This is a genomic window from Mycobacterium sp. E796, from assembly GCF_001672815.1.
Taxonomy (GTDB): domain Bacteria; phylum Actinomycetota; class Actinomycetes; order Mycobacteriales; family Mycobacteriaceae; genus Mycobacterium.
Genome location: NZ_LZKK01000321.1, coordinates 1 through 54894, shown reverse-complemented (window position 1 = coordinate 54894; position 54894 = coordinate 1). Strand labels below are relative to the sequence as shown.

Sequence of the window (54894 nt, the reverse complement as noted above, 5' to 3'; positions counted from 1 at the left end):
CGTTGCGCTCGACGCCGGAATACTTGATGAGGCCTTCGCATACGGGTCGCACCAGCCCGTTGATCGCCTGATCCGTCGCCCGTCGCGGCATGTGGTGCACGAGATCGAACAGCGCTCCCGTGGCCCGGCTGGCCAGCAAGCGGCCCAGGCCGCGCTCGGCGAGCCGGCCCGCCGCCGTCGCGACCAGGACGAGGCCCTGCGGTTCCACCGGGCGCTCGGCGGCCGGCCGCGCCAGGTAGGCCAGGGCCGTCATCCCGCCCATCGAATGGCCCGCCAGGGTCAGCGGCCCGCTCACGCGCAGAACGGTGAGGACGTCGGCGAGGTCGGCGGCGAGCCGGTCGATCTCGTAGGTGTGCATGTCGGCCCCGGTCGAACGGCCGTGGCCGCGGTGGTCGTAGGTGATGATTCGCACGCTGTCGCCCCACCGGCGCACCAGGTGGCGGACCTGAAGGGCCCAGCTCGACTGGGTCAGGCACAGGCCGTGCATCAGGACCACGGTGTGATCCCGGGCGCCGGCGGCACCGTAGTCACGGACCGCCAGCCGCACGCCATCGCTGGCGATGACCGTGCGCTCGACATAGCCGTCCCGCCTCGTGGGCAGTCGCTGTGGAAGCGCAGCGGGCGTCCCGCTGTAGGCGTTTGATCCCGTCGTCATTTCCGGCTGAGTGAACACGGCGCGCTCCTGGTCGGTGTCTCTGTCGAGGGGATCTCGACACCTTGTTCACTCGAAGCTACGGAGCGATGACGGCGCTGACGCGCTTGTGCGCAATACCCGCTCAATGAGCGATTTCGCGCTTTTGCGCATTGTGCTCAAGGGGTTGGGAGGCCTAATCGCCGCCGTGTCCCTTGCCATGCCCCTTGCCGGGGCCATGCCGTGGCGGCGGTGGCGGTTCTTCCGTGGGAGGGGGCGACGGAACCGGATTGTTCACCGGCACCGGCACCGGCGCCGGCGACGGGGTGCTCGTCGTCACCGGTTGGGCGGGCGCGTTCGAGGGCGCCGGGTCGGAAGCGAACGCAAACGGGACAACGAGCATGGCCGCCAGGACGGCCCCGGCGGCGACCAGCTTCTTGGTCCGGCCCGCCGGTCGCGGATTCGGCGCCGGCAGGGGCGCGTCGAGCACCCTGGTCGGCCGGCGCGGCGGTGCCGCGATGGGCATCCCGGCGACGACGGCCGCCCCACGACCGCCGTGCAGGACGCCCCGCATCTCCGCGGCGCCGCCGAACCGCTGTCGCGGATCCGGCGCCATTGCGCGTTCAATCGCACTGACCAGGGCGGGATCGACGTCGGGCCGCAGCAGGGCCAGCGGCGGCGGCCGGTCGTGCAAGATGGCGCGGGCCAGGGCACCCATGTTCTCCTGCGGGAAGGGGCGATGCCCCGCCAGCGCCTCATAGCCGACCACCCCGGCGGCATAGAGGTCATCGGCCACGGTCGCGGGCGCCCCGGCGAGCCGCTGGGGACTCAGGTAGGCGATGGTGCCGAACACCTGGCCCGTCATCGTGTGGGCGACCGCCTCGTGGGTCTTGGCGATCCCGAAGTCGGCGACCTTCATGGCCTCGCCGTCGGCACCGACCAGGATGTTTCCGGGCTTGATGTCCCGATGCAGGATCGCCGCGCGGTGCGCGGCCGTCAGCGCGGCGAGAACGTTGTCGAGGGTGGCTCGGACGTGCGGGACGGGAAGGGGACCGCGGGCGATCTGGTCGGCCAGCGAACTGCCCGGCAACCGCTCCATCACGATGAAAGGTATGCCGTCGTGCTCGCCGCAGTCGTGAACCGCCACGATGTTCGGATGGTTCAGCGCCGCGGCCGCACGCGCCTCCGCGTCGAATCGGCTCCGAATGTCGGACTGCGCGTTGAACACCGGGTGCAATAGCTTGATGGCGACGGGCCGGTTCAGTCGGGTGTCCCAGCCGTCGCGAACTTCGGCCATGCCGCCCAGGCCCAGCCTGCCGCGCACCTCGTAGCGGCCGGCCAGCAACGCGAGGGTATTCATTCGCCTGCCAATCCCACTGCTTGTCTGACTGTCGGGGTTTGAACGCGCGGACCGACGTCCCCGAACGGCTACCCATCGCCCGGCGGTTCAAAACGCACGCCCGCGACCGCCGCGACCAGAGCTTTTGCGCGTTGTGTTCGACCGGTGCGACATATTCGCCATCCGATCGGGACCTGGCTCCGAAGGACTATCGAGCGGTTGTTGTCGGGGTCGACGCATTGGGTCGAAGAGGGAGGCTGTCTTGATAGGAATAGCGACGTTCAAAACGGTTGCCACTGGCGATGGTTCACCGCAATCCCCATCCGGATACTGCTACTACCTGGTGTTCCACGCGGTCGCGACAGCGCTGCTGCTCATCGCATTGGTGGCCGCCATCTGGCAGTTCATGAACTGGATCGCGGCGCCGTCGTGTCTGAAAGACGTCTCGCTGGCGTCTGTGTCGGCGCCGGTGGGCGCGTCGCACCACATTTCGGCGCTCGACGACACTGGTTGCCCTTGTCCCCACGAGCGTCAGCACGAAAAGGTCTAGAACGCATCGGGATTGCGCTGGACCTCGACCGGCACGGGATGCCGGTACAACCGAGACGCGTTCTCCCAACTGAACTTTCGGATCACGTCCGGCGGCAAACCGCCGATCTGTTCGTGGATCGTCTCCTGGGTGTGCGGCCAGGTGGAGTCGCAGTGCGGATAGTCGGCCTCCAACATGATGTTGTCCACGCCGATCCGATCGCGCTGCACGAAGGACGATTTGTCCTCCACCGCGCAGAACCAAAAGTTGCGGGTGAAAACCTCTGCGGGAGTGAGGCGTTCGCCGAGGTCCTGCCAGGTGCCGTACATCGCGTGGTAGCTGAGCATGTGGTCGAGGCGGTCCAGCAAGCCCGCGACCCAGCCGATCCCGCCCTCCGACAGGCAGATCTTCAAGTTGGGGAACCGGCTGGGCAGGCCGGAATACAGCCAGTCGACCGCCGCGGAGATGGCGTAGGCGAAGAACAGCACGCCCTGGACGTCCGGCGGCGCGTCGTCGGTGGTGGACGGTGAGGAGCCGGAGGAGCCGATGTGCAGGTTCACCACGGTGTCCGTCTCGGCGCACGCCGCCATCATCGGATCCCAGTGGCCGGAGTGGATGCTCGGCAACCCGAGCATCGCCGGGTTCTCGCTGAAAGTGACGGCGTGAAAGCCGCGTTCGGCGTTCTCATAGATCATCTTCGCGCCGAGCTCGGGGTCCAGCAGCCACGGCAGCTGGCATGCAATGATGCGTTCGGGATACGAGCCCGCCCAGACCTCGAGGTGCCAGTCGTTCCATGCCCGCACCGATGCCAGCGCCAGGTCGCGGTCCGTGGTGACCTGCTGCAGCCGCTGGCCCGCGAATCCCGGCAGGAACGACGGAAAGTTGAGCGAGGCGTAGATGCCGTTGAGGTCCATGTCTTTGACACGCGCGTGGATATCCCATGCGCCCCTGCGCATCTCGTCGAACCGGACCGGCTCGAAGCCGTACTCCGCCACCGGCCGCCCGACGACCGCGTTGAATCCGACGTTGGGTAGTTCCCGGCCGTCGTACACCCAGGTCTGTCCCCCGCTGCCGGTCTCCACGACTTTTGGGGCGCGGTCGGCGAACTTGCGGGGCAGGCGTCCGGTGAAGGTGTCGGGCGGTTCGACGATGTGGTCGTCCACCGAAATCACCGTGTAACGCCGTGGCGCGCGGGGCGGATCGGGCAGGAAGGTAACCGAGCGGTCGCCACCCGTCTTCGCGGTGGTGAAGTTTAGGTCGCCGGCCAGCTCATCGATCGATTTCACTCGTCAGTCTCCTTGCGGGGCAGGGCGCTCGAGTGTGCGCTGACGGCTTTGACTGTGCGCCCAGGGCGGGAATCTGGGCCGAAACGCGCCCCGGGGACACCCGCAACGCCCCGTTTCACACGGTTACGTGAGGACATCGGGATCGGCCTTGATGGTCATCCGGGCCGCCCCCGCCCAGTACACGTCGGCGGCGCGCTCGAGCAGCGACCGCTGCATGCCCGCCATGTCCGACCAGGTCATCTTCACCGGCTCCCGGCCGGTGAGCATGACGTCGTAGGCCAGCTTGCAGACCCGTTCGATCGACGCCGCCCGGTACACGGCTTCCGGCAGATTGCGACCCGTCGCGATGACGCCGTGGTTGGCCAGGATCGTGAGGTTGGCGCCCCCGATGCGCGCGGCGAGATCCGCGGCGCGCGCGGGGCTGTCGACTTCCCCGTCGTACGTGTCGACCAGGCACAGGTCGTCGAGGTAGAGCGAACCGGTTTGGTGGACGAGTTCGGGGAGCCTGCCCAACGCGGCGAGCACACACACGTAGTAGGGGTGATTGTGGATGACGACCCGCGCGTCGTCACGCACGCGGTGCAGTTCGGTGTGGATGTGGATGGCCGGAGTGACATCCCATCGACCGCGAACCACCCGCGCCTCGCTGTCCACCACGCAGATGTCCGATGCGGTGAGCTCCTGCCACCACAGTCCCCACGGATTGACGAACATGTCCGTCTGGCCGTCGAGCTGCCAGGTGATGTGTCCGGCCATGTTCTCCGCGAAGCCGATGCCGGCGAGGTGACGGAAGGCCACGGCGAGCGCCTGCTCGTTGGACAGATCGACGCCGATCGGGGGCACCACCGACGGCGCCCACACCTCGACACCACCTCGACGTGCATTAGGAGCGTTCATGATCCGCCTCCGTCCTGATTCGAATATCCTCGCGGAGCTGGCCTTTGGCAATCTTGCCGCCTGACGATCGGGGCAGCTCGTCGACCACGATGAGCCGTTCGGGCAGCAGCTCCTTGGAGACGCCCAGCGCCAGCAGGTGCTCGACGAGCTCCGGCAGATCGACGGCCCGCGATTCGACGAGTTCGGCGTAAAGGCAAACCTTTTCACCGAACACCGGGTCGGGCATCGCGACCGCAGCGGCTACCGCGATCGCGGGGTGGGTGGTGGCGGCGTCCTCGACCTGGCTCGCGCTGATGTTCTTCCCGCCGCGCACGATGAAATCGGACGTCCGGCCGGTGACGCTCAGATAGCCGTCCGCGTCGATCTCGCAGATGTCGCCCATGCGCATCCACCCGTCGGCGGTGAACAGCTTGTCGTGGTCGGTCCCGCCCAGGTAGCCCAGGCTCGTCGCCGGGCCCCGGCATGCGGGTTGCCCGCGCCCCGTCGCGGTGACGTCGCGGTCGCCGTCGAAGAGCCGAACCGCCATCTCCGGGACGATCCGGCCGCCGGTGCGCAGCCGGCGTTCCCGGGGGTCGTCGACCGTGGTCGCGCTCAGCATCCCGGTCTCGTTCGAGCCGTAAAACTGCAGGATCTTCGCGCCGGTGAGGTCCTCGAACTCCGCGGCGGGCCGGTAGGGCAGCGCCTCGCCGCCGGCGAAAACGACCCGCAGCGAACTCAGGTCGTGATCGCGAGATGCCGGGTCCGCCATCAGCATCGTCAGCTGCGTGCTGACACAACACAGCACGGTGACCCGGTGGCGGGCGATCGCCTCGCACGCCGCGGACGCGGTGAACCGCGGCAGGATCACCGCGGTGGCGCCGAGGTAGATCGGCGTCGTGTGGCTGGTCCATAGTCCAAACCCGAACGGCGTCGGTATCACCGGCAAGAAGACGTCGTCCGGTGTCAGCAACCCGTTGGCGACGGCCTTCTGGTGAAAGTAGTGCCACCGGTTTTGCGTGTGCACGACGCATTTGGGCAGGCCGGTGGTCCCGGAGGTGGAGTTGATCAGAAAGACGTCGTCGGGACCGAGTTGCGCCTCCGCCGCCACTGCCCTGGACTGCGCGTCGACGTTCAGCCGCAGCGCGCCCGGGTCACCGTGCAGGACCAGCGCGGACACCGCGGATTCGCCGGCCACGCCCGCCGCGGCGTCGGCGCGCTGGGCATCGCTGACCAGGATCTTCGGCCGCGCGTTGCGCAGGATCGCGGCGACCTCGCGGGTCCCGGCGCGCGCGCCGATGCCGACCACGACGGCACCGCACCGTTCGATCGCGACGAACAGCACGTGGATGGCGGCGGAGTCGCCGTGCCACACTGCGACCCGGTCACCGCGCGCCACACCAACACCGGTCAGCAGCTCGGCCAATTTCATTGCGGCACGGTCGAATTCGCGCCATGACAGCGACTTCCCGGGATGGTCGACGTAGGCGGGACGGTCCGGTGCCGCCCGGGCGTTCTGGCGCACCGCGTCCGACAGCGTCGAATCGGACCACCAGCCGGCGGCGCGAAACAGGGTCGAGTCCCCGTCGGTGAATGCCGGCGAGCCCACGGTATCCAGCCCACCTGCGCTCATTCGCAAATGATAGGAAAGCCGCTCGCGTTCTGGTCAGGAAACCCGGCTGCTACGGATTTTGCGGGGGCGGAGCGTCGTGTTGGTTGGCGCCCGCCGTCCCCGGATGCGGGTGCGGCGTGGGGCAGGTGCGGTGCGGAATGCAGCCACAGTTCAGGCCGATGATGCAGGCGCCGCCGCCGACGGGCTGCACCGGTATCGCTCCGCCCCCATCGCCGGGCGCCGGCGCGACACTCGAGGACTGAGGCATCGCGACGCTCGGCGACTCACCAGCGCCGGCGACGCCCAGCCCGACCGCAAGCACGACAGCGGCGCCACCACAGAGCGCGGCCGCCGTACGGCGCATGCGGTTCGTCATGGCAGTCAACTGTAGTTTCTTTTCAGAAGATGCGCATCGCGACAAGCGGAGGGCGGCGGCACGATGAAATACCCACGGGCTTCCCGCTTGTGGCCGGGGCTGCTGAGCGGCGCCGCCGCGGGGGCCGCCGGTACCACCGCGCTGAACGTGATCACCTATCTGGACATCGCGGTGCGCGGCCGGCCGACGAGCTCCACGCCCGAACGGACCGTCGAGGCGATGGCGAAGCTGTTCGGCCTGACGGTGCCGGGATCCGGTGACGTCCTGGCCAACCGGCTGCTCGGCCTGGGTGCGCTGACCGGGTATGCCGCGGGGATCGGGATGGGCCTGATCCTCGGGCTGGCCTACGCGCTGGGCTGGCGCCCGAACCTCGTGGTCGCCACGCTGGTCGCGACGGCGATCGCGCTGGTCGGCACCAACGGGCCGATGACCGTGCTCGGCGTGACCGACCCGCGAACCTGGGGCGTCGTCGGCTGGATCAGCGATTTGGTTCCGCACTTCGGCTACGGCGTCGTCACCGCCCTGGTGCTGGATTACCTTTGCCGCAGTTGGGATCGGTAGCCACCCGCCCGGTTTCCACTTGCCGCATGAAGACCAAGGCCGCAGTCCTGTTGTCCGGCGCGCTGATCGCCCTGCTGCTGGTCTCGCGCTACTTCGCTCTGAGCCGCGCGGGCGTGCCGCTGGGGTGGATGCTCTACCTCGGGCTGCCGATCACCGCGGGTGGTGTTCTCTTCGCGCTCCGGCTCGTCAACCTCGGCTCGGGATGGGGCGTCGGGGACACGGGGCAGTCCGCGCACCCGACGGCGCCCTCGTATCCGGACCCTCCGGTGCCGGTTCCCGAGCGCTTCAGGGAACTGGAGGCGCTGCGCGCCGCCGGCGCGATCTCCGAGGCGGAGTACACCGCCAAGCTCGCCCACATCCTCTCGCAGATGTGAGGGGCTCAGTCCGCATCCACCGGCTCGAAGACGACCACATGGCGTGTGCCGCTTCGCCTCATATAGGAGTCATGAGCAGGCCACATGTCGACGAGCCTCGGTATGTTGCGGACGATTTCATCTTCTGTGGCGGGTCGGCCGACATATCCAGCGGCCGCGCCGCCGATCTCAATCCGCGCTCTTGGGTTCGCGCGCAGATTGTGTGGCCAGCTCGACGTCGCGTTGAGCCCGAAGTTTTCGCATACGGCAACCAAGTTTCGTCCGTCGCGCACGTAGTGGAGCGGAACTGTCCGGTCCTTGCCGGTTTTCCGGCCGGTCGTGGTGAGCAGCATCGTCGGTAGCTGCGGGCCGCTCATCGACAGGCGGCCGCGGCTTGCTCGGATCAGCGCGCGGTCTGCCCTTGAGCCGACTTGCTTCATGAACAGCGCGAACCAACGGTAGTGACCGATGTGGCGCATCACTTTCAGATAAAGCTCATACGTTTCGCGCACTGATGCCTGAGCGATGTGTTCCGCCATGTTCCTTGCCTCCTATTGCCGCTCAGGGTCGCTCGAAGCAGGACTGCAGCTTGAGCGCTCGCCAGGGCTTGCGTCCGCCGACGATTCGTAGTCCTCGGCGGACGGCGGTGAACGGCCCGATGCGTTGGTAGAGCATCAGCGCGAAGGTTGATGCCGGCGTCCGTAACACCGCGTCGGGGCGATCGTTGGGGCGGCGCGGACGAAACTCCGCGGTGCCGCAGTGGATGTGAGCCAGGTATGGCCGCGCTCCAGCGAGTTCGAATGCCACACTCAGGTCGACGTCGGGCGAAACCCCCTCGCGCAGTGGGTATCCCGCGCCGATCTGCACCATGCCGCGAGATACCAACAGCATGTCTCGCTCGCAGAGTTCCCAGGGCGCCTTGACGCCTCGGGCGATGTCGTATCCGTGCAACAGCAGCTCGCCCAGCCAATTCGTTTGCGCCGTGATGTCGTCGACGACCACACCGGTGTGAAACTGAACCGTCGCCCTGCTGTCGGCGAGCATGTCAAAGTAGCCGTCGATTTCTGGCGCGAGCGCTTGAATCTGGTCAGCCAATTCGTGCATCGGCGCCAGCGCGACTTCAAGCTCCGCCTGATTGACCGCGCGTAACTCGCCAGCGGTCGCGCCGCGGCGAGGCTCTCGGCCGTGCGCGAGTTCCCGGTAGCGATGAGCGACGGTAAGTACGTGCGCCACAGTTTGCTGAACGTTCCAGCGGGAACCGGGCGGGCGCGCCAGCGGATCGGCGGTCCGGGCAAGCCGGTCAAAGCGGTTGCGCGCGGCTTCAATCCGATCTCGGAGCTCGTGCCGCGTGGTGTCGACGAGTGCGACGTATTCGGTGTCGTTCATTCCAACCACCCATACTCCAGTGTGGAGTGGACTTTACTCCAGATTTGAGTATTGTCAACGAATGGCTTCTCGCCCGACCGCTACCTCGTTTGCGCTTCTGGGTCTGCTCGCCCTGCAACCATGGACAGCGTACGAGCTCGTCGCGCAGGCGCGGCGCAGCCTTCACTACTTCTGGCCGCGATCGGAAGCGCACCTGTACGCAGAGCTCAAGCGGCTCGTGGAGCGTGGTCACGCTGAAGCAGAAACGGTTGAGGGCCGACGTCGGCATGCCACTCGCTACACAATCACCCGGCGGGGTCGTGCTGCCCTGAAGGAATGGCTCGGCACTGAACCGGCCCCACCCACGATCGAGGTCGAGGCTTTGCTGCGCCTCTTGCTAGCCGACCAGGGAACGGTCGCCGACCTGCGCGCCGCGTTGGAGGCCACAGGGCAGCAGGCGCGCGAACTGCGCATCGCTGCCCTGCAGCTCGGCGAGGAATTACTCAGCACGGGAGGGCCATTCCCGCAGCGACTCCACCTCACCGAACGCGTGGTGGCGCTCTATGGAGAATTCCTGCTGCTCCTCGTTCAGTGGTGCGACGAGACGTCGGCGGAGGTCGAAACTTGGTCGGACACGCGCGACCTCGGACTCACCCCCCGCGGGCGCGAACGACTCACGCAGCTCGTCGCGCGCGCCCGGGAAGCTCGCTGATCGAAGGACTGCCTTGCGCCGCTAACCCTGGACGGTGGGGCGGATGGCGATCTCACCAATCTCGACCTCGTGGGGCTGCTCGATCGCGAATGCCACGGCGCGCGCCACCGCCGCGGGCGACAAACCGAAGTCGCTCATGGTGCTCCGGATCTGGTCACGCAGGGCCGCATCGTCGATCGAACCGTCGAGCTCGGTGTCGACGAATCCCGGTGATATCGAAGTGGTTCGGATGACGCCATCGGTCGACTCTTGGCGCAGGCCTTCCATGACGGTACGTACGGCGTTCTTCGTAGCCGCATACACGGCCATGGTGGGGACGATCTTCAGCCCGGCGGTGGATACGGTCGTCACGAAGTGGCCGCGGCCCTGTCGGCGGAAAACGGGTAGCGCCGCGGCGATGCCGTGCAGCACCCCGCGCAGATTGACGTCGATCATCGCCGACCACCCATCGACGTCGAGGTCCGACACCGGCCCGATCTTGCTGATCCCGGCGTTGCTCACCAGTACGTCGAGGGAACCGAATTCACCGCACGCCGTCGCGACCAGCTGGCCGAGGTCCTCGCGGCGCGTCACATCGGTCTGGCGAATGACGACGGCTCCCCCACCCTCGCGAATCTCGCGCGCGATCTCCTCGAGGCGCTCGACACGGCGCGCACCGAGGACAACGCTGGCGCCGCGCTCGGCGAGCAGACGCGCAGTTGCCTCCCCTATCCCGCTGCTTGCACCGGCGATTGCTACAACTTTGCCCTCGACGCCAATCATCGAAGAATCCCTTCGTCTCGTATTGTCATTCTGTGCTCATCGGGTTCCTGCTCGCGCTGGGTTGCTCGGTGTGCTACGGCACCGCCACGGTATTGCAGGCGGTCGCCACACGATCGGTCGAACCGGCCAGCAAGTCGGGTGTCGACGCGGTGCTGCTGATGCGGGCCGTCCGGCAGTGGCGCTATCTCGCCGGCATCGGCCTTGACATCCTCGGGTTTCTCCTTCAGGTGATGGCGCTGCGATTGGTGCCGATCTACGTCGTCGCGGCGGCGCTCGCCGCGTCCATCGCGGTCACCGGCATCGTTTCAGCGTGGGTGTTGTCGGCGCGGCTGTCCGCGACGGAATGGACGGCCGTCGCGGTCGTCTGCGTGAGCCTCGTCGTGCTCGCGTGCGCGGCGGGCCCCGGGCACTTTCGCCGCGCCCCGGCCGCACTCGGCTGGGCGCTGATCGGTGTGGTCGCCGCGATATTTCTCATCGGTGCCGCTGCGGGCCGGTTGCACGATCGCGCCCGAGGGTTTGCGCTGGGCCTTTGCGCGGGAAGCGGATTCGGCGTCGTCGAAATCGCGGTGCGCCTGATGGACGTCGTCGACCCGACCAAGCCCGGCTTCTACACCCAGCCGGCCCTCTATGCGGGCGCCGGCGGCGGGGTCGCGGGATTTCTCCTGCTGACCTCGGCCTTGCACCGAGGTTCGGTGACGACGACGGTGGCGGCCATGGTCGTCGGCGAGACGATCGCCCCCGCGATCGTGGGCGTCGTCTGGCTGGGTGACTCCGCCCGCGACGGCCTCGGCTGGCTGGTGATCGCGGGATTCGTTGTGGCCGTGTGCGGAACGCTGGTGTTGGCGCGCTTCGGCGAGGCACCGACGCCCGCCGAGTCCGGTTGAGTCATTTCGCTCTGGCCGCGGAATCTATTCTGCTGCAGGCGATATAGCGCCCCTGAGTGACGACTGAGTCCAGGGCGCCGACGACGCGCGTCGGGTTTCGTGCGGCGCGTTACAGACCGGCTCCTGTTATTCATCCTCGGCCAGGTAAACAGGCGCCACGTGCCTGGCGTGGCTGGCGGATTCGCTGATGCCGATCCGGTGGTGCAGCCAGGCTAGCGGTTTGGGGGTCCACCAGTTGGCGCGGCCCAGCACGTGCATGAAGACCGGCAGCAGTACGGTGCGTATCACGGTCGCGTCCATGAGTATGGCCAGGGTCAGTCCGAGCCCGAACATCCTCATGAACGACACCTGCGAGGCGGCCAGCGCGGCAAACGAGATTGACATGACCAGCGCGGCGGCGGTGATCACGCGCCCGGTACGGGCCACGCCCAACGCCACGCACACGTCGTTGGCGTCGCTGCTACGGGCCGATGCCAGCCAGTACTCGCGAATCCGTGACACCAGGAACACCTCATAGTCCATGGATAGGCCGAACGCGATGCAGAACATCAGTACCGCCGTGTTGGCGATCAACGTTCCGGTAGACGTGGTCCCCAGGGCGTCGAGATGGCCCTCTTGGAATATCCATACCAAGGCACCGAACGTCGCCGTCAGCGATAACACGTTGAGGATCAACGCCTTAAGTGGCAGCACCACGCTACCGGTAAGCAAAAACAGCAGTACGAAGGTGACGACAGCGATAAATCCGACCGCCAGCGGCAGGCGCGAGGTGATGGCTTCGACGCTGTCGCGGTCGGCTTGCGCGAGGCCGGCGAGCTGGACTGACCGGCCACCGGGGCCCGGCATCTTGTGTAACCGGTCGAGTTGGGTGTCGGAGGCCGACGAATTCAGCGGCGCGGAACTGGCGACGGTCAAAAATGCACTGCCGCCGGCGATCCCAGTCGCGGCCGCCGGTGGCCCAACATCGTGCCCATCGATGAAGGTACCGGCCGGAGCGGCTACCGCGGACACGTCGGGCACCCGAGACAGATCGGCAGCGTAGCCGTCAAGGTCGGAAGGACCCAGGTCGCGCGCGTTGGGGATGACGACCTGTATCGCCGGCGCGGAATCGTTGGCGAAACCGCTGCGGAGCTGGTCGCCCACCTGATGGGCGGACGCAGATCGCGGCAACAGGCGGTCGTCGGAATAGCCCCACTTCACGTGCAGGAATGGGAATCCCAGCAGCAGCAGCACGGCGAGCGCGGCCACACCGATGGGCATCGCTCGGCGCATCACCAGCTTGGTTGATCGGTACCAGAACAGCTGTTCTGGTCGCCTGGGCAGCGGATCAGGTCGATGCAGCACCCGACGTGCCAGCCGGCGAACATCCAGGGAGTCCAGCCGGGGCCCCAGTGCGACAATGGCTGCCGGGGTCACCATGATCGCCGCGAGACCCGCGAATGCGACGGTTGCAACTCCGGCATAGGCGAACGATCTCAAGAAGTACATGGGGAACAACAGCATCACGGCCATCGACAGCGCGACCGTGGTTGCGGAGAAGAGCACGGTTCGCCCGGCCGTGGCCATCGTCCGGATCAGTGCGTCGTTGGGAGGGGCTCCTTCGGCCAGCTCGTCGCGGTAGCGGCTGATGATCAACAGCGTGTAGTCGATGGCCAGCGCCAGGCCAAGCGCGGTGCTGAGGTTGAGCGCCAAAATCGAGACGTCCGTGGCGAAAGTCAGTAGTCGCAGTATCGACATGGAACCGACGATGGCGATCAGCCCCACGGCAACGGGCAGCGCCGCCGCGAGCACGCCACCGAACACCCACACCAGTGCAAGGAAGCTCAACGGGATCGCGATCAATTCCATCAACACCAGGTCGCGCTGGGTTTGATCGTTAACCTGCGCGTAGACCATCGCCATTCCCCCAGCGCGCACGGCGACTCCGTCGCGGTCGCCCCCGATTTGATCGGACAGCGCCTTGGCGTATTTCGGCGCGTTGTCTTCCCCGCCTTTGAGGTTGGCCACGATCAAGCCAGACTTGCCGTCCTTGCTAACCAGACCGGCCGCGATCTCCGGTGCAGCGGTCCACGCCGAGGACACGTTCAGCACGTACGAAGACCGCAGCAGCTGTTCGCCGATATTGGTGCCGACCCGACGAGCTTGATCGCTGGCGGCACCTCCGGGCGCGGTCACCACAAACACCAGCTGCTGATCGCTTTGACCGAACTTGTCGGTTAACAGCCCGCTGGCGTGGGCCGACTCCGAGCTCGGATCCCGGAAGCCGCCTACCGACAGGCGCGGAGCGACCGGGGCGCCGAAGGCCGATGCCCCGATGAGGATCAGCAAGGCAACGGCGAGGACCCGCCGTGGCGCGGCGATAGCCAACAGCGCGATCCGGTGCAGCATGTAATGTCCTTCCAAAGTTTGTCACCCGGTATCGCCCGACCTACCATCCCCAGTTAAGTAACGTGAGTACATGCCGATAGCGGTCATAATAAACGGGAGTACACATGGGCGGCCACGGGGACGCTGAGGGCGTCGAGAAGGGCGACCTGGCGGCCCGCCTCAACAAGCTCTTCGAGATCATGCGTCGGCCAGACACGCCGCCGCTGTCGAACGCTGCCGCCGCGGCGGCGATCACCAGCCAAACCGGTGTCTCGATCAGCCCGGCATACCTCTGGCAGCTGAGAAGCGGAGTCAAGGACAACCCAACGGTCCAGCATTTGCGCGCCATCGCCGAGTTTTTCGGGGTACCGGCCAGCTATCTCATTGATCGCGATCCGGACGCGCAGATCGATGCCCAACTCAATCTTCTGCAAGCGTTGCGTGATAACGGCGTACGGGACTTGGCCATGCGTGCGAGCGGCCTCACTCCGCAGGCACTCAACAGTGTGGCCCTGATCCTTGACCGCGTTCGCGAGCTTGAGCGGCTTCCGCCGATCGCGCACCCAGCCGGCGGTGAGGGGGAGGCGTAAATGACACTTTCGAATGGTGACATCTTGGCGCTGGCACGCCGCCAGCCGATCCCGGTCCCCTGGGACAGGGATGTCTTCATCCGCAATCTGGCTGAAATGCGCGGCCGCCCAATCAGATTGATTCCGACCGACACCGCCGCTCTGGCCGACAGTCCATGCGGACTGTGGCTGGCTCGCGACAACGACGACCTGATCCTGCACGAGATCGGGACCACCGACTACCACATCGACCAGATCGTGGGCCACGAGATCGGGCACATGCTCCTGGGTCACAACCGAAGCCCTGCTTTCGGCCCAGACAAGGGGCGCGAACACGACCTGTGCCGCCAGGTCTTGCCCGATATCGATCCTCAAACCGTGCACGCGGTGCTCGGACGCAGCAATGGCGGCAGCGAGCAGGAACGTGATGCCGAAATGTTCGCTTCGCTGCTGATGATCGCCGCCGCCGAAGCCAACGAACGCTCGTCGATGATGATGCGTAGCGCCTTCTTCCATCGGCGATGACCTCCACCGTCCCAGGCTTCATCGCCTGGCCCGTGATCATCGCCATGGCGGTGCTTCTCGCCGCGCGCTTCCGCTGGTGCAGGACCAACCTCTACGAGAGGTACTACAGCAATCTGATGGCCTGGATCATGCTGATCCAGCTCCTGCGTGAGCATGATGTAGAAGTCATGCTGTCCAAATGGGCCCTGCTGACTGTCATCACCGCCCAGCAATTATCTTCCGCGGCAATGATTTTCGCCGCCACCGAATTCATTGGCTTCACGATGCTGTGGACTCGGCTCTCACCGGTCGAAACGCGCCGTGGTCACCGCTATTACCGCCTGGCCGCGGTCATATTATGCGTGGCATACCTGGCCGCGGCCACCCGTGCCCGCGTTGCCGGTCAATCCCTTGAAGTCGCCGGCGGCTGGGACGGAGTCCTGGCCTGCAGCTTCTATACGGCCATGATTCTCCTTCTGGCGGCTCGGGCTATTTGGATGTTCGCAGCTGAGCTGCGAAAGAGCACCCAGAAACGTGACCTCTTCCTCGCCGTCGGCGGGCTACTGGTCGGTGTGCTGACCGCAGCAGCCTGCCTAGAAGCGCTGGTCTCGGCCGCGACCGATCAGCTCGGCTGGACCGACACCCTGAGGTTCCGGCTGTGGTTGCACGGCTTTGAGGCCTTTTGGATGGCAGTCATCGTGTATGGCTTCGGAGCTGTTCCGCTCGTAGCGCGAGTGCTGCGTTACCTCGGACTGGATCCCACCAGCCGCTCCTGGAACAACTTGGCCGCCTTAAGGGCAAGCTTGACAACGGTGGTCCCGGAAAGCAGTTTCAACCTCGACCACGAGAATTATCGATTTCAAAAAACCACCCTGCAGCTACACCAAACCATTATCGAAATCCGCGACGCGATCCTGCACCTGCGCCCCTATTTCCGCGACATAGCGCCGCACGAGCTGGCCCGGTTCCTCCGGGCAAACTCCGTGCCAACCGCCGAACACGACGCGGCGTCGCAAACCTTACAACTAGCTCACGCCGCCAGAGCCAAGACCGCAGGCGCCACGCCCGGATCCCCCGACGTGGCAACGATCCTGCGCTCCCGGGCGACCACCCTCGACGAGGAGGTCACCGAGCTTTTGGCCCTGGCGAAATGGTGGAAGCCCGCCTTTGCAGCCACCGAACAGTTCAGCCAGATTGCGCCCGAAGTGCAAGCGAGTTCCCCGACATGAGCCGCAATATTTCGACGCCGGCCGCCCGCGACGGCCTCGGCCGGCGGGTGATCGCGGGATTCGTTGTGGCCGTGTGCGGAACGCTGGTGTTGGCACGCTTCGGCGTGGCGCCGACGCCCGCCGAGGCCGGGTGAGTCACGGCGTCACGCTTTAGGTGGTGCCGCGCGCGTCGCGTGTCCACAGCACCCCGCCCTGCGCGGTGATGCCGGCGGCGATCAGCTCCCGTTTGAGGATCTTGTTGGTCGCGGTAGCGGGCAGGTCGTAGTTGATCCGCACGTAGCGCGGCCACGCCTTGGGCGACAGGTCGGGTTGCGAGGCGAGGAACTTCTCGAAATCTGCCGGCTCCAACGGGGTTTCGTTACGCAGCACCAGGGCGGCCATCACCTGGTCGCCGACCCGCTCGTCGGGCACCGCGTAAACCGCGACCTGGCCGACCTGCGGCAGCCGTTCCAGGATCCGCTCGATGGGCGCCGCCGCCAGGTTTTCGCCGTCCACCCGCATCCAGTCCGCGGTGCGCCCGGCCAGATAGATCCAGCCGTCGGCGTCGCGGTAGGCCAGATCGCCCGACCAGTACATGCCGTGCCTAATGCGCTCGGCCGTCGCGGCGGGATCGTTGTAGTAGCCGGTGAACGGTCCGGCACCCTGGGTGTTGACGAGTTCGCCGACGGCGTCGTCGAAGTTGGTCAGCGCGCCGTGCTCGTCGAACTCCGCGACCGCGCACTCGGTCAGGGTCCGCGGGTTGTAGATGCTGACCCCCGGGTAGGGCTTGCCGATAGAGCCGCGCGGGGCGCCGTCCTCGCGCACCACGATCACCGCGAACTCGCTGGAGCCGAAGCTGTCGATGACCCGGCATCCGAAACGCCGTGCGAATTCGTCGATGTCGCGATCGGTCGCCTCGTTGCCGAACGCGATCCGCAGCGGGGTGTCGTCGTCGTCGGGACGTTCGGGCGTGGCAAGGATCAGCGCCAGCGGCTTGCCGACGTAGTTCAGGTAGGTCACCTGGTAGCGGCGCACGTCGTCGATGAAGCGTGACGGCGAGAACTTGGCCGGCACCATCGTGGCGCCGCTGCCGATGGCGACCGCCCATCCGGCGGCGATCCCGTTGGAGTGGAACAGCGGCATGGCCAGGTAGCAGACGTCCTCGGCGGTGACGTCGTACTGCCAGATCAGGCTCGTCGCGCACATGATCGCCATGCCGTGCGCGAATCGCACGGCCTTGGGGTCGCCGCTGGTGCCGGAGGTGAAGATCATCATCAGGGTGTCCGCGGCGGTGACCTCGCGGTGCGGAACGAGGGCCGGGGCCGCGGCCGCCGCGTCGGCGTAGCGTGTCGAGGCCACGTCGATGACCTGAATCCCGTTGAGCGCCAGGCCTTCCAGCAGGGGCAGGTGCTCGCCGTCGACGAGCAGGATCTGGCAATCGGATCGGCGGATGTCGGCGAGGAGCCCTGCCCCGCGCCGGGTGGTGTTGATTCCGCACAACACGTAGCCGCCCAGCGCGGCGGCGGCCATGGCGCGCAGCATCGCCGGGGAGTTGGTGAGCAGCGCGCCGACGTGCAGTGGACGGGCCGGGTCGGCGAGGCCGATCAGCGCGGCCGCCTCGGCCTCGGCCTCGGCCAGGTGTTGCCGCCAGGTCCACGTCCGGTCGCCGTGGGCGACGGCGACAGTGTCGTCGTTGCGGCGCTGGCGTAGCAGCTGCTGCACGGTCTCGGTCATCGCGTGGTCAGCACCAACCCAGCGTAGTTGTGCGCGGCCACCGCGTCGCAGTGGCGGCGGTAGTTGCCGAATCCCCCTGCGTAGGGCATGAATACGCGCTTCTTGCCTTCGATGTTGGCGCCCAGGTACCACGACGATGCGGCCTTGGGGAACAGCGTCTGGTCGGCGGCCTGTGCCACGTGATGGGTCCAGCCCTCGGCGGCGTCGCGGCGCGGTTCCACCTCGCTCAGGCCGAGTCGGCGGGCGGTCAGCATCAGTTCGATCACCCAGTCGATCTGCACCTCGGCGTGCAGCACCATGTTGGCCAGCACCGACGGGCTGCCGGGCCCGCTGATGGTGAACAGGTTTGGCAGGCCGGGCACCATCAGGCCGAGAAACGTCAGCGGGCCGTCGGCCCAGACTTCGCGAAGTCGCACGCCGCCGGGCCCGCTCGGGTCGATCCGCGTCAGCGCGCCGGTCAGTGCGTCGAAACCGGTCGCGAAGACCAGCACGTCGCACGGGTAGGTCGCGTCGCTGGTTCGCACGCCCTCAACGGTGATGGCGTCGATGGGCTCGCGGCGCAGGTTCACCAGCCGGACGTTGTCGCGGTTGAACGTCGCGTAATAGCCCGCGTCGGTACAGATCCGCTTGGTCCCGATCGGGTGGTCGACCGGGATGAGATCGGCCGCGACGACGGGATCGTGCACGATTTCGCGGATGCGTTCCTCCGCGAATTCCCTTGCGATGTCGTTGGCCGCCGGGTCGCTGTTCTGGTCGGGGAAGGTCTTGGCGAACAGCACGCCGCCCTCGCGCCAGCGCCGCCACAGGGCGTCGACGCGCTCGTGCGGTTCGGTGTCGACCGCTTTCTTGTGGTAGGTGCCGTGCGGCGTACCCGCCGACGCGTACGCCGAAAGCCGGCGGCGCTCCGGATACTCCTCCCGGATATGTTGCTGTTCCTCAGGCGACCATGGGCGGTTGGGCATCGGGATGCTGTAGTTCGCCGAGCGCTGGAACACCACCAGCCGCTCGGCCTCGGCGGCGATGAGCGGAACCGCTTGAATGCCAGACGAACCCGTGCCGATCAGCCCCACCCGCTTGCCGCGCAGGTCCGGATCCTCACCGGGCCACTCCGCCGTGAAGTACACCTCGCCGGCGAAGTCGTCGATGCCGGGAATGTCGGGGCGGTTCACCGCCGACAGGCAGCCCGTCGCGCACAACAGATAACGCGCGGCGTGCTCGTGGCCGCCGGAGGTGCGCACGTGCCAGCGCCCCTCGCCCTCGTCGAAGTCGGCGCCGACGACGTCGACGCCGAACCGGTAGTGGCGGCGCAGGTCGAACCGGTCGGCGACGTGGCGGAGATAGGCCAGGATCTCGGGCTGCGCGGCGAAGCGTTCTGTCCAGGTCCAGCTCCGCTGCAGTTCCTCGTCGAATGAGTATGAGTAGTCGACGCTTTCGACGTCGCACCGCGCGCCCGGGTAGCGATTCCAGTACCAGGTGCCGCCCACGTCGGGAGCCGCCTCGATGCCGATCACCGCCAGCCCGGCCGAGGCCGCCCGGTGCACGGCATACAGTCCCGCGAACCCCGCGCCGATGACGATGACGTCCGTATCGGTCATGTCGCCTCGCAACGCGTCGGCGCGAGGAGCCCGCGCAGGTCGCCGCATATCATCTCGCGCGCCGAGGCCGCCGGCGGAAAGGATTGAATGGTCATGAACCCGTGGAACAATCCCGGGAAATCACGGTGCACGACGGGTACCCCGTCGCTGCGCAGGCAGTGCGCGTAGTGGCATCCCTCGCTGTGCAGCGGATCCAGCCCGGCGGTCGCGATCACCGCGGGGGGCAGGTTCGCATGAGAATCCACTCGGGCGGGCGCCACCAGGTAGGGCGGGTCGACGAGCCTGTCGGCGCCGAGGTATTGCCGCCAATACCATTGCATCGCGGCGCGGGTGTTGAAGTATCCGGTGCCGTAGCGGTGGTAGCTGTCGGTGTCGAACGAGGGGTCGATGGCCGGGTAGAGCAAGAGCTGGGCGGCCGGCGGGGAGACTCCTCGTTCGCGACAGAGGATCGCGGTGACGGCCGCGAGATTGCCGCCGGCGCTGTCGCCGGCGACCGCCGTCCGCGCGGGGTCGATGCCGAGCCCGGCGGCGTGTTCCGTCACCCAGCGGTACGCGGCGAAGGCATCGAGCGCGGCCGCGGGTGCGGGGTGTTCGGGGGCCAGGCGGTAGCCGACGGACACGACGACGGCTTGGCTGCCGCGGGCCAGGGCGCGACAGAAGCCGTCGTGGGATTCGATGTCGCACAACACGAATCCGCCGCCGTGGTAGAAGACGATCCCGGGGCGCCGGCCGAACGGCTCGCCGTGCGGGTGGTAGATCCGCACCGGGAGTGCGCCCGCGGGGCCCGGGATCGCGTGGTCGATGGTGTCGCGAACGTCGCCGAGGTTCTCGACGGGCAACCGTCGTTGGGCGACCGCGGCGCGGGCTTCGGCTCCGGTCATCGTCTCGACGCGCGGGAATCCGTCGTTCAGTTCGCGCAGCATCGCCTGCACGACGCCGTCGATCGGGTCGTCCATGGTGGCCTCCGCCGCTGCGCCGGTCACGCGGGCCGATATTTCAGCAAGGTAATTCCGCTCTCGGGCAGATCGTAAAACACGGGCGCGACCCGCATTCCGATTCGGATGTCGGCCGGGTCGACGTCCACCAACTCGGTGCTGACCCGTGGGCCGGCGTCCCACGCCACCACCGCGGGCAGTTGCGGCACCGCGTCGGCCCAGGGCGGGCCGGTGGGCCGGCGCGCGACGGTGAACGTGTACAGCGTTCCGGCGCCGTCGATTTCGCGCCATTCCAGGTCGTCGGCGAGGGAACCGGGGGCCAGGCTGCGCGGGTAGAAGACGTGGCGGTGCAGCGACGGCGAGTACTGCACCACGATTCGGTGCTGCCGCAGGCCGTCCCAGAACGGTTGGGAGACCGGCGTGGGCTCGGGCACGGGGTATTCGGCGGTCACGCTAGTCCCCCCGGACCAGCAGGGCGACCTGCTCGCTCATGATCCCGCCGTTGCCGGTGATGAACCCGACGTCGCAGCCGGGCACCTGTGCGTCGCCGGCCCGGCCCATGACCTGACGCGCACCGTCGACGACGTGGTGCATGCCCCCGGCCATCCCGGCCTGACCGAAGGACAGTTGACCGCCCGCGGTATTGAGGGGGAAGTCGCCGCGGTAGGTCAGATCGTGGTCGCTAACCCAGGACATGCCTTGGCCTTTCGCGCAGAAGCCGGCGTCCTCCAGGCTCATCAGCACCGTGATCGTGTAGCAGTCGTAGATTGAGGCGACGTCGACATCGGACCGGTCCAGCCCCGCCATCGCGAACGCCTTGTCGGCGGCGCGCGCGATCGGCGTGCCCAGCAGGTCGTCGGCGTAGGTCGGGGTTTTGAACGCGATGTGCTCACCGAAGCCCGTGATCCAGACGGGTCGGTTGCGGCTTCGGCGCGCGATGTCGGCGCTGGCGACCAGGACCCCGGCTCCCCCGTGTACCCGCATCACGGTCTCGAGCATGTGAATGGGATCGGCGATCATCGGGCTGGCGAGAACGTCGTCCACCGTGATCGGGGTTCCGCGGAACACCGCGCCCGGGTGCGCGCACGCGTTGGCGCGCTGGTCGACAGCGATCTTGGCGACGGCGGCCGCGTCGTAGCCGAACTCGGCCGCGTAGCGCTGGGCGATCTGCGCGTAGGGGGCGTTCTGGCCGACGTTGCCGTACGGGATCTCGAACTCGGCCTGCGGGGAGCCGTAGGTGTTCGACGACGCCCCATACCAATTCGGCGCGGGTGGCGGGCGCCGATGGGACTGCGGCAGGGACGCCGAGCCCGGGACGACGGCCAGCGCGGCGTCGCAGATGCCGAGCTCCACGGCCGCCGCGGCCCGCCACACCATTCCGGCCGAGGTGGCTCCCCCGAGATCCACCCGCTCGCCGAAATCCAGTGCCATGCCGAGGTATTCGCACAGGGTGGCGGGCGCGAACATCGCCGACTCGGCCACCCCGTGGGTGAGCAGGCCGTTGACGCAGCCGGGGTCGACGCCGGCGTCCTCGATGACCAGCTTCGCCAACAACGCGTACTGGTCGAGGGTGAACCGTGGCGGCGCGGTGGGGCGCCGTTCTGCGGGCAGCTCGGCGATCCCGATGATCGCCGCTTCCCCGCGCAGCCCGGTCACGACGGCGTTCCGCGTCGGGGTAGCTCGACGGTCGCCGTTCCGGGCATCAGCACGGTGTCGTCGCGGCGGCCGGCGATCTCGAGATCCAGCAGACCCGCGCCGCTCTCGGCGAGGCGCTTGCCCGTCACCTCGCCGCCGAAGCTCAGCGGCTGGCCGGGATAGGCGACGGCCCGGTTCTGTACCGAGAAGGACACCAGGCGGCCGCGTCCGCCGATCCAGTCGCCGATCGCGCGGGCCAGCAGTGCCGCCTGCAGTGGCCCGTGCACGAGCACGTCGTCGTAGCCCTCGACGGTGCGGGCCCACTCCTTGTCGTAGTGGATGCGGTGGCCGTTGTAGGTGGCGGCGCTGAAGAAGAACAGCTGCGTTTCGTCGACGGTGACCGTCAGCGTGGGCATCCGGTCGCCCACCGCGACGTCCTCGTAGAACACCTGGTCGGTCATGGCGCTCCTAGGGCCGCGCGATCATCGACGTCGACGCTTCGGCGACGAGCTCGGAGTGCTGGTTGCGGTACACCGTGTGCCAGCTGACCAGCACGAATCTTCCTGAGCGGCCCTGCTTTTCGACGATGGATTCGATGGTGCGGACCATCTCGATCTCGTCGCGGTGGTAAGCGGGCAGGTGAAAGGTGAAGCTCTCGCCGCCGGCCATCCGCTTGGGGGCGCGCGGAAAGGCGAGGCTGCCCGAGGCGGCACCGGATGATCCGTCGGGGCGCAGGCCGTCCAGCCGCGTGACACCCAGGACGGCGTATTGCAGGAACAGCTGGGGGCAGATGATGTCGCGAAAGCCGTTGGCCCGGGCGTACTCCGGGTCGAACCACAACGGGTTGTGGTCGCCGACCGCCGCGGCCCAGCGCTGCCAATCGCGCCGGTTCACCTCGCCCGCGGCGGACGCGGCGATGGTGCCGACGCGCGACGCCGATTCGGCGTCGATCAAGCTGTCCTCAGTCATTCATGCTCTCCTCCAGCCAGGCCGCGGCGACGTCGGCTCCCCCGCCGAGCGTCGACCCCAGTCGCGCCCGTTCGCTCCACAGATGGAGGTCGGTCTCGGTGACATAGCCCATCCCCCCGTGCAATTGGTGGGCGTCCCGGGTTATCAGCCGGGCCGCGGCGGCGGCGTGCATGCGCGCGATCCCCGTTTGCCGGGTGGCCAGCTGACCGCGGGCCAACCAGAAGGCCGCGGAGTGCGCGGCCAATCGCGCCGCGGCCAAGGCGATGTGCATGTTGGCGACCAGGTGCTGGGCCGCCTGGAACGACGCGATCGGACGGCCGAATTGGTGGCGCAGCTTGGTGTATTCGACGGTGCGATCCAGAACGGCCTGCCCGACCCCAACCAGGTCGAGGGATGCCAGCGCCACCGCGGTGTTGGCAACGCGCCGCAGGCCCGGCCGGTCGACGTCACCCAGCAGCGCGTCGGCGTCGACGACCGCGCCGTCGAAGCGCATGGTGCAGGCCCGGTGCCCGCCGGCCATGGCGAGCGGCTCGACGGTCAGGCCGCTCGCATGCGCGTCCGCGACGAAGACCAGCGTGCGCTCGCCGGCCGTGGCCGACACCACGACGACGTCGGCAAGGTCCGCGTCGCTGACGTAGTCCACGGTGCCGGTGAGCCGCCAGCCATCGGGCGAGTCGCGTTCGGCGCCGAGCACCGGAGCGATGACGGAGGCGTCGCGGGCGCTCCACAGCGCGCTGGCGCCGCGAAGGCTGCCGCTCGTCAGCCGGGGCAGCCACTCGGCCTTGGCGCGTTGGGGGCCGAGCTGATCGATCGCCAACGCGGCCTGAATCGTGCTGTGCGCCGTCGTCGGGCACAGCGCGCGCCCCGCCTCGGTGTAGAAGACGGCGAGATCTTCGACCGATCCCCCGGAACCGCCGTGTTCCTGGTCGATGGCCAGCCCGAAGACGCCGGCGTCGGCCAACGCTTTCCACAGGGCCGGGGTGCTTCGGTCGGCGCCGGGTTCGGTCACGCCGCGAACCAGGCTGACCGGGCACTCCGCCGCCAGCAGCGCGCGCAGCGTCGCGGCGTATTCGCGCCGCTCGGCGGTCGGCCTAACGTCCATACGAGGGCATCCCGTGGCCGCGCTGGGCGATGATGTCGCGCAGGACTTCGTTGGTGCCGCCGCCGAAACGCATCAACGGGGCGGCCCGGTAGAGCCGTTCGAATTTGCCGGCCAGCGGCGCGTCCTGGCCGCGATGCGCGAGCAGGCCGTCCGGCCCGAGGAGATCGAGCGCCAATTCGGCGATGCGCTGGCGCAATTCGCTGGCGAAGACCTTCTCGACGCTGACCTCCACGGTCGGTATGACGCCGGCGTCCAGGATCGAGGCGGCCTCGTAACCCATGAGTGTTGCCGCCTGCACGTCGGCCTCGGCTCGGGCCAGGCGGCGGCGCAGCGCGGGGTCGTCCGCGGGCACCGTCCCGTCACGCCGCGCGCTTCGCGCCAGTTCGTGCAAGTCGTCGACGGCGCGGCGCAGATCGCCGGCGTTGGTCAGCGCGCCGCGCTCGAGGTCGAGGGCGCCGGTGATGTAGGTCCAGCCCCGGTTGACCTCGCCGATCAGGTTGGTGACCGGGACGCGCACGTCGTGGAAGTGCACCTCGTTGGTCCGGTAGCCCGACCACGCGTACAGCGGGCGGATTTCGATGCCCGGGCTGTCGATCGGCACGATGATGACCGAAATCCCCCGATGGCGAGCGGCATTCGGGTCGGTGCGCACGCACAGCCACTCGTGGGTCGCGCGCTGGGCGCCGCTGTTCCAGGTCTTGGTGCCGTTGATCACCCATTCCCGCCCGTCGCGGGCGGCGCGGGTGCGCAGGCTGGCCAGGTCGGTGCCCGCGTCGGGCTCGGAATAGCCCACCGCACAGATCATTTCGCCCCTGGCGATCGGTGGCAGCCATTCGGTTTTGTTCCGCTCGGTGCCGTGCCGCATGATCATGGGCGCCACCGAGGTGACGGTCAGGTCGGGCCCGGGCACGCCCCAGTATTCGAACTCGCTCATCAGCAGGTGCTGGTGCACGGCGCCGAGGCCCAGCCCGCCGTACTCGCGCGGCCAGTTGAGCCCGAACCAGCCCTTGTCGCCGATCTTGCGGCGAAACCGGGCGACTTCGCCGTCGGGGAACTCCAGGTCGTGCTCGGCGAGTTCGGCCCGCAGTTCCGCGGTGACGTTCGCCTGGAGGAATTCGCGAACCTCGGCCAGCCACGCGCGTTGCCCGGCGTCCGGTTCGAAATCCATCGCGGCCCCTTTGCCCACATCAGGTGACGTGCCCTCTCAGTGTGCTCAGCCACGCTGGTTAACGCCAGATAGCCGTTCCATTGACCGGGCTTTAGATTCCTCGCGCTCATTGACGGTCGTCATTGACGCGCGTCAATGAACCGCGTACGTTCGCTCGTATGCCGTCGGCGACGCATGTGGTGAGCGCGCGGGAGGCGCAGCGGCTGCAGACGCGCGCTCGCCTGTTCGACGCCGCCGTCGCCGAGATCGGGAGGTCGGGATTGGCGGGCACCGACGTCGCGGCGATCGCTTCGGCGGTCGGGGTGGCGCGGGGCACGTTCTATTTCCATTTCCCGACCAAGGAACACGTGCTGGCCGAGCTGGAACGCGACGAAGAGGCCAAGATCGTGGCGATGCTGGCCACCGAGACCAGCGCGCCCGGCGACCTGAGGTCGATGCTGACTTCGCTGGTGCGCCAGGTGCTTGCGGCCGAGGAGCGGCTGGGGCCCGTCGTCTTCAGGGACATGCTCGCGCTCCATTTCTCCGCGACGCGCCCCATCGAGGACGAGCTGGCCGAGCACCCGCTGGCCGAGTTCGTCATCACCGCGATCGCCGAAGCGCAGGCCGCGCAACGGGTGTCGCCGGACGTGGACGCCGGCGACCTCGGCGTCATCTTCCTGACCGGGCTGTTCGCATTGCTGGTCACCGCGGCAACGGCGCACCGGTCACGCGTGGCGCTCCTGGACCGATACGTCAAGACAATCGTCGACGGAATGGAGGCATCATGACCAGCACGGCCATCGAGGGCTATCGGGACTTTCTCGTCCGTCGGGACGGCGACGCGGATCTGCTGCATCGCCGGCTGTCCAGCCGGGAGGATTTTTTCGCGTCGCTGGCGGCCGACCCGGTTCGCTCCAGCCGGCCCATCGATCAGCGCGTGTTCCTGCGAAACTTGCGCCGCCGCCGACCCGAGGAGGGGCTCTCCCCCGAGATGCTGTTCCTGTTGGCCACTGCGAAACTGAACCAGACGGAGCGATTCGGTGTGGACCTGGGCGACGCGTACGGACTGATCGGCGGTGCGGACCAGCCCCCCGAGCGCGTGTACCTGGCGCTCGAGGAGCACTACCACACCCGGCTCTTGAGCTACGTGCTGGACATGTTCGGCCTGCCATTCCAGGTCGTCGTGCCGCCGTTCGTGATGCGGCAATTCGTCAAGATGGAAGTTTTCCTGCCCGAGCGAATCGGGTTCCCGTTCGTGGGCGCCGGGGAGATGGCGGGCTGCATCATGTTTGACGAATTGCGCCGGGTTGGCGTCGAGCTGTTCGCCGACGAGCCGGACGTGGCGGCGCGGATCGACCGGCTTTACACCGAGATCCTCACCGACGAGCTGGGCCACGTCGGCTACTGCGCGGCGCGGTGCAGCCGCTCCGAACGGGCGTTGATGCGTTGGCTCTACCCGCTTTTCGGACGCCTGTTCGCGCGGCAGACCGCCGAGATCAGCCTGCTCCTCGACCCCACGAAGCTGCACGCGCGGCTGCGCGAACCCTTCGACGTCGACGGGCTGGCCGCCGGCGTGCCCAACGAGACCTTCGTCGCGGTGCGCCCCTGAGCCGTAACGCGGCGATCCTGTTTCCCTGTTTCGACAGCCCCGCACCGCGGTACTTCTGATCGGATGAACGAAAGATCAGATTTCGGCACATTTGGCCGGTTCGTCGAGACGCCGGTCGGCGAGATGTCGCCGCAGATGAAAGAGGCCTACGACTTCACCCTCGAACTGCGGGGGCTGGTCCCCGGCCCGCACAAGATTTGGCTCGCCAACCCCACCCTGTCGAAGACGATCGTGCCTACCGGTGCCTACTTCCAGCGTGAATCGACGTTGACGAAGGCCGAGATCGAAATCGCGACCACCCTGGTCAACGCCCGCTGGCGCAGCGCATACGCCAACTACGAACACGAGATCATCGCCGAGCGCGATGGCGGCCTGGACCCGCGGCGGGTCGAAGCGATGATCGCCGGGCTGCCAACGTCTTTCGACGACCCGCGCCAGCAGGTGATCTACGAGCTGGCATCGGCGTTGGTCGCCGCACGCATCGTGCCGCTCGGCCTGTACCGGCGTGCCAGGGAGTTGCTCGGTGACGCGGGCATCGTGGATGTCGCGGTACTACTCGGTTGGTTCACCATGGTGTGCATGACGCTGAGCGCCTTCGACGTCCCGGCCAATGCAGAGGGGTTGGCGCAATAAGCATGGCCCTGCCCCCGCTGCCCGCCGTCACGATGACGCCCGTCGCCTTCTTCCCGCAGTGGTACTTCCCGGAAAACCTCGCGGTGCGCGCCGACGGGTCGATTCTCGTCACCGATGTCGTGCACAAAGAACTGTGGTGGGTTCCTCCCACGGAGCCCGCAGCGGTCGCCGACCCCGTTCTGGTGCACACCTTCGATCACCCGAGCACCGGCATCGCGGAGGTGGCGCCCGACGTGTTCGTGGTCTGCCTCACCGAGGGGTACACCACCCATGAATCCCATTTGGCCCGAATCGATTTCAACGGGTGGACGCCCGGCGTGCCGGTATCGCCGGAGCTCATGTTCACGTTCGACGACCGCGTCCGCGCCCTCAATGGCAGTTGCGTGCTCGGGCCGAACGTACTGGCGATCGCGGACTGCTTTGCCGGACTGATCTGGCGCGTGGACCTCGCCGATGACGCCCGCAGCGCGACGGCCCGGGTATGGCTCGCCGACGACACGATGGGCGATGATCCGGACAGCGGCGTGCCCCCGCCGCCGCAACCGGGGGTCAACGGGGTGCGGTACGGCACGCAGACCGGCCACCTGTACTACACCTCAACCGCGCAGAAGGTGTTCATGCGCGTCCCCGTTGATTCGTCCACCCTCGATCCGGCCGGGGCGCCGCAGTTCGTCGCCGCGATCGACAACGCCGACGACTTCTGCCTCGACGAGGACGCCGGATTCGCTTACGTCACGCGGCATCGCGCCAACACCATCGACCGGGTGCCGCTGGCGCCCCGGCACGGCAGCGAGGTCCGCCATGTCGCCGGCGACCCGTTCGACGAAATGCTCGTCGGGCCGTCCAGCGCCGCGTGGGGACGCGGCCCCGGCGAGCACGGACGCGTCGCCTTCGTCACGACTGACGGAGGCACCACCGCGCCGCCGCGCGGCGTCGTCCGTCAGGCCGCGTTGCTGCGTGTCGAGTTCGAATACGCCGACGGGTCATGAGCCGCCGCAGCGAAATCGTCAGCGCCGGCGCCGCTTCTATCGAGACTTACGTCGATGGGCACGGCCCGGCCGTGGTCATCATTCCGTCTTATGGCCGCGACGGCGGTAAGGACTTCGACGCCCTCACCGCGGCACTCGTCGACGCCGGATACCGGGTGCTGTGACCACAACCTCGCGGCATTGGACGCTCCGCCGGCCCGATGAGCGGCGTGAGCTTCGAGGACATGGCCAACGACATCGCGGCGGTAATCGACGCCCTCGCCAGGCGACCCGCCGTCGTCCTCGGCCATGCCTTCGGGAACATGGTGGCCCGCGCTGCCGCGGTGCACCACCGCGACAAAGTCGCAGCGGTGATTCTGGCCGCGGCATCCGGTAAAACCGTTGCTCCGGAGATCAACTCCGCCCCGATGCGCGCCGGTGACCTCTCGCTGCCCGACGCCGAGCGGCTCGCCGCGCTGCGCCTGGCGTTCTTCGCGCCCGGCCATGACGCTTCGACCTGGCTGAACGGCTGGTATCCCGACACTCTCGCCATGCAGGTGGACTGCGCCCGGGGCGCCAATCTCGACCACTACTGGGGCGCGGGCGACGCGCCGGTGCTCGAGATCATCGCCGCCCTCGACCCGTTTCATCAACGGGCGGAATGGGCCGACCTGCGTATGCGATACGGCGAGCGCATTACTTCCACGGTGATCGAGGGCGCCAGCCATGCCCTCTTCCCCGAACAGCCCGACGCGGTCGCCGCGGCGATCACCGACTACCTTCGCGTTCACGCCAGCGTCATTTGAAACGCCCGTACTGTAAAAACGCTGTCAAACTCCCGTAAAAACGCTTCGCCCGCATCGCGGACGAGGGGCCGGACTGCGAAAATTTCCCCAGCCGCCACGCGTAGAGGAAGAAGCCATGCCCACCCTTGAGACACGCCTCCGCCAGGAGTTGCACGATTGCGCCCTTGAGTTACGGCAACTCGCCTACACGGTGCCAAACGGGGTCGGCGAGCATGCCCTGCTCCAACTGTCGGACCGGATGCGCGCGGCCGCCGAGCAGGCGGTGCGAAAAGGCGCTTAGCGACCGCATTCAGTGTGAACGCAAGGCTTTGCCTGTGAAGACAGGGCGGGAAAATCGCGATTTCGCCGCCGCGAGTACACACTGAACGCCCTGACTGCACAACCAAAGGCGACAGCGCACAGGCAAAGCACACCGAAAGCCGTCAGCCGCCCTTGAGGCGAATCTTCCAGCGCACGAAGCCCAGGTACACGGCGCAGAGCAATATCAACATCCCCATGTCGAACCACCACGCGCCGGCCGTGTGACGCCAATGCGAGTCGTGCGGTGTCTGGGGAACCTTGTCCTGCAGGCTGAGCAGGTCGACGGTGGAGGCCGACGCGGCGAAGCCCCATCTCGCCGGTGTGACCCAAGACATTTGGTCCAGCCCGAGGCGATCGGTGACCGGAATCATGCCGCCGGAGAACACCAGCTGCGACATCACCGCGACGACCAGCAACGGCATGATCTGCTCGTTCGACCTGGCAATCGATGACAGCACCAGCCCGAGCATCGCCGAGGCGACGGTCGTCATCGCGACGTCGACGAACAGCTCCAGGTTGGGAATGCCCAACGCCACCGCACCCTGCGTCGGGCCGCCCTTGCCGAGGATCGCGATGACGGTCACGATCGCGGACTGAATGACCGCGAAGACGGTGTAGACGAACACCTTCGCGAGTAGGTAGGCGGACGTCGACAAGCCGACCGCCTGCTCGCGCAGGAAGATCGCCCGCTCCCCGATCAGATCCCGAATCGTCAGCGCGGTTCCCATGAAGACCGCGCCAACGTTGAGCAGCACCAGAATTTGCGCCGGCTCGGTGGGCGCGGCGCCCATGGGGTTCGGTCTGCCGAAGCCCACATCACCAGGCACCGACATCGACAGCGAGCCCATGATGAACGGCAGCAGCGCCAGGAACACGAAATAGCCGCGGTCGGACACGATCAGCCGCACCTGCCGCCGCGCGATCGTGGAGAACTGCCGGAACAGGCTGGTGTGCGACGGGTCGCCGATCTCGGCGGGTTTCTCCGCCGGCGGTGGCGGCGGGGGCGGTCCCGTGCGCGCCAGGTAGCGGGCCTTGGCGCCGTCGGGGTCGCCCGCGACCGTGCTGAAGATGTCGGCCCAGTTCGTCGTGCCCATCGCCGGACCGATCTGGCTTGGCGGCCCGCAGAACGCCGTCTTTCCGCCGGGCGCCAGCAGCAGGACCTGATCGCAGACGTCCAGGTACGTCAGCGAGTGCGTGACCACGAGCACCACGCGGCCGGCGTCGGCCAACTGCCGCAGCATGGTCATCACCTGGCGATCCAGGGCCGGGTCCAGGCCTGATGTCGGCTCGTCCAGGATCAGCAGCGACGGCCCGGTCAGCAGCTCCAGCGCCACCGAGGCACGCTTGCGCTGGCCGCCGGACAGCTTGTCCACCCGGGTGTGCAGGTGCTGGGTCATCTCGAGTTCCTCGAGTACCCGGGCGACCACCTGCGCGCGGTCGTCCTTGGTGGTGTCCGGCGGCAGCCGCAGCTCGGCCGCATACATCAACGCCTGCTGCACCGTCAGCTGGCCGTGCACCACGTCGTCCTGCGGGACCATCCCGATCCTGCTGCGCAGCGAGGCGTATTCCGCGTGAACGTTGTGGCCCTCGAAGGACACCGTGCCCTTGGTGGGGTGCGTGTAGCCGGCCACCAATCGGGCGAACGTCGACTTTCCCGCCCCCGACGGGCCGATGACGGCGGTCAGCGTTCCGGGCTGCGCGCCCAGCGAGATGTCATCGAGCAGCACCTTGTTGTTCTCGATCGTCCACGTCACCCCGCGCACGTCGAGGCCGCCGGTGCGCGTCGCGGTCGCGGACTCGTCGCGCCGGGCCAGCGTGCCCCCGGCGAAAACGAGGTCGATGTTGCCGATCGTGACGACGTCACCCTCGTGCAGCACGGCCGAATCGACCCGGGCGCCGTTGACGAAAGTCCCGTTGATGCTGCGGTTGTCGTGAATCTCGGTGCCCTGCGGCGTGGGGATCAGGGTCGCGTGGTGGCGCGACGCCAGCACCTCGGGGATGACGATGTCGTTGTCGTTGGCGCGGCCGATCTTCACCGCGCCGGGCATCGACACCAACCCGGTTCGACCCGGCCGCAGGATCTTCATCATCGACGTCGCGATGTTCGCGGCATCGCCGACGCGGCCGGTCTCGGACTCCGCGGGCGGCACCTGCATGGGTTCTGCCCGGTAGATCTTCGGCGCCTGCTGCGGTTCGCTGGGCGCTCCCGTCGGGTGCGCACCGGTCGGCTGCCACGGCTGCGGCCCGCTGGGGGGATGGATCGGCTGGGGAGCACTGGGCGGATGGATCGGCCTGGGCGCGCTCGGCGGATGCATCGGCTGGCGTACCGGGGCCGACGGCGTCTGCTGCGGCTGGCCGGGCCAGGGCGTGCCGACCTGTTGCGGCTGGCCCTGGGACGCGGAGGCGCTCGGTGTACCCGCGGTATAAATCGGTATCGACGTGGTGAGGGGCGGCCGCCCGGCCGAACCCTGGTGCCGACCGACTTCGAAGGTCAGCTCCGGTCCGTCCGGGTTTCCGATGTTGACCCGCAGGCCGTCCTGGATGTCGACGACCGGCACGCGACGGTTGTGGACGTAGAGCCCGTTGAGGCTGCCATTGTCGATGGCGATCCATCGCCCCTGGTCGAATCGCACGATGAGGTGCGTCCGGGAGATCAGCGGGTGCGCGACGCGGACGTCCGCGCGAAGATCACGCCCGATTACGACGTCGGTGCCTGCTGCGAAGGTGCGCTCCGATCCCTCGTACCGCACGGTCAGCACTGGCGGGGCTGGTGGGCTCACGATGACCCACTGTATCGGCAGCCGGCCCGATTGCAGGCCAAGCAATGCAACGCCTTGCACGACCTCGGGTTACGCGGGACGGCGACGGAGATGCCGCTCGATGCGACAGCTTCCAAGCGACAGCAACAGCGGGAACCGTCCTCACCCACCACGATCTCGAGGAACCCGAACGACGCGAATGACGGCCCGATCCGGGGCCGCCAAAGACTTCTATCCCTGAATAGCGACTATCCCGCCGCGGCGACACCGTACGGCACGGAGTTCACTTCCCCGGTGACCTCTTTGATGAAATCGCCGAGATAGCGAATGGCCCGCCGGCCTTCCGGCAATACGTCGGCCGCCAATGGGAAGTCGTGGATTTGGCCGTCCCACAGGTGAAGGTCGCAGCGAACTCCGCTGAATTGCAACCGTTCGGCCATGAGCTCGGCGTCGGGACGCAGTAGTTCGTCGGAGCTCACATGGATGGCGACCGGCGGCAAGTCGGAGAGGTCCGCGTCGACCGGAGACTCGACGCGGCGGGCGGACGTGCCGTTGCCCTGCGGAACGCGCACCTCGCCGAGGTACCGGGCGAACATCGAGAGCGCACCGCGGGTGAACATCGAGCACCGGCGGGCATTGCGGTGCCGCAGTTTTCGGGTGGGGTCCGCGTCGGTGAACGGCGAGATCGCCGCGACGCCGGCCGGCCGGAGCAGGCCCGTTCGGATGGCGGCGAGGGTGGTCATGAAGGCGAGGTACCCGCCGGCCGAGTCGCCGGCCACCACGACCCGGTCCCCGTCGTAGCCGCGGTCCTGCAGCCAGCGGAGTCCGCACATTCCGTCCTCGATCGCGTCGGCGATCTGATGGGACGGCAGCTTGCGGTATCCGACGGTCAACACCGCGGCGTCCGCCGCTTTGGACAGACGGGTCACCAGTGATCGGTGCGTGTTGAGGCCGCAGGTCAAAAACGCGCCGCCGTGGAGGTAGAGAATCGCGCGATCGGACGAGACGCCGGGCGCTCGAACCCATTCGGCGGCGCAGCCGTCAAGCCGTAGCTGTTCGATGCTCGCCGACGACGGGAAATGCGGCAGCAAACCGGCCATCTCGTCGACGTACCCCAGCGGCCAATGCAAATTCGGCTGAATGGCCCACGCGCGCACTATGTTCTTGACGATAAGCCGACTGGCCAACGACACCGCAAATGATTGCGGACTGTGCCGATGGTGCACCCGCCGATTCATTGCGTGGCTTGGCAATATGCGGCGTCGGTCTGGCTTGGTCAGCATTTGTATTCAACTTCCGTAGAGGTAAAGGGGGTACCCGGCCCAAATCGGGAAAAACGCCCGATGAATCCCCGGCAAATGTTGGCTTCCTCACTGTTTGGTGCCCACGGAAGTTGGGTAAAGCCGCCCGCCGCGACCCGAGTGCCTCAAGATATGACCATGACAGAGCCGATGCAGCCCGGCGCGCTGCTGGCCAACCGGGTCGCGGTGGTGACCGGCGGCGGCGGTGGTATCGGCGCGGCAACCGCACGCCTGTTCGCCCAGCACGGCGCCCGGGTGGTCATCGCCGACATCGACGCCGGCCTCGCCGAGCGAGTCGTCGACGAGATCGCGGCCTCGGGCGGCTCGGGCCTGGCGGCCGTGACCGACGTCCGGGACGAGGGCCAGGTCAGCGCGCTGGCGCGGACCGTGCTAGATCGCTACGGCCGGGTGGACGTGCTGGTCAACAACGTGGGCCACTGGTTGCGGCACCCGGGCAGCTTCGTCGACACCGACCCACACATGTGGGACGAGCTGTACCGCATCAACCTGCACCACGTTTTCCTCGTCACGCACGCGTTCCTGCCCGCGATGATCGAGCAGCGTGCCGGCTCGATCGTCAACGTTTCATCGGTCGAGGGGTTGCGCGGCTATCCCGAGGATCCGGTCTATGCCGCCTTCAAGGCCGCCGTCATCCATTTCACGCGCAGCCTGGCCGTGCAGGTGGGCCGAGACGGGGTGCGCGTCAACGCGATCGGCCCTGACGTCACCGAATCGCTGCAGGTCCCGTACTCGCAGTGGCTTTCCCCGGACGAGCAGACGCAGTGGCCGCAGTGGGTGCCGGTCGGGCGGATGGGGTTGCCCGAGGACCAGGCTCGCGTGATCCTCTTCCTCGCGTCGGAGCTGTCGGCATTCGTCACCGGCCACACCATCCCGACGGACGGCGGCACCGGCGCGGCGGGCGGCTGGTTCCGCTCGTCGCGCCGGGCCGGCCGGGAGTGGACGAACCGTCCCGTCGCTCCCTGACATCGCTAGGCGTAGCCCAAGGCGGCGTTCTCGGCGCTGATCCGCACGGAGAGCACCAGGGCGTTCGCCAGGCTGAACACGATCGCGGTAAGCCACGCCGAATGAACCATTGGCAGCGCGGCAACCTCCGCCGCGACCGCCGTGTAGTTGGGATGGCGGACCCATCGGTACAGCCCGTCCCGCACCAGTGGCGCGCCCGGGAGCACGATGAGCCGCGGGTTCCAGCGTTTGCCGAGCGCCGCGACACACCGCCACCGGACGACGGTGCTCAGCACCACGACGGCGAGCATCGGCCATCCCAGCCAACCGATGAACGGGCGGCGCATGGTCCACACCTCGACGATGCACGAAACCAGAAGCAGCGCATGCATACTCACCATCGCGGGGTAGTGGTCGCGTCCGAATTCCTTGCCTCCGTGCGCGAATGACCACTTGGCGTTGCGCTGCGCGACCGCGAGCTCGACCAACCGCTCGGCGCCGATCGCAACGATAAACAGGTAGTAGTACATGGTCACTCCCTCACCACTGCAGCAGGAGCAACTCGAAGCTGAAGCCCGGACCCATCGCAAGCATCACCCCGAGCGATCCCGCCGGCGGCGGCTCGGCCACCGTGCGGCGCAGGACGTCGAGCACGGACGCCGACGACATATTTCCGTTCTCCCGCATGGATTCTCGGCTGTGGGCCACGGCTTCCGGCGGCAGACCCAGTGCGCTCTGGATCGAATCGAGCACCTTCGGACCGCCCGGATGGCACACCCAGGTCGAGACATCCGCGATGGACAAATCGTGGTCGGCCAGGAAGCCGTCGACCTCTGCGCGCAGATAGTCGTCGGCCATCTTCGGGACGTCGCGCGACATCACCAGCTGAAAGCCGCTGGAGCTGACGTTCCAGCCCATGACATCGACGGTCTCGGGAACGATGCGACTGCGCGTCGCCAGGACGCGCGGACCCCGATCGGCGTTGCGGCCCGGCCTGATTCGGTCGGCGCCGACGGCGACCACCGCGGCCGCGCCGTCGCCGAACAGGGACACACCGATGAGGGCCGGGATCGAGGTGTCGTCACGTTGCAGCGTGAGCGAGCACAGCTCCACCGACAACAGCACGGCCACATCCCCCGGGTAGCCGCGCAGGTAATCGTGGACCCGTGCCATGCCGGCGGCGCCGGCCACGCAGCCGAGGCCGAACAGCGGGACACGCTTGATGTTGGGCCGCAGCCCGATTCGTGACATCAACCGCGCGTCGATGGTAGGCACCGCTATCCCGGTGCTGGAGACCATCACGATGGTATCCACCTCGTGTGGTCCGATGCCCGCCGCGGCCAGCGCCGAACGCACCGCACGCTCACCGAGGTCGACGGCGACCTCGAGGTAAGTGTCGTTCGCCTCGGTGAATCCGCTCAGCTTCGGGTACCTCGACAGCGGCAGGGCAAGGCTGCGATGGTCGACGCCGGTGGTCTGCGCGAATCGCATGAAACCCGGCTCCGCGAAATCGGTGAGCTCGCGTGCCACCTCGTCCTGGTCGTAGCGGTGCGGCGTGAAGGCCACCGCGGTTCCCGCGATGCGCGGGGCACCTCGCGCGTGAGCGGCGGCGTGGTTCGCGGATGTGGAATACGTTGTTGCTGTCATACCCACCCGACGACACCCGGCGCGTCAAAGGTTCACCCGAAGCGGGCTGGGGTGAGCCGAAACACATTTCGACCGGTCGGGAGATGTTCAGCTTCCGGGGACCGACAGGGTGGCCTGCTGCTCGACCTGTTGGCCCTGCTGCTCGGCTTGCTGAGCCTCCTGAAGGTCGAGTTGCTCTTGCTGTTCGGCCTGCTGCTCCGACTGTTGAATCTCCTGTTGAATTTGCAGTTGCTGCTGCAGTTGGGCTTCGTCGTCGTCGCCGTCCGTGGCGAAGCTCCGGTCCACCAAATTCGTGGACACCCCAACGGTTTTCGTGCCATCGGGATGCACAGCGTGAAACAGCGCCAACGTAGCGACCGTCGCGACGCCGGCGAAAAACGTTTGAACGAACACTATCTGCCTGTTTGCCGCCATCCCGCAATGCTACGGGATCGTGTTAGCAGCACGCTGGATCGTTGTTAGCGATCAGCTGTGAAATCGCCGACCTCAGACCGTTTGCGCGGGCCGAAACCGGGCCTGATCCTCGATGATCGTCACCGGGATGCCGTTGAGGGCGCCGTTGCCGGACGGCTCGTCGAGGAACGTCGGCGGAGACAGCACGTTGGTGTTGGCCCCAGGCGAACCGTTGGCCACCGACATGCGGGTGCCCGGCTTGCCATGTCCCCAGCCGTGCGGCATCGACACCACCCCGGGCTTGATCGCGTCGGTGACCTCGACGGGTACCTTGATCTCGCCGGCGGCGGATTTCACGGTGACGACGTCGCCGTCGGCGATGCCGCAGCGGGCCGCGTCGTCGGGGTGGATCAGCAGGGTGCATCGGTCCCTGCCCTTCATCAGTGCGGGCACGTTGTGCATCCAGGTGTTGTTCGACCGCAAGTGCCGGCGGCTGACCAGGACCAGCGGCTCGGCCGGGCGCTCCATGCGCGCCGCGAGCCGCGGCAGGTCATCGAGCAGGTATTGCGGGGCGAGGCGGATTTTCTTGTCGGGGGTGCCCAGGATGTCGGGCAGCTGCGGCACCATCGGCCCGAAGTCGATTCCGTTCGGATTCGCCTTGAGCATGTCCAGGGTGAGCCCTCCGGGGTTCTTGCCGTACTGGTCCCCGAAGGGCCCGGTTCGCAGCGTGAGGTCGAGCATCCGCTCCGGGCCGCCGTGATCGTAGAGCTTGCGGATCTCCGCGCCGTCGACCCCGTGCGTGAAGGCCAGGTAGTCGAAGAATCCGTCGTCGACCGCGGCGACGTCGACGTCCTCGGCCGGCGTCCCGGTGCACAGCCCGGTCAGCCGGATCAGGATCTCCCATTCGTGCGGCCGATCGCCCGGATCGAACACCGGGGCCGAGTAATTGGCGATGCTGTGGATCGCGAAGAGCAGGATCAGGTCGTCGTGGTGCGGCTGCTCGAGCGGGGATAGCCCGGGCAGGATCACATCCGCGTGCCGCGTCGTCTCGTTGAGCCAAAGGTCAACGGAGATCATCGCTTCCAGCATCGGCAGCACCTCGTCGAGCTTGTCGCCGCCGGGCGTCGACAACACGGGGTTGCCGGCGACGGTGATCAGCGCCTTGAGCTGACCCTCGCCGGGTGTGGCGATTTCTTCGGCCATGCACGACACCGGGGCCTGGCCGAGAACCTCCTTCGCGCCGCGCACCCGCGTGTGCCAGCGGCCGAACTCCGGGAGGCCGCCCTCCAGGCCGGGCAGTGGCTGCGTGGTGATCGACCAGGCCGCCGGCTTGGGGAACATCGCGCCGCCCGGGGTGTCGAAATGACCGGTCAGAATGTTGATCACGTCGACCAGCCAGCTGGCCAGGCTGCCAAACTCCTGATTGCACAACCCGATTCGCCCGTACACCACCGATCTCTCGGTGCCGGCCAGTTCGCGGGCCAGGCGTCGAATCCGGTCTTCACCGATCCCGGTGACCGCGCTCACCCGCTCCGGCGGCCACTCCGCGGCAACCTCGCGCATCGTGTCGAGGCCGTCGACGTGCGGTCCCGCGTTGACCAGGCCCTCGTCGAACAGGGTGTGCGCCACGGCCAGCAACAGCGCCGCGTCGGTGCCCGGGACGATCGGGAGCCACTCGTCGGCCTGGGTCGCGGTCTGGGTGCGCACCGGGTCGATCACGATCACCTTGCCGCGCTTGCGAATCCCGTCGATCAGGCCCATCACGTCGGGCGCGGCCAGCAGCGAACCCTGCGACGCGGCGGGGTTGGCGCCCATGATCACCATCAGGTCGGTGCGCTCGATGTCGGGCACGGGGAAGTTCCACCACAGGCCGTACATCAGATGCGACGACAGGTTCTTGGGCCATTGGTCGACGGTGCCTGGCGAATAGGTGACCGGCATCCCGGACATGCCCATCAGCACTCCCGCGTACCGGGCCAGCGAAAACGAGTGCGCCAGCGGGTTACCGGTGTAGGCGGTGACGGCGCCGATCCCGTACTTCTCGATCACTGGCGTCAGCAGCTCGGTGCACCGCCGAAACGCCGCGTCCCAGCTGGCCTCGTGCCACTGCCCGTCGACCTTGACCATCGGGCGGCGGATGCGGTCCGGGTCGTCGTGCACCGCGGCCAGCGACACCCCCTTCGGGCACAGGTGCCCTCGGCTCCAGACGTCGTCGCGGTTGCCGCGGATGCTGGCGACTTTGCCGCCCTCCACCTGAATCTCCAAGCCGCACATGGCTTCACACAGTGGGCAGGTGCGCAGGTGCCTGCCGTCATCGCCGGTCGCCATCCACCCACTGTATTCCGCTACTGCCGGTAGCGGAAGTAGCATCTTTCAGAGGGCGAAAGAGAGGAACAAGGGCGCAAATCAGCGTGAATTGCTTTCTCGGCGACGACCCCGCGCGGTCGCTGGTCGACGACTACGTGTCTGAGCTCGCGAAGCTACGCGACGAGGGATTCCGCCGGGCCTGGGTGGCCCAAATGCCTTGGCAGGCAGACGTTTTGGCCGTCCTTTCGATCGCGTTCCGCGAAGTCGACACGATCGAGGTCGCGACGGGTGTGCTGCCGATCCAGAACCAGCAGCCGATGCTGATGGCGCAGCGCGCGCTCACCCTCAGCTTGATCTCCGGCGGCCGATTCACCCTCGGGCTGGGCATGACCCATCGCATGGTCACCGAGGGAATGTGGGGGATCCCGTGGGACAAGCCGGTGCGCCGACTCGGCGAATACCTCGACGGCCTGCTGCCCCTGCTGGACGGCAAGGACGCCAACGCCACAGGTGAGACGGTCACCACCCGCGGATCGGTGCGCGTTCCCGGCGCTGACAGCCCCGGATTCACACGCCGCCAGGCCCCGATTCTCAGGCCGTCCAGGGGCCGATGCCGCCGACCTTCTCGATGCGGATGCGGGTCAGGAATCCTGGCGGCGCGCCGTCCGGCGGGAATTTCATGTTCGGGTCACCCAGGACCGGGTTGAGCTCGGTCAGGAGCTCGGGCGCCCCGCCCTCGACGATCCGCGCGGTACCGGTGACGGACAGGTAGGGCCGCATCCCCTGCCCCGCCTTGTCCAGCGCCAGGATCGTGACGGCGACGCGGGGGTCGTTGCGGACGTTGCGCACCTTCTTGTGTGCGGCGAGGTGCGCAGTGACGAGTTCGTCCCCGTCGGGCGTCGACTGCAGCGCGACCCAGACAACGCTGACCTGGGGGCTGCCGTCGGGATTCAGGGTGACCAGGGTGGCGTCGGCACCCTTACCGATCAGATCGCGCGCGGCGTCGTTGAGTTTCATGCGTGCTTATACCGTCGCGCGCGGCGTTTCATTCCCGCTTCATATTCTCCGAGGAATGACATTTGAATCCGACCAGTTGGCTGTACAAGCGGCGGACGTCGCTCTTAGCGTCGTTCACGACATGAGCGATCATCAGGAGCCCACCGGCATCGAGCACCTGCGCAGCGAGCTGCTCGATCGCATGGATGCGCAGCATTTCGACGACTGGTCCCCCGCCCTTTTGCGTGCCCTCATCGCCGTCTTCGATCTCAACGGAGTCACGCCAGCGGCCCAGCGCAGCTTCCGGCCTTATCTCGTCAGGTAACGCACGCTCGCGGATTAGGCTCGCGACGGTGGAGATGTGGGAATTGGTCGCCCGCGAGCAGATTCGGGACACCCTCGCGCGCTACAACTGGTCGGGTGACGCGGGCCGGCTCGAGGGTCTGGCGGCGACATTCTGCGCGGACGGCGTCCTCGAGATCCGCGGGCTGGACCCGTTGCGCGGGCGGACCGAGATCGTGTCGTTCCTCGGCGGCGTGACGGGCAACGTCGCCCGCAACGTCGAAGTCAAGCCCGTCGTGCGGCACAACGTCGCCAATGTGCTCTTCACCGGCCTCACCCCCGACCGCGCGGAAGTCTCGTCCTACTTCACCGTGGTCACACACATCGGGCTCGACCATTTCGGCCGCTACCGCGACGTCCTGGTGCCGGACGGCGGCACGTGGCTGATCAAGCATCGAAAGGTGTCGACCGACTGGGCGGCCCCGGATTCGACCATGGCCCGCTGACCCGCGCGGCGGTCAGATGAATCTTGGTGGCGATTTCGTTAAATGTCTCGCCGAGATGTTTGCCAACGGCTGCCAACCGGCTACAGATTAGGGATCACATCAAGAGATTGCGGTCTGCTCTGATGCTGTGCGCCATCGTAGTCCGGGGTTGACCGCCGGTCATGTGACCAGGGGTCACGACCGTGCGAACGAGATGGGCGGGGCATGCAGCGACTCAGCGGGCTGGACGCGTTCTTTTTGTACCTGGAGTCACCGACGCAGCCATTGAATGTTTGCTGTGTCGTAGAGCTGGACCCGAAAACGAAACCGGGCGGCTACACGTTCGAGGGGTTCCGGGAGGCGCTGGCGGCGCGGGTGGACGCCGTGCCCGAATTTCGCCTCAAGCTGGCCGACAGCCAACTGAACTTCGACCATCCGGTATGGGTCGACGACGAAAGCTTCGACCTCTCTCGGCACCTGCACCACGTCGCGCTCCCCTCGCCCGGCGGGCCGAAGGAGTTAGCGGAGATCTGCGGGCACGTCGCGGGCCTGGCCCTCGATCGGGATCGCCCGCTGTGGGAGATGTGGGTCATCGAGGGACTGCACGGCACCGAGGCGCTGTCCGTCGTCATCAAGGCCCACCACGCGGTGGTCGACGGGGTCGGGGGCGCCAACCTGCTGGCCCAGCTGTGCAGCGGTGTGGCGGACGCGCCGCCGCCCACCCCGGTGGCACGCACCGGCGGGGCGAACCCACTGCAGATCGCCGCGTCGGGCTTGATCGGCGCCGCGTTGCGGCCCTGGCGGTTGGCCAAAGTGGTGCCGGCGACCGTGCTGACCCTCGGGCAGACCGTATTGCGCGCCCGGGGCGGCCGGCCCACCATGGCCGCCCCGTTCGCCGCGCCGCCGACGGCGTTCAACGGCCCGTTCACCCGCCGGCGCAACGTCGCCTTGACCACCGTGGACCTCGACGACGTCAAGACGGTCAAGAACCGGTTCGGCGTGACGATCAACGACGTGGTGACGGCGCTGTGCTCGGGGGCGTTGCGCCAGTTCCTGTCCGAGGGGGGCGAACTGCCGGACAGCCCGATGGTGGCCAGCGTGCCGGTCTCGGTGCGCGGCAGGTCCGATCGACCGGGCCGAAACCAGACCACGTGGATGCTGTGCCGGCTCGAAACCCACATCGACGACCCGGCCCAGCGACTGATCAGCATCGCCGAAGCCAACGCCTGCGCCAAAGACCATGCCGCCGCGATGGGCCCCACCCTGCTGCAGGACTGGACGCAAGTGGCCGGGCAAACCATGTTCGGCGCCGCGATGAAGCTGTTGCCGCGAATCCCGTTGCCCGAGAAGCCGCCACACAACCTGGTGTTGTCGAACGTGCCCGGCCCGCAGGAACAGCTCTACTTCCTGGGGTGCCGGATCGATGCCATGTATCCGCTCGGGCCGATCATCGCGGGCGCCGGACTCAACGTGACGGTCATGTCGCTCAACGGCCGGCTCGGCGTAGGCATCATTTCCTGCCCCGACCTCGTTCCGGACGTGTGGGAGCTCGCCGACGCGTTTCCCGCGGCGCTGAAAGAATTGATGGATTGCTCCCCGCCCGGTGCCGGATAGTGTTCGATTCGCGAATGTGAGGGATATGGACGAAAAACGGTCGTTCTGTGTACATATCCCCCACACCCGACGCGGATCTTGCGGTGCCGCTTGGTGTTTCAGGCCGGTGGCTCTGCGCCGATCGTCAGGACGGCGAGGCGGCACCCGTCCGGTCCCGCGCGCCAGGCGTGGTCGACGCCCGTGACGACCGCGCTGTCACCGGCGGCGAGCGGGTGCGCGCCGTCGTCGAGGATCAGGTCCACCGAACCGGACAGCACGACGTCGAAATCGACGGTGTCCGTGTGGTGCGTGGCGAACTCGGCGCCGGGTGTGTACTCGATCATCGTCCAGCGCAGCGCGCCGGGCGGGACGACCAGGTCGAGCAGGTCCGCGACCCGACCGCCGGCCGCGACGGACGGCAGGGACGGCGCGGCGTACAGCACCGAATAGCGCAGGCCGCCACGGCCGGCGTCCCCTTGCAGCGTGACGGGTTCGTCGCGCGCCGCGCACGACCGCCCGCTGGCGTCGACGCCGGTGATCAGCAGGCGGCCTGACATGGCCATCGACACTAGATGACCGATCGGCGGGACATCGCTCCCGCTCGCCGAGGCGGCATGGCAGGGTGACTCCCGTGGCCAACACTTCTGAACTCGTCGAACACGACCTGCGCGAAATCGGAACTCCGAAGGGCGCATTGCGCTATTACGACTGCGGCCCGGATTCCGCGCCGACGCTGCTGTTCCTGCACGGATCGGGTCCCGGGGTCACCGGCTGGCGCAACTTTCGCGGGATATTGCCGACGTTCGCCGAGCGGTACCGCTGCCTGGTCCTGGAATTCCCCGGCTTCGGCGTCAGCGACGACTTCGGCGGCCACCCGATGGTCATGGCGTTCGGCACCGTCGGGCCCTTCCTGGACGCGCTCGGTGTCGACAAGACCCACATCGTCGGCAACTCGATGGGTGGCGGCGTCGGCATCAACTTCGCCATCCAGAATCCCGGCCGCGTCGACCGGCTGGTGACCATCGGCGGCATCGGCACCAACATCTTCAGCCCCAGCCCCAGTGAGGGCATCCGGCTGTTGCAGGAATTCGTCGAGGACCCGACGCGTCAGCGGCTGGTCGACTGGCTGAAGTCGATGGTGTACGACCAGTCGCTGGTCACCGACGAGCTGATCGAGGAACGCTGGGCGCTCGCGACCGATCCCGTCGCCCTGGACGCCGCCCGCCGGATGTACGGCAAGGCCGCGTTCGCCGCGATGAACGCCGGGATGGCGGCCTCCGACCGGCCGATGCCGTGGGCGGTCATGCACAAGCTGGCGGCGCCGACCCTGCTGACGTGGGGCCGCGACGACCGGGTGAGCCCGCCCGACATGGCACTCATCCCGATGCGCACCATCCCGAACGCCGAACTGCACATCTTCCCGAACTCCGGGCACTGGGCCATGATCGAGGCCAAGCAGGCTTTCGAAAGTACTGTACTGGAGTTCTTGTCGCGCTAGATGGTTCTACTGGCATCGTTCTACTGGCGTTGCGGGGCGAGCCGCTTCAGCGCGAGCCCACCTTCGAAGGGTCGGTAGCCGAACGCGGCCGGGGCGTGATAGCCGGTCTTCTCCAGGGGTGTGTGCACTTCGGCCACCGTCGGGCCGATTTCGGCTGCGATCGGTGCCAGCGCGTCGAGGTCGAATCCGTACAGCCGACCCGCGTTCTCGGAGAGAATTTTTCGGCATTCGTCTTCGGATCTGTCGTGCAGGGCCCACCGGATCGCCAGCCTCGAATGCGGAGCGAAGCCCTCCTCGTGGGGGTAGTCGCTTCCCCAAAGTATGTGGTCAGCGCCCATGAAGTCGATCATGCCCGATTCGAAGGGCGTCAATTCGCTGGCGAGGTAGCAATTCCGCTGAACGTACTGAGTTGGTGTCAGGGTTAGCCGATCGACCGAGGACCCGCCGAACATGCCGTAAGTGCGGTTACCGGCTTCCGTCTTCAGCGTCGGCACCATCGCATCCAAGGTCATCAGCTGCTGTTGCACCCAAAGGGTGCCCTGCTCAGTCGGCGCGAACCGCAGGTTGGGATGGCGTTCGAATACTCCGGCCAATATCAGGTGCCCGAGGGTGCGCTGGGCCCACAGCGCCATCTCAGTGATGAGCACTGCATTCGATGCCGGCTGATCCATCGGCATCGCGGGACTCCCGGGGCCCCCGTGCTGCACGATCGTCAGGTCGAGTTCACTGCACAATTCCCAAATGGGCTCATACCGGGTGTGGAACAGCGGAGCGACGTTGGGGTCGCCGGGTGATACCGCAGGCAACAGCACTCCACCGAAGCAATCTTTTTGGTGCCCCCACCGTACTTCGTCCAACGCGGCTTCCACGTCATTGGGGAAAACTTGGATCAATCCTCGCCGCCGCGCCGGCGCCAGGGAACAGAAGTCAACCTGCCACCGGTTATGCGCCTGCACACCCGCCCACCGACGTTCGAGCTCGTCTCGAGTCTGAGGCAGCGAGATGGTGATGTTGGGAGATGTCGGAAAGAACGGAGGAACGGTGTTCGGCAGCAACAGCTCCGCGGCCACCCCGTCGTCGTTCATCTCGGAAATGCGCAACTCGTTGTCCCAGTTGCGCTTCGCGGTGGCGAGGATCAGATCGTCGAATGGACTCGCGTAGGTCTGGGCCCACGCATCGAAGTCGTCGTGGAACTTCCGCGGTAGGTAGGGCTTGTAGTCGTAAAGGTCGGCTCCGGCGTGAGTATCCGCGGAAATGACGGTGTAGCGGGAAAGAGTCTCAGGCGCGGCCATGAATTCATCTCCTCGACGGGAATGCGACAATCGTAATAGTCCCCCCGGCCGATAGCTATCGACCGGCGGACGTCTCGCTCAGCGGGAACGATGCCTCCCGCGGATGTTTTGGGTGAGTTTCGCCGATCCATTACGCGCGCGGAGTTCGGACGTATTTGAAATGACTCCCGGTGTGCAGACACCTACGTCGCGACACGGTCGACTCGCGCGGACGATGGCGGCCGGCGGTAAGCGTCGCGTGGAGGGGTATCGAGATGGATGTCGCCGCGGCCATGATCGACCGCTTGGCGCTCCCACTCCGAAGTCCTCACCCTGACCGGCGAGTCATACCGCACCCGCCAACGGCGCCAATTGCTCGCTAAGGAAAATCGGGCCGCTGACGGCTGATTGGACTGTCCTGCGACGTAGGGATAAGCGCCCCGCGACGCGAGCTCCTCACCATTTGCAGACTGCGGTCGGTTAATGCGATCATCGTATGGTGGTGGCCAACGTCAAGTGGGATTTGCACCATCACGCCGTGCCGGAGTTCTACGTGGATGCGCTGCGCGACGCGGGCGTGACCGTCGTAGGCGGGTTCCGGTTTCCCCGATGGAGTCCGGAGCGGTCGTTGCGGACAATGGACGCAATGGGCACCGAGCGAGCGTGGTTGTCGGTGCCTCCCGGTGTGGATGTCGACGGTCTTGCCGACCCGGTGGAACTGGCTCAACGGCTCAACGATGCGGGTGCGGAACTCGTTGCCGCTCATGGCGATCGGTTCGGCTGGTTCGCGTCGCTACCCCAGAGCGACGTTGATGCGTCGCTGGCTGAGATCGAGCGGATTGATGCCCGTGACGTTCTGCTGATGTCCAACGTGCGCGACCGCCACTTCGGCGACCCCGCCCTGGATCCGCTGTGGCACGCGTTGGACGCCCGTCGTGCGGTCGTCTTTGTGCATCCCAATAGCCGTCCGCGGACCGACGACCAAGGCCTGCTGAACCCTCTCTATCTATGGCAAAACGACACGGCGCGAACCATGCTGGACTTTCTGCGCGTCGGCGGCCACGTGCGGTTTCCGCAAATTACCTGGGTGCTCGCCCACGCTGGCGGACCGTTGCCAGTGCTGCTCGATGAGGCGCTTCGTGGGTTGCGAACCATACGGCCAGACATCGACGCCGAGCTGGGCGCCTGGCGACCGAGGGTGTTTCTGGACACCGCATCGAAGGCCTACGACGAACAGATCCCTGCGATCCTGGCTTTCGGCGGTGCAGGACAGGTGACGTTCGGTTCGGACTTTCCCTGGGCGGCACGCAGGGCGGGTGCCATGATTGCTCGCGCGTGGGCGCGAGCGGCCGACCGACTAAGACTCGACGCCGGTCAGCTCGACGGCATCTTCCGCGCAAACGCAGTTCGTGTTTTTCAGCGAGATACCCAACCAGCGCCGCGAAGCACTCCAGCGCAGCTGTCCACCTTCCCGCCCTACACTGCTGCGCCCTCCGGGCTCAAACCGCTTCCCGCGAGCTTCTGGCACGGTGACCGCACCGCTGTGCGCGAACGTATCGTGGTTCACAACAACGGATCTCATACGGACGAATTCGCAGTGATCGATATGCTCCAACCAGAGTTCTCATGCGCAGAACTCGCGCGGGTGCGTCAACGCCGTGTAGATGGCATCCGGATTCCACTCGACTTCGCGTCGCTTGGGGGCCCCCGCGACTTCCTCGCCGCCGAACTCCTCGACGCGCTCGCAGCCGGCCACGAGATCCTTCGCTTCGAACCGCGCCAACCCGAGGGCATCCCTCTGCTCGACGATCGGCGGTTGGACACCGTGCTGTTCTGCGCTAAAGGGCACTGGCTCGGACGGCTGCGCAACCTCGATGCCTCACGGGTGATTCTCGCCGGGACGATGGGCGTCATTCCCTATCTCGCACGTCCGATCGACATCTTGTACTACCTCAGCCATGGCAAACGCGGCGCACTTGCGTACGCATGGGCCAACTTCGTCACCCGACGCCCCGCCGGTTACCGGTGGCTACGCAAGGCCCGACGCGAATAAACTCAACGGATGGCGCGGCCCGCAACACATCACGATGCCCGCCGAAAGGAACTCGTAGCAGCGGCCCAGCAGGTCTTTATCCAGCAGGGTTACCCCAAAACCACCGTCTCGGACTTGCTCGAAGCGACGGGAATGTCCAAAGGCGGCTTCTACCATTACTTCCAGTCCAAAGACGACGTCCTCCGCCAAGCGATAACCGCCATCCTGGATGAAGCCGCCACCGTCATCGAGGCTGCGGCGGTCCTGAATATCTCACCGACCGAGCAGTTAGTAGAGATCTTCCGCGGCATGCGCGAACTCCGGCGCCGCCACGCGGATTTCATCCCTGTCCTTTCCGTGATCATCGGCAACGACGTACCCGCTCGGACGTTCAGCGAGGACGTAATCCGCACCCTGGCCCCGCCGTTGACACGCGTAACAGCCCGCTTCCCCGTGAGCAATCCTCGACAGACCGCTGAACTGCTGCTCGATGCACTGACCTCGATCACCCGTAACCCATACCGCAGCACGTACCGAGTTGACCCCGACGCCGCGGCTACCTATGCTCAGGCGCTCCGCGAACTCATCGGTGGCACACTCGGCATTGGCATCGACCATCCCGCCCTCGAAAACTTCGGCACGTGAACACGAGCACTGGGACGCTCAGCAGATTCCGGCGGCCGAAGGTTGCGAGGATCACATGGGACTACGCAATGGTGTGGACTCCGTCTTTGGCCACCACTTCGCGCATCGGCACAACGCCGAGGTCGGGATTGGCTCGCTCGGCGGCATGACCGCCAAGGCCATGGCAGCGTCAACAGGTGGCGGGGAGACCGTTTCTCATCGGTGAGCCGCGAGCCGATTATTCCGTCACCGCTAGCCGATCGATGTCGTTGTCGCACAACCTCGCCGGCCCGTCATCGTGGGGTGATGAACACGCCCTCAGCAGTGACGGTAGTTCCCTCACCGTCGGCGATGTAACCCACCGCGAAGGTCTTCGCGCCATCGATGCGATCAACGCGCGCTCTCGCACGTAAAAAACCCAAGGGCGTTCCCCGCACATAACGCAAGGTGAGTGTGCCGGTGTACGCCGGACGTCCTGGCCGGTGCGCGGTTGCGCCGAGGACGTGGTCAAGAATTAGCGCGCACACGCCTCCGTGGACATGGCCGGGTGGACCCTCGTAAGCGGCACCGAGCGTGACCTCAGTCCACACTTCGCCTTCATCGTCGTGGTGTATCACCAGGGGCGGCGCGACGGGATTGCGTACCCCGATCGCGACGTTCCCGGACACCACGGATTGTCCGTCGGCGGCTTCGCGTAGACCGAACGAGCCCGGCATCAGGGCTGCGCTCAACTCTCCTACCGCGCAGTCGATGTGGGCTTTGGCCGCCGCTACGACGGCGGCGTCCGCTTCGGTGCGGATCGTGGCATCGATGAGCCGGCGCACGGATGCGGTCAGCGCCTCGTATCCCACCGGCATACTGTCGCCCTTGTCATGAGCCACCACTGGCCACCCCTTGAATCAGCCGGACCTGCCGGGATCGCGTGTCGTGTGCCGGTTTCACGCGACCGCAACTACTCGACCTGAGCACACGCAGGCCCGTTCGACGCTATCGCGCGCGCTTCGAGCCTGTCGGATCACGGCGGGATGAACAAACGAAAAGAACACCACCGGACTACCCCTCACTTCGGCTCCGCGCCCAACACCGGCGCCGCCGCGCCCTTCAGCCCAGCCGTCAGCAAGGCGCGCGCCCCTGGATCGCCATTGAGGACGCGACTGGTGCGTTTAGTAATGCGCCAGCTCCCCACCGTGCGCTGCAGCTCGAAATGGTTTGCCGTCGAGCGCCATACGCGATAGCTCGCACCATCTCGGACCAGCACCAGCGATTCGGCGACCGCCACCGCCGAATCTTCGGTCACCGTCACGACGCTCGGCCCGATGAAGTGACAGCAGCCATTGGCGACCAGATTCTGATGGGACGCAGAAGTCACCATCGCATGAACGTCGTCCTGGCTGTCCATTTGCCAGCCTTCAACGTCGTAGGTGCCATGGGTCGCCCAGAGTCGCGCCGCCGCCGCGGCGTCCCCGGCATCTACGGCCGGACCGTACGACGCGATCAGCCGGGAGATTTCGCGTTCGTCCTCGAGCTGGCGAAGCCGTGCCGCAAGATCGTCGATGTCGGTCATGACCCGATTCCTTCCTCCTCCTTCATCGGCCGGCAATCACCGCCCGCGGGCCGTATTTACTGATGTCCGTCATGCTCACCCCTACCGTTGGGTGGCGCCGGCGTCCACCGGCAAGGTCACCGAGGTGATGTAGCGCGCCTCGTCGGATGCCAAGAACAACGCGGCGTTCGCCACGTCGATCGGATCGATCCACGGAACCGGAAGCATGTTCATGTTCCGCGCCGCCTCGGCGAACTCGGCACGCGTCGGCGGCCGGTCCAAGTCGGGGCGAAAGGCGCCGCGCACCGCGTCGTTCTGGATCAGCGGGGTGTCGACGTTGGTGGGGTGCACGCAGTTCACCCGGATATTGTGCGGCGCAAGCTCTTTAGCCATGCTTTGCATCAGGCCGACCACGCCGTGCTTGGCCGCCGTGTAGTGCGCTACACCGACGAGACCGCGCAATCCGGCAATGGAATTGGTAAGGATCATCGCGCCGGCGCCGCGCGCAATCAGGTGCGGCGCACCGGCCCGGCACGTGTGCCACACACCGGTGAGGTTGACGTCCAGCATGGTGCGCCAGGCTTTCTCGTCCAGCTCGAACGCCATGCCGCGCGACGTGATTCCGGCGGTCGCGCACACCACGTCCAATCCGCCGAACTGCTGCACGCCGCGGTCGGTGGCGGCTTGGACCCCCGCGAGGTCCCGCACGTCGACCGTCCCGGTGTGCACCCGCTGACCGATCTCCGAGACCAGCGCAGCCGTCTCGTCGAGGTCGGAGACCGTGCTGTGCGGGACCACCACGGTGTCGATCGGCCCGCACACGTCGAGCGCCACGATGTCGGCGCCCTCCTGCGCGAAGCGCACCGCCTGGGCGCGCCCGATCCCCCGCGCCGCCCCGGTGATCAGCGCGACCTTGCCCGCCAGACGCTTGCTCATGCGGTGCTAGAACTCGACGTGGACGTGGTCACTGAGTGGGCGAGCCTGGCAGCAAAGGATCAAGCCTTCGGCACGGTCCTGGGGTCCGAGAACGTCGCCACCGACCATGTCCACCTCCCCCGACACCAGGGTGGCCACGCACGAGCCGCAGTGGCCCTCGCGGCACGAATGTGGCACGTCGAGTCGCGCGTCGAGCATCGTGTCCACGAGGGATTTGTCACGCGGCCACCGCAGCCGATGGACCTCGCCGTCCAAGTCGACCTCGACGGTGGCGGCCTGAGCCTCGGCGTGCACGGCGATGTCACGCCTTCCAACTTCTGGCATATCGCAATTCTTACGAGGCGGCCGGCCGCGGCGACGGCTGGATTCCGGTGGCCGGGAGGCCGCTGTCCCGGCGTCCGGTCACCGGGACGCCGCCCCTGAAATGCGCCCGCCACGGCCTACCGTAGGCACTTGTGAGCGTTCGGAGTGATCGGCGGGTAGCCCCGGAAGTAGATGCCGTTGTCGTCGGTGCGGGCTTCGCGGGCCTCTACGCGGTGCACAAGCTGCGGTCGGACGGGCTGAGCGTTCGGGTGTTCGAGAGCGGACCCGACATTGGCGGTACCTGGTACTTCAACCGATATCCGGGTGCCCGATGCGACGTTGAGAGCGTGGACTATTGCTATTCGTTTTCCGACGAACTGCAGCAGGAATGGGACTGGTCGGAGAAGTACGCAACCCAGGCCGAAATCCTGGCTTACATCAACTGGGTCGCCGACCGACTGGACCTGCGCCGCCACGTGACCTTGAACGCGCGTGTGACGTCGGCGGTATTCGACGAGCAGAGCATGCGCTGGACGGTGACCACCGACACTGGCGAACAGGTCGGTGCGCGGTTCTGCCTAATGGCGACCGGTCCCCTCTCCGCGGCGATGACTCCCCCATTCCCCGGATTGGAAGGCTTCGCCGGAGAGGTCTACCACACCGCATCGTGGCCGCACGAGCCCGTGGACTTCACCGGCAAGCGGGTGGCTGTCATCGGCACGGGATCGTCCGGCATCCAGTCGATTCCGATCATCGCCCAAGCCGCGTCCCAGCTTTATGTCTTCCAGCGCACGCCGAATTACAGTGTGCCGGCCGGCAACCGCCCGCTCACCGATGCCGACCGCGCCGAGGTGAAGGCCAATTACGCGCAACGGCGACGGGCCTCATGGCGCAGTTCCGGCGGTTCGCCCCACGTGGCGCATCCCAAGCTGACGATGGAGGCCACTCCAGAGGAACGCCGCGCGGCATTCGAGAAGCGCTGGGACCTTGGCGGGGTGCTTTTCTCAAAGACCTTCACGGACCAGATGATCGACCCGGTCGCCAACGACGAGGCCCGCAAGTTCTACGAAGAGAAGGTCCGTGCCGTCATCGACGACCCGTCCGTGGCCGAGCTACTCATCCCCACCGACCACCCGATCGGTACCAAGCGAATCTGCACCGACACCAACTACTTTCAAACGTTCAACCGGCCCAACGTGAAGCTGGTCAGCGTGCGCAACACACCGATCGAGTCGATCACCCCGACCGGGATCGACACCACCGACGCCCACTACGACGTCGACATCATCGTGCTCGCGACCGGCTTCGACGCGATGACCGGCGCGCTGGCCAAGATCGACATCGTTGGCCGGGCCGGCCGGCGGCTCCGAGACCACTGGTGCGACGGGCCACGTACCTACCTCGGCTTGGGCGTCGACGGGTTCCCCAACCTGTTCGTGGTGTGTGGCCCGGGCGCTCCCGCGGTGCTGGCCAACATGGTGCTGCACGCCGAGGCGCACGTGAACTGGATCGCCGACTGCATCGTTTATCTGGACGCCCACGGCTACGCCGCGATCGAGGCGACCCCGGACGCCGTCGATGACTGGGTCGCCGAGTGTGCCCGCCGGGCCGATGCCACCCTGTTTACCAAGGCCAATTCGTGGTATCTCGGCGCGAACGTCCCCGGGAAGCCGCGCGTGTTCATGCTCTTCATCGGCGGGTTCGGTGTCTATCTCGACATCTGCACCGAGGTCGCGGAGGCCGGCTACAAGGGGTTCTCGGTGCTTGCGGATTTGTGAGCGGAAGTGAGTGATACCGCGCGGAAGTGAGTGGTGCTGTTGAGCGGCGTTGTCGGTGGTGGCTGCCAGGATATGTGTATGGCTAGAGGTGTGCGGTTGCGTCGGGTCGTTGATCCGGTGGCGGCTGCGCCGCCAGCGGGGGTGCGGATCCATACGCGGATACATCCAAGTGCTGAAGAGGCCCAGAAGTTGACCGCGATCGGGCAGTTTCTCGGCTCGGTGTATCGCAGCGAATTGGCGGGGCGGGTGCAGTTGGGCCGGTTGGATAATCGGGCCCACGCGGGGTGGCGCGCTGAGCGCAAGCGGGCGCTGACGGCGTTGTCGTCGTCGCGGTGGGCGGGAGCGATCACCCGCGCCGTCGACGACCAGTACCAGTTGGGCCTGCGCGGGCTGGCCGCCTATGTGGCCGATCTGCGGGCCGCGGTCGGGGTGCTCGGGGCCCGCTGCGCGCTGCGCCCGGGCGAAGTTGAACCCGTCGACGGCAACGAGGCGCGTCGGCACGGTCGGCGGCGGCGCGGGTATCGCAGCGCGGGTGAGCGGTTCACTAAGACCCGCCGGCTCGCGGTGCTACGGGGGCGGCTGGCCGCTGCCGAGGCTGCGCTGGCGGCGGGCCGCCCGCCGATCACCGTAGGAGGCAAACGCCTGTGGCGCACGCGAAACCACTTAGATCAGGCGCAACTCACCGAACAGGGGTGGAGGGCGGCCTGGGACGCGCGCCGGATGTTTTTGACTGCTGATGGGGAGTCCGGCAAGGCCGGCGGCAACGAGACCATCCGCGTCGACAGTGAGGGTCGGCTGCGCATCAAAACCCCAGCCGCCTTGGCCGATGAGTTCGGCTCGCATGTGGTGATCGAAGCCCCAATCGGGTTCTCCCACCGCGGTGATGAGTGGGCTGGTCGGGTCGTAGCGCGCCGCGCGGTGCGTTACGACATCAACTACGACCCAGCCCGCGGCCGCTGGTATCTCGATGCGTCGTGGACCACTGGGCCCCGATCGGGCCCCGAGCTCGAGGAACTCCGTCGGGGTCGGGTGTTGGGCGTGGACCTTAACGACGGCCACCTTGCCGCGTGTGTGCTCGATGCCTCGGGTAACCCGGTCGCAGAGCCAATCACGATTCAGGTGGCCATCGCGGGACTGGTGGCATCCCGGCGCGACGGGCGAGTGAGGGCCGCGATCACCGCGCTGCTCGATCACGCGCAAGACTGCGGCTGCACGGCGATTGTGGTGGAGAATCTGAACTTCGCCGACGCTCGGGCCACCGGGCGCGAGACCCTCGGCCGCGGCCAGCGCGGTAAACGACGGCGTCGCGCCATCGCGGGCATACCCACTCGACGGTTCCGGGACCGGCTGATCGGCATGGCCGCCCAGCGCGGCATCGCGGTCATCGGAGTTGACCCCGCCTACACCAGCCGGTGGGGCAACCAGCACTGGCGAAAACCCTTACAACAACAGACTTCCGATCCGGCCACCGTGACCGCACATCATGGTGCGGCGGCCGCGATCGGCAGACGTGGCCTCGGCATGGCGATCAGGCGACGGCCGGCAGGACCCCGCACCCGACAGCGGACGCGTGTGGGCACACCACCGGCCAGGCCCGACCACCAGCCGGGCACCACACCACGACGGTGCCGTAGTTCTGGCTCACCGCCACGCCCACAACGACGACGAGGCGCGGCGGTCCACCGGACAACACCCACCGCCAGCGGCCAACACCGTTCGGGCCGCACAGGACCACTCGTGCCCAGTAATCAGGAACGGTTCTCGCTGGTCAAGGAATCTTGATGTCAGGCCTGCGCGGCCGCGTGGCCCTGGTGACCGGGGCCGCCCGAGGGAGCGGACGTTGCCACTGCGAGCGCTTTGCCGAGGCGGGCGCAGACGTCATCGCCCTGGATGCACCCGAGGCGGCCGGCGACCTCGAACAGACCGCGGCCGCCGTCGCCGCGCGTGGGGTGCGCGCCGTGACCGGCGCGGCTGAAGTCGGCGACTTCGGCGCGGTGGCGGCCGCGGTGGATGCCGCCGTCGCCGAACTCGGTCGCATCGACGTCGTTGTCGCCAATGCGGGGATTCACCCGGCGGGGGCCCCCGCTTGGGAGATCAGCCCCGAAAGCTGGCAGCAGGTGCTGGATGTCAACCTCACCGGTGTCTGGCACACCGTCAAGGCGGGTGTTCCCCACATCGGCGAGCGGGGCGGATCCGTCGTCATTGTCAGTTCCACCAACGGAATTCGGGGCACCGCGAACAACGCCGCCTACACGGCCAGCAAGCATGCCGTGGTAGGACTGGCACGCACCCTCGCCAACGAGCTGGGACCCCGAGGCATTCGCGTCAACACCGTTCACCCCGGTGCGGTCGCGACCGCGATGGTGCTCAACGAAGCGACGTTTCGACGGCTGCGGCCCGACTTGGACAATCCGTCGGCCGAGGACGCCGCCGAGGTGCTGAAGGCTCGTCACCTACTACCGGTGCCGTGGATCGAGCCCGTCGATGTCAGCAACGCCGTCGTGTTCTTGGCCTCCGACGAAGCGCGCTACATCACTGGGACCCAGATCGTGATCGACGCCGGACTGCTCGCGAAAGTGTAGGAGGGCCGGTCGGGCTCGAAGGGCGAAGTAGCCATTTCGTTGACAACACCCCCTATGCCGAGTTATGACCCAATTTCGTCCGCTGATCGGGATCAGCGGAGAGTCGGCGCTTGGACTGCGGTAAACCATTCAATATGCCCTCACGAGTAAGGACGAAGAAATGAGCGAGCGGGTACTTGATCAGGTTGTGGCCATGGCCGACCAGTTGCGCGACCAGGCCGCCGAAGCCGAGCGGAT

At 67.2% G+C, this 54894-nt stretch carries 59 protein-coding genes and 2 pseudogenes (1 of these 61 only partly in view); 28 read left to right on the top strand and 33 right to left on the bottom strand.

What is annotated here, in order from left to right:
- Nucleotides 1–673, bottom strand: the 5' portion of a protein-coding gene (locus A5706_RS25755; RefSeq protein WP_068137291.1) for an alpha/beta fold hydrolase. 323 nt of this gene lie to the left of the window's left edge; 673 of the gene's 996 nt are visible here — the first part of the coding sequence; its start codon is at nt 671–673; the stop codon falls past the left edge of the window.
- Nucleotides 674–827: 154 nt separating this feature from the next.
- Entirely contained in the window at nt 828–1991 is a 1164-nt protein-coding gene (locus A5706_RS25750; RefSeq protein ID WP_068137288.1) for a serine/threonine-protein kinase, read from the bottom strand.
- Between the two features lie 241 nt (nt 1992–2232).
- Here A5706_RS25750 and A5706_RS25745 point away from each other — a divergent pair, with 241 nt between their 5' ends.
- Nucleotides 2233–2520: a hypothetical protein gene (locus tag A5706_RS25745; protein ID WP_156767331.1), complete on the top strand. Its 288-nt coding sequence runs from the start codon at nt 2233–2235 to the stop codon at nt 2518–2520.
- On the opposite strand, the gene A5706_RS25740 is transcribed toward A5706_RS25745, so the two are convergent.
- From A5706_RS25740 to A5706_RS25725, 4 genes are all read right to left on the bottom strand, one after another.
- Entirely contained in the window at nt 2517–3785 is a 1269-nt protein-coding gene (locus A5706_RS25740) for an amidohydrolase family protein (protein ID WP_068137282.1), read from the bottom strand. The genes A5706_RS25745 and A5706_RS25740 overlap by 4 nt on opposite strands.
- A gap of 123 nt (nt 3786–3908) precedes the next feature.
- Nucleotides 3909–4682, bottom strand: coding sequence for a class II aldolase/adducin family protein (locus A5706_RS25735; RefSeq protein ID WP_068137279.1), 774 nt, complete (start codon nt 4680–4682; stop codon nt 3909–3911).
- Nucleotides 4669–6291, bottom strand: a complete 1623-nt coding sequence (locus A5706_RS25730; RefSeq protein WP_068137276.1) for a class I adenylate-forming enzyme family protein — start codon at nt 6289–6291, stop codon at nt 4669–4671. The genes A5706_RS25735 and A5706_RS25730 overlap by 14 nt, the downstream gene beginning before the upstream one ends.
- Nucleotides 6292–6340: 49 nt before the next feature.
- The gene (locus A5706_RS25725) at nt 6341–6646 is read right to left on the bottom strand and encodes a hypothetical protein (RefSeq protein WP_068137273.1); all 306 of its coding nucleotides are present in this window, start codon (nt 6644–6646) and stop codon (nt 6341–6343) included.
- A gap of 63 nt (nt 6647–6709) precedes the next feature.
- On the opposite strand from A5706_RS25725, the gene A5706_RS25720 reads away from it, so the two are divergent.
- Both A5706_RS25720 and A5706_RS25715 read left to right on the top strand, forming a co-directional pair.
- A complete protein-coding gene (locus A5706_RS25720) occupies nt 6710–7207 on the top strand; it encodes a hypothetical protein (protein ID WP_068137271.1) in 498 nt (165 codons plus the stop codon).
- 26 nt (nt 7208–7233) lie between these two features.
- Entirely contained in the window at nt 7234–7581 is a 348-nt protein-coding gene (locus A5706_RS25715; RefSeq protein WP_068137268.1) for an SHOCT domain-containing protein, read from the top strand.
- Nucleotides 7582–7586: 5 nt separating this feature from the next.
- On the opposite strand, the gene A5706_RS25710 is transcribed toward A5706_RS25715, so the two are convergent.
- A complete protein-coding gene (locus tag A5706_RS25710; protein ID WP_068137265.1) occupies nt 7587–8099 on the bottom strand; it encodes a nitroreductase/quinone reductase family protein in 513 nt (170 codons plus the stop codon).
- A 22-nt stretch (nt 8100–8121) separates the two neighbouring features.
- Nucleotides 8122–8946, bottom strand: a complete 825-nt coding sequence (locus A5706_RS25705) for a hypothetical protein (protein WP_068137261.1) — start codon at nt 8944–8946, stop codon at nt 8122–8124.
- Nucleotides 8947–9007: 61 nt separating this feature from the next.
- Here A5706_RS25705 and A5706_RS25700 point away from each other — a divergent pair, with 61 nt between their 5' ends.
- Complete coding sequence (locus A5706_RS25700; protein ID WP_068137259.1) at nt 9008–9637, top strand: PadR family transcriptional regulator; 630 nt, start codon at nt 9008–9010, stop codon at nt 9635–9637.
- A 21-nt stretch (nt 9638–9658) separates the two neighbouring features.
- On the opposite strand, the gene A5706_RS25695 is transcribed toward A5706_RS25700, so the two are convergent.
- A complete protein-coding gene (locus A5706_RS25695; RefSeq protein WP_068137256.1) occupies nt 9659–10399 on the bottom strand; it encodes an SDR family oxidoreductase in 741 nt (246 codons plus the stop codon).
- A gap of 32 nt (nt 10400–10431) precedes the next feature.
- Here A5706_RS25695 and A5706_RS25690 point away from each other — a divergent pair, with 32 nt between their 5' ends.
- Complete coding sequence (locus A5706_RS25690; protein WP_068137253.1) at nt 10432–11283, top strand: DMT family transporter; 852 nt, start codon at nt 10432–10434, stop codon at nt 11281–11283.
- Between the two features lie 126 nt (nt 11284–11409).
- Here the strand turns inward: A5706_RS25690 and A5706_RS25685 are convergent, their stop codons facing one another.
- Nucleotides 11410–13671 (bottom strand): MMPL family transporter, encoded by a 2262-nt coding sequence (locus tag A5706_RS25685; protein ID WP_068137250.1) that lies wholly within the window; start codon nt 13669–13671, stop codon nt 11410–11412.
- A gap of 104 nt (nt 13672–13775) precedes the next feature.
- On the opposite strand from A5706_RS25685, the gene A5706_RS25680 reads away from it, so the two are divergent.
- Genes A5706_RS25680 through A5706_RS33245 form a run of 4 tightly spaced genes read left to right on the top strand, consistent with a single transcriptional unit; the run spans nt 13776 to nt 16086 of the window.
- Complete coding sequence (locus tag A5706_RS25680; RefSeq protein ID WP_068137247.1) at nt 13776–14240, top strand: helix-turn-helix domain-containing protein; 465 nt, start codon at nt 13776–13778, stop codon at nt 14238–14240.
- Nucleotides 14241–14744 carry a hypothetical protein gene (locus tag A5706_RS25675; protein ID WP_068137244.1) on the top strand — a complete coding sequence of 168 codons (504 nt, stop codon included), beginning with the start codon at nt 14241–14243 and terminating at the stop codon, nt 14742–14744.
- The gene (locus A5706_RS25670) at nt 14741–15952 is read left to right on the top strand and encodes a DUF6545 domain-containing protein (RefSeq protein ID WP_068137240.1); all 1212 of its coding nucleotides are present in this window, start codon (nt 14741–14743) and stop codon (nt 15950–15952) included. The genes A5706_RS25675 and A5706_RS25670 overlap by 4 nt, the downstream gene beginning before the upstream one ends.
- On the top strand, nt 15949–16086 hold the full coding sequence (locus tag A5706_RS33245; protein ID WP_156767329.1) for a hypothetical protein: 138 nt from the start codon (nt 15949–15951) through the stop codon (nt 16084–16086). The genes A5706_RS25670 and A5706_RS33245 overlap by 4 nt, the downstream gene beginning before the upstream one ends.
- A 16-nt stretch (nt 16087–16102) precedes the next feature.
- Here the strand turns inward: A5706_RS33245 and fadD1 are convergent, their stop codons facing one another.
- Genes fadD1 through A5706_RS25625 form a run of 9 tightly spaced genes read right to left on the bottom strand, consistent with a single transcriptional unit; the run spans nt 16103 to nt 25069 of the window.
- The gene (gene fadD1, locus A5706_RS25665) at nt 16103–17665 is read right to left on the bottom strand and encodes a fatty-acid--CoA ligase FadD1 (protein WP_068137239.1); all 1563 of its coding nucleotides are present in this window, start codon (nt 17663–17665) and stop codon (nt 16103–16105) included.
- Nucleotides 17662–19260: an NAD(P)/FAD-dependent oxidoreductase gene (locus tag A5706_RS25660; RefSeq protein WP_068137235.1), complete on the bottom strand. Its 1599-nt coding sequence runs from the start codon at nt 19258–19260 to the stop codon at nt 17662–17664. The genes fadD1 and A5706_RS25660 overlap by 4 nt, the downstream gene beginning before the upstream one ends.
- Nucleotides 19257–20216 (bottom strand): alpha/beta hydrolase, encoded by a 960-nt coding sequence (locus A5706_RS25655; protein ID WP_068137337.1) that lies wholly within the window; start codon nt 20214–20216, stop codon nt 19257–19259. The genes A5706_RS25660 and A5706_RS25655 overlap by 4 nt, the downstream gene beginning before the upstream one ends.
- A gap of 23 nt (nt 20217–20239) precedes the next feature.
- Nucleotides 20240–20647 carry a Zn-ribbon domain-containing OB-fold protein gene (locus A5706_RS25650; RefSeq protein WP_068137232.1) on the bottom strand — a complete coding sequence of 136 codons (408 nt, stop codon included), beginning with the start codon at nt 20645–20647 and terminating at the stop codon, nt 20240–20242.
- A gap of 1 nt (nt 20648) precedes the next feature.
- Nucleotides 20649–21851 carry a thiolase family protein gene (locus A5706_RS25645; protein WP_068137230.1) on the bottom strand — a complete coding sequence of 401 codons (1203 nt, stop codon included), beginning with the start codon at nt 21849–21851 and terminating at the stop codon, nt 20649–20651.
- Complete coding sequence (locus A5706_RS25640) at nt 21848–22291, bottom strand: MaoC family dehydratase (RefSeq protein WP_068137228.1); 444 nt, start codon at nt 22289–22291, stop codon at nt 21848–21850. Before A5706_RS25640 ends, A5706_RS25645 begins: the two co-directional genes overlap by 4 nt.
- A 7-nt stretch (nt 22292–22298) precedes the next feature.
- Complete coding sequence (locus A5706_RS25635) at nt 22299–22799, bottom strand: MaoC family dehydratase N-terminal domain-containing protein (RefSeq protein WP_068137226.1); 501 nt, start codon at nt 22797–22799, stop codon at nt 22299–22301.
- Entirely contained in the window at nt 22792–23901 is a 1110-nt protein-coding gene (locus tag A5706_RS25630) for an acyl-CoA dehydrogenase family protein (protein ID WP_068137223.1), read from the bottom strand. The genes A5706_RS25635 and A5706_RS25630 overlap by 8 nt, the downstream gene beginning before the upstream one ends.
- Entirely contained in the window at nt 23891–25069 is a 1179-nt protein-coding gene (locus tag A5706_RS25625) for an acyl-CoA dehydrogenase family protein (RefSeq protein ID WP_068137334.1), read from the bottom strand. The genes A5706_RS25630 and A5706_RS25625 overlap by 11 nt, the downstream gene beginning before the upstream one ends.
- A 158-nt stretch (nt 25070–25227) precedes the next feature.
- Here A5706_RS25625 and A5706_RS25620 point away from each other — a divergent pair, with 158 nt between their 5' ends.
- The 7 genes from A5706_RS25620 to A5706_RS33820 all read left to right on the top strand — a co-directional run bounded on the left by A5706_RS25620 (nt 25228) and on the right by A5706_RS33820 (nt 29344).
- The gene (locus tag A5706_RS25620; protein WP_068137220.1) at nt 25228–25836 is read left to right on the top strand and encodes a TetR/AcrR family transcriptional regulator; all 609 of its coding nucleotides are present in this window, start codon (nt 25228–25230) and stop codon (nt 25834–25836) included.
- Nucleotides 25833–26657, top strand: a complete 825-nt coding sequence (locus A5706_RS25615) for a hypothetical protein (RefSeq protein ID WP_068137217.1) — start codon at nt 25833–25835, stop codon at nt 26655–26657. The genes A5706_RS25620 and A5706_RS25615 overlap by 4 nt, the downstream gene beginning before the upstream one ends.
- Before the next feature lie 63 nt (nt 26658–26720).
- Nucleotides 26721–27290 (top strand): carboxymuconolactone decarboxylase family protein, encoded by a 570-nt coding sequence (locus A5706_RS25610; RefSeq protein ID WP_068137214.1) that lies wholly within the window; start codon nt 26721–26723, stop codon nt 27288–27290.
- Nucleotides 27291–27292: 2 nt separating this feature from the next.
- Nucleotides 27293–28279: a hypothetical protein gene (locus A5706_RS25605; protein WP_068137211.1), complete on the top strand. Its 987-nt coding sequence runs from the start codon at nt 27293–27295 to the stop codon at nt 28277–28279.
- Nucleotides 28276–28443, top strand: a complete 168-nt coding sequence (locus A5706_RS33240; protein ID WP_156767328.1) for a hypothetical protein — start codon at nt 28276–28278, stop codon at nt 28441–28443. The genes A5706_RS25605 and A5706_RS33240 overlap by 4 nt, the downstream gene beginning before the upstream one ends.
- Before the next feature lie 15 nt (nt 28444–28458).
- On the top strand, nt 28459–29064 hold the full coding sequence (locus tag A5706_RS25600; protein WP_255406344.1) for an alpha/beta fold hydrolase: 606 nt from the start codon (nt 28459–28461) through the stop codon (nt 29062–29064).
- A gap of 115 nt (nt 29065–29179) precedes the next feature.
- Nucleotides 29180–29344: a hypothetical protein gene (locus A5706_RS33820; protein ID WP_169716602.1), complete on the top strand. Its 165-nt coding sequence runs from the start codon at nt 29180–29182 to the stop codon at nt 29342–29344.
- 142 nt (nt 29345–29486) lie between these two features.
- Here the strand turns inward: A5706_RS33820 and A5706_RS25595 are convergent, their stop codons facing one another.
- Together A5706_RS25595 and A5706_RS25590 are read right to left on the bottom strand one after the other, a co-directional pair.
- On the bottom strand, nt 29487–32147 hold the full coding sequence (locus tag A5706_RS25595) for an FHA domain-containing protein (protein ID WP_197517978.1): 2661 nt from the start codon (nt 32145–32147) through the stop codon (nt 29487–29489).
- 224 nt (nt 32148–32371) lie between these two features.
- Nucleotides 32372–33406 carry an alpha/beta hydrolase gene (locus A5706_RS25590; protein WP_156767327.1) on the bottom strand — a complete coding sequence of 345 codons (1035 nt, stop codon included), beginning with the start codon at nt 33404–33406 and terminating at the stop codon, nt 32372–32374.
- 156 nt (nt 33407–33562) lie between these two features.
- Here A5706_RS25590 and A5706_RS25585 point away from each other — a divergent pair, with 156 nt between their 5' ends.
- Nucleotides 33563–34408, top strand: a complete 846-nt coding sequence (locus A5706_RS25585; protein ID WP_068137326.1) for an SDR family NAD(P)-dependent oxidoreductase — start codon at nt 33563–33565, stop codon at nt 34406–34408.
- 5 nt (nt 34409–34413) lie between these two features.
- Here A5706_RS25585 and A5706_RS25580 read toward each other — a convergent pair whose 3' ends face one another.
- The 4 genes from A5706_RS25580 to A5706_RS25565 all read right to left on the bottom strand — a co-directional run bounded on the left by A5706_RS25580 (nt 34414) and on the right by A5706_RS25565 (nt 38755).
- Nucleotides 34414–34917, bottom strand: a complete 504-nt coding sequence (locus A5706_RS25580) for an isoprenylcysteine carboxyl methyltransferase family protein (protein WP_068137322.1) — start codon at nt 34915–34917, stop codon at nt 34414–34416.
- 10 nt (nt 34918–34927) lie between these two features.
- Nucleotides 34928–35953 (bottom strand): type III polyketide synthase, encoded by a 1026-nt coding sequence (locus tag A5706_RS25575; RefSeq protein WP_231985413.1) that lies wholly within the window; start codon nt 35951–35953, stop codon nt 34928–34930.
- Nucleotides 35954–36121: 168 nt separating this feature from the next.
- Nucleotides 36122–36448 carry a hypothetical protein gene (locus tag A5706_RS25570; protein ID WP_068137210.1) on the bottom strand — a complete coding sequence of 109 codons (327 nt, stop codon included), beginning with the start codon at nt 36446–36448 and terminating at the stop codon, nt 36122–36124.
- A 72-nt stretch (nt 36449–36520) separates the two neighbouring features.
- Entirely contained in the window at nt 36521–38755 is a 2235-nt protein-coding gene (locus tag A5706_RS25565) for a molybdopterin oxidoreductase family protein (protein WP_068137207.1), read from the bottom strand.
- An 83-nt stretch (nt 38756–38838) separates the two neighbouring features.
- Between A5706_RS25565 and A5706_RS32595 the strand changes: the two are divergent.
- Nucleotides 38839–39297, top strand: a pseudogene (locus A5706_RS32595) (LLM class flavin-dependent oxidoreductase); the annotation flags it as partial.
- A gap of 28 nt (nt 39298–39325) precedes the next feature.
- Here the strand turns inward: A5706_RS32595 and A5706_RS25555 are convergent.
- Nucleotides 39326–39751: a PPOX class F420-dependent oxidoreductase gene (locus tag A5706_RS25555; RefSeq protein WP_068137201.1), complete on the bottom strand. Its 426-nt coding sequence runs from the start codon at nt 39749–39751 to the stop codon at nt 39326–39328.
- A 55-nt stretch (nt 39752–39806) separates the two neighbouring features.
- On the opposite strand from A5706_RS25555, the gene A5706_RS25550 reads away from it, so the two are divergent.
- From A5706_RS25550 to A5706_RS25540, 3 genes are all read left to right on the top strand, one after another.
- On the top strand, nt 39807–40055 hold the full coding sequence (locus A5706_RS25550) for a hypothetical protein (RefSeq protein WP_068137198.1): 249 nt from the start codon (nt 39807–39809) through the stop codon (nt 40053–40055).
- 28 nt (nt 40056–40083) lie between these two features.
- Nucleotides 40084–40518, top strand: a complete 435-nt coding sequence (locus tag A5706_RS25545) for a nuclear transport factor 2 family protein (protein ID WP_068137195.1) — start codon at nt 40084–40086, stop codon at nt 40516–40518.
- A gap of 204 nt (nt 40519–40722) precedes the next feature.
- On the top strand, nt 40723–42111 hold the full coding sequence (locus A5706_RS25540) for a wax ester/triacylglycerol synthase family O-acyltransferase (RefSeq protein ID WP_068137191.1): 1389 nt from the start codon (nt 40723–40725) through the stop codon (nt 42109–42111).
- 98 nt (nt 42112–42209) lie between these two features.
- Here A5706_RS25540 and A5706_RS25535 read toward each other — a convergent pair whose 3' ends face one another.
- Entirely contained in the window at nt 42210–42647 is a 438-nt protein-coding gene (locus tag A5706_RS25535) for a cupin domain-containing protein (protein WP_068137315.1), read from the bottom strand.
- 65 nt (nt 42648–42712) lie between these two features.
- Here A5706_RS25535 and A5706_RS25530 point away from each other — a divergent pair, with 65 nt between their 5' ends.
- Nucleotides 42713–43588, top strand: coding sequence for an alpha/beta fold hydrolase (locus A5706_RS25530; RefSeq protein WP_369831957.1), 876 nt, complete (start codon nt 42713–42715; stop codon nt 43586–43588).
- 20 nt (nt 43589–43608) lie between these two features.
- On the opposite strand, the gene A5706_RS25525 is transcribed toward A5706_RS25530, so the two are convergent.
- Nucleotides 43609–44880, bottom strand: a complete 1272-nt coding sequence (locus A5706_RS25525; protein WP_068137188.1) for an amidohydrolase family protein — start codon at nt 44878–44880, stop codon at nt 43609–43611.
- 481 nt (nt 44881–45361) lie between these two features.
- On the opposite strand from A5706_RS25525, the gene A5706_RS25520 reads away from it, so the two are divergent.
- From A5706_RS25520 to A5706_RS34570, 3 genes and pseudogenes are all read left to right on the top strand, one after another.
- Nucleotides 45362–46912, top strand: a complete 1551-nt coding sequence (locus A5706_RS25520; RefSeq protein WP_197517975.1) for an amidohydrolase family protein — start codon at nt 45362–45364, stop codon at nt 46910–46912.
- 9 nt (nt 46913–46921) lie between these two features.
- Complete coding sequence (locus A5706_RS25515) at nt 46922–47536, top strand: TetR/AcrR family transcriptional regulator (protein WP_068137181.1); 615 nt, start codon at nt 46922–46924, stop codon at nt 47534–47536.
- Nucleotides 47537–47567: 31 nt separating this feature from the next.
- Nucleotides 47568–47741 (top strand): annotated as a pseudogene (locus A5706_RS34570) (enoyl-CoA hydratase); the annotation flags it as partial.
- Between the two features lie 67 nt (nt 47742–47808).
- On the opposite strand, the gene A5706_RS25510 reads toward A5706_RS34570, so the two are convergent.
- The 4 genes from A5706_RS25510 to A5706_RS25495 form a co-directional block, all read right to left on the bottom strand.
- Complete coding sequence (locus A5706_RS25510) at nt 47809–48372, bottom strand: PaaI family thioesterase (protein ID WP_068137312.1); 564 nt, start codon at nt 48370–48372, stop codon at nt 47809–47811.
- A 203-nt stretch (nt 48373–48575) separates the two neighbouring features.
- Nucleotides 48576–49079 carry a nuclear transport factor 2 family protein gene (locus A5706_RS25505; RefSeq protein WP_068137178.1) on the bottom strand — a complete coding sequence of 168 codons (504 nt, stop codon included), beginning with the start codon at nt 49077–49079 and terminating at the stop codon, nt 48576–48578.
- Between the two features lie 81 nt (nt 49080–49160).
- Entirely contained in the window at nt 49161–49994 is an 834-nt protein-coding gene (locus tag A5706_RS25500) for a mycofactocin-coupled SDR family oxidoreductase (RefSeq protein ID WP_068137175.1), read from the bottom strand.
- 6 nt (nt 49995–50000) lie between these two features.
- Nucleotides 50001–50318 carry a 2Fe-2S iron-sulfur cluster binding domain-containing protein gene (locus tag A5706_RS25495; RefSeq protein WP_068137172.1) on the bottom strand — a complete coding sequence of 106 codons (318 nt, stop codon included), beginning with the start codon at nt 50316–50318 and terminating at the stop codon, nt 50001–50003.
- Between the two features lie 131 nt (nt 50319–50449).
- On the opposite strand from A5706_RS25495, the gene A5706_RS25490 reads away from it, so the two are divergent.
- The 3 genes from A5706_RS25490 (at nt 50450) to A5706_RS25480 (ending at nt 54657) form a co-directional block, all read left to right on the top strand.
- Nucleotides 50450–52075 (top strand): NAD(P)/FAD-dependent oxidoreductase, encoded by a 1626-nt coding sequence (locus A5706_RS25490; protein WP_068137169.1) that lies wholly within the window; start codon nt 50450–50452, stop codon nt 52073–52075.
- Nucleotides 52076–52153: 78 nt separating this feature from the next.
- Nucleotides 52154–53857: a hypothetical protein gene (locus A5706_RS25485; protein ID WP_156767326.1), complete on the top strand. Its 1704-nt coding sequence runs from the start codon at nt 52154–52156 to the stop codon at nt 53855–53857.
- Entirely contained in the window at nt 53857–54657 is an 801-nt protein-coding gene (locus A5706_RS25480; protein ID WP_068137162.1) for a mycofactocin-coupled SDR family oxidoreductase, read from the top strand. Before A5706_RS25485 ends, A5706_RS25480 begins: the two co-directional genes overlap by 1 nt.
- Before the next feature lie 52 nt (nt 54658–54709).
- Here the strand turns inward: A5706_RS25480 and A5706_RS33815 are convergent.
- Nucleotides 54710–54894 (bottom strand): hypothetical protein (locus tag A5706_RS33815; RefSeq protein ID WP_197517974.1); only part of this gene is annotated, 185 nt, incomplete at its 5' end.

Bases quoted from the DNA above. Each gene is read 5' to 3' on its own strand.
- A5706_RS25750 (WP_068137288.1), bottom strand. From the start codon at position 1,991: ATGAATACCCTCGCGTTGCTGGCCGGCCGCTACGAGGTGCGCGGCAGG.
- A5706_RS25735 (WP_068137279.1), bottom strand. From the start codon at position 4,682: ATGAACGCTCCTAATGCACGTCGAGGTGGTGTCGAGGTGTGGGCGCCG.
- A5706_RS25730 (WP_068137276.1), bottom strand. From the start codon at position 6,291: ATGAGCGCAGGTGGGCTGGATACCGTGGGCTCGCCGGCATTCACCGAC.
- A5706_RS25725 (WP_068137273.1), bottom strand. From the start codon at position 6,646: ATGACGAACCGCATGCGCCGTACGGCGGCCGCGCTCTGTGGTGGCGCC.
- A5706_RS25720 (WP_068137271.1), top strand. From the start codon at position 6,710: ATGAAATACCCACGGGCTTCCCGCTTGTGGCCGGGGCTGCTGAGCGGC.
- A5706_RS25715 (WP_068137268.1), top strand. From the start codon at position 7,234: ATGAAGACCAAGGCCGCAGTCCTGTTGTCCGGCGCGCTGATCGCCCTG.
- A5706_RS25710 (WP_068137265.1), bottom strand. From the start codon at position 8,099: ATGGCGGAACACATCGCTCAGGCATCAGTGCGCGAAACGTATGAGCTT.
- A5706_RS25705 (WP_068137261.1), bottom strand. From the start codon at position 8,946: ATGAACGACACCGAATACGTCGCACTCGTCGACACCACGCGGCACGAG.
- A5706_RS25700 (WP_068137259.1), top strand. From the start codon at position 9,008: ATGGCTTCTCGCCCGACCGCTACCTCGTTTGCGCTTCTGGGTCTGCTC.
- A5706_RS25695 (WP_068137256.1), bottom strand. From the start codon at position 10,399: ATGATTGGCGTCGAGGGCAAAGTTGTAGCAATCGCCGGTGCAAGCAGC.
- A5706_RS25685 (WP_068137250.1), bottom strand. From the start codon at position 13,671: ATGCTGCACCGGATCGCGCTGTTGGCTATCGCCGCGCCACGGCGGGTC.
- A5706_RS25680 (WP_068137247.1), top strand. From the start codon at position 13,776: ATGGGCGGCCACGGGGACGCTGAGGGCGTCGAGAAGGGCGACCTGGCG.
- A5706_RS25675 (WP_068137244.1), top strand. From the start codon at position 14,241: ATGACACTTTCGAATGGTGACATCTTGGCGCTGGCACGCCGCCAGCCG.
- A5706_RS25670 (WP_068137240.1), top strand. From the start codon at position 14,741: ATGACCTCCACCGTCCCAGGCTTCATCGCCTGGCCCGTGATCATCGCC.
- A5706_RS33245 (WP_156767329.1), top strand. From the start codon at position 15,949: ATGAGCCGCAATATTTCGACGCCGGCCGCCCGCGACGGCCTCGGCCGG.
- fadD1 (WP_068137239.1), bottom strand. From the start codon at position 17,665: ATGACCGAGACCGTGCAGCAGCTGCTACGCCAGCGCCGCAACGACGAC.
- A5706_RS25660 (WP_068137235.1), bottom strand. From the start codon at position 19,260: ATGACCGATACGGACGTCATCGTCATCGGCGCGGGGTTCGCGGGACTG.
- A5706_RS25655 (WP_068137337.1), bottom strand. From the start codon at position 20,216: ATGGACGACCCGATCGACGGCGTCGTGCAGGCGATGCTGCGCGAACTG.
- A5706_RS25640 (WP_068137228.1), bottom strand. From the start codon at position 22,291: ATGACCGACCAGGTGTTCTACGAGGACGTCGCGGTGGGCGACCGGATG.
- A5706_RS25635 (WP_068137226.1), bottom strand. From the start codon at position 22,799: ATGACTGAGGACAGCTTGATCGACGCCGAATCGGCGTCGCGCGTCGGC.
- A5706_RS25630 (WP_068137223.1), bottom strand. From the start codon at position 23,901: ATGGACGTTAGGCCGACCGCCGAGCGGCGCGAATACGCCGCGACGCTG.
- A5706_RS25625 (WP_068137334.1), bottom strand. From the start codon at position 25,069: ATGGATTTCGAACCGGACGCCGGGCAACGCGCGTGGCTGGCCGAGGTT.
- A5706_RS25620 (WP_068137220.1), top strand. From the start codon at position 25,228: ATGCCGTCGGCGACGCATGTGGTGAGCGCGCGGGAGGCGCAGCGGCTG.
- A5706_RS25615 (WP_068137217.1), top strand. From the start codon at position 25,833: ATGACCAGCACGGCCATCGAGGGCTATCGGGACTTTCTCGTCCGTCGG.
- A5706_RS25610 (WP_068137214.1), top strand. From the start codon at position 26,721: ATGAACGAAAGATCAGATTTCGGCACATTTGGCCGGTTCGTCGAGACG.
- A5706_RS25605 (WP_068137211.1), top strand. From the start codon at position 27,293: ATGGCCCTGCCCCCGCTGCCCGCCGTCACGATGACGCCCGTCGCCTTC.
- A5706_RS33240 (WP_156767328.1), top strand. From the start codon at position 28,276: ATGAGCCGCCGCAGCGAAATCGTCAGCGCCGGCGCCGCTTCTATCGAG.
- A5706_RS33820 (WP_169716602.1), top strand. From the start codon at position 29,180: ATGCCCACCCTTGAGACACGCCTCCGCCAGGAGTTGCACGATTGCGCC.
- A5706_RS25590 (WP_156767327.1), bottom strand. From the start codon at position 33,406: ATGCTGACCAAGCCAGACCGACGCCGCATATTGCCAAGCCACGCAATG.
- A5706_RS25585 (WP_068137326.1), top strand. From the start codon at position 33,563: ATGACAGAGCCGATGCAGCCCGGCGCGCTGCTGGCCAACCGGGTCGCG.
- A5706_RS25580 (WP_068137322.1), bottom strand. From the start codon at position 34,917: ATGTACTACTACCTGTTTATCGTTGCGATCGGCGCCGAGCGGTTGGTC.
- A5706_RS25570 (WP_068137210.1), bottom strand. From the start codon at position 36,448: ATGGCGGCAAACAGGCAGATAGTGTTCGTTCAAACGTTTTTCGCCGGC.
- A5706_RS25565 (WP_068137207.1), bottom strand. From the start codon at position 38,755: ATGGCGACCGGCGATGACGGCAGGCACCTGCGCACCTGCCCACTGTGT.
- A5706_RS25555 (WP_068137201.1), bottom strand. From the start codon at position 39,751: ATGAAACTCAACGACGCCGCGCGCGATCTGATCGGTAAGGGTGCCGAC.
- A5706_RS25550 (WP_068137198.1), top strand. From the start codon at position 39,807: ATGACATTTGAATCCGACCAGTTGGCTGTACAAGCGGCGGACGTCGCT.
- A5706_RS25540 (WP_068137191.1), top strand. From the start codon at position 40,723: ATGCAGCGACTCAGCGGGCTGGACGCGTTCTTTTTGTACCTGGAGTCA.
- A5706_RS25535 (WP_068137315.1), bottom strand. From the start codon at position 42,647: ATGTCAGGCCGCCTGCTGATCACCGGCGTCGACGCCAGCGGGCGGTCG.
- A5706_RS25525 (WP_068137188.1), bottom strand. From the start codon at position 44,880: ATGGCCGCGCCTGAGACTCTTTCCCGCTACACCGTCATTTCCGCGGAT.
- A5706_RS25515 (WP_068137181.1), top strand. From the start codon at position 46,922: ATGGCGCGGCCCGCAACACATCACGATGCCCGCCGAAAGGAACTCGTA.
- A5706_RS25510 (WP_068137312.1), bottom strand. From the start codon at position 48,372: ATGCCGGTGGGATACGAGGCGCTGACCGCATCCGTGCGCCGGCTCATC.
- A5706_RS25505 (WP_068137178.1), bottom strand. From the start codon at position 49,079: ATGACCGACATCGACGATCTTGCGGCACGGCTTCGCCAGCTCGAGGAC.
- A5706_RS25500 (WP_068137175.1), bottom strand. From the start codon at position 49,994: ATGAGCAAGCGTCTGGCGGGCAAGGTCGCGCTGATCACCGGGGCGGCG.
- A5706_RS25495 (WP_068137172.1), bottom strand. From the start codon at position 50,318: ATGCCAGAAGTTGGAAGGCGTGACATCGCCGTGCACGCCGAGGCTCAG.
- A5706_RS25485 (WP_156767326.1), top strand. From the start codon at position 52,154: ATGGCTAGAGGTGTGCGGTTGCGTCGGGTCGTTGATCCGGTGGCGGCT.
- A5706_RS25480 (WP_068137162.1), top strand. From the start codon at position 53,857: ATGTCAGGCCTGCGCGGCCGCGTGGCCCTGGTGACCGGGGCCGCCCGA.